Source organism: Clavibacter davisi, from assembly GCF_052751415.1.
The window spans coordinates 1,399,267-1,455,227 of sequence record NZ_CP199882.1 but is presented as its reverse complement, the minus strand read 5'-3'; the positions used below and the strand labels follow the sequence as shown (position 1 = coordinate 1,455,227).

Sequence of the window (55,961 nt, the reverse complement as noted above, 5' to 3'; positions counted from 1 at the left end):
CAGTCGGCGCCCGTCGGGGCGTGCGGCCGACCGCGGAGGTAGTCGTACGTGGTCTGGTCGGGAGCGATCATGCCCGCGCGCGCGCCGGCCTCGATCGACATGTTGCAGATCGTCATGCGGCCCTCCATGGAGAGCGAGCGGATGGCGCTGCCGCGGTACTCGAGCACGTGGCCCTGGCCCCCGCCCGTGCCGATCCGCGCGATGACCGCGAGGATGATGTCCTTGGCCGTGACACCCGGGCGCAGGGTGCCCTCCACGGTGACCGCCATGGTCTTGAACGGCTGGAGCGGCAGCGTCTGCGTCGCCAGGACGTGCTCGACCTCGCTCGTGCCGATGCCGAAGGCCATGGCGCCGAACGCGCCGTGGGTGGACGTGTGCGAGTCGCCGCAGACGACCGTGATGCCGGGCATCGTCAGGCCCAGCTGCGGGCCGACCACGTGGACGATGCCCTGCTCGATGTCGCCGAGGGAGTGCAGGCGGATCCCGAACTCCTCCGCGTTGGCGCGGAGGGCGTGGATCTGCGTGCGGCTCGTCAGGTCGGCGATGGGCCGGTCGATGCCGACCGTCGGCGTGTTGTGGTCCTCGGTGGCGATGGTGAGGTCCGGGCGGCGCACGGGGCGGCCGGCGAGGCGGAGGCCGTCGAAGGCCTGGGCGCTGGTGACCTCGTGCACGAGGTGGAGGTCGATGTAGAGGAGGTCGGGGGTGCCGTCCTCCCCCGCGGCGACCAGGTGGTCGGCCCACACCTTCTCGGCCAGGGTCTTCGCAGTCCGCACGCGGCTCTCCTCATGGCAGGGGCGCGAGGGTGCCCTCGCGCATCATGGGAGTCTAACGCCGGGTGCCCGCGGCTATTCCTCAGGTGCGGGGCGCGCCCGCGGACGCGTCGGCCTCCGGCTGCTCGTCGGACGCCGCCTCGATCACGACGACCGTGACGTTGTCCCGGCCCCCGGACGCCAGGGCCTGCGCCACCAGCGCGTCGGCGGCGCGGTCCACGCCGCCGCCGTCCTCGTGCGCGAGGCGCAGGACCGCGTCGATGGCGTCGTCGTCGAGCTCCTTGGTGAGCCCGTCCGAGCAGATGAGGAAGACCTGGTGCGCGGCGACCGGCAGCAGCCACTCGTCCGCGGCGACCTCGTCGTGCGAGCCCACGGCCCGCGTGATGAGGTTCCGCACCGGGCTGCGCTCGGCCTCCGCGCGCGTCATGCGCCCCTGGTCGACGAGCTCCTGCACGGCCGAGTGGTCGACGGTGACCTGCTGCAGGCGCCCGTCCGTCCACGCGTAGACGCGCGAGTCGCCGACGTTGAAGACCATCCAGAGGGGCTCGCCGTCGTCGGCGCGCACGAGGGCGATGCCGGCGAGCGTGGTGCCCGCCACCGTGCCCGGCGGGTCGTCGCCCGTGATGAGGTCGCCGATCGCCTCGTTGGAGGCCTCGACGGCCTCCACGATGAGGTCGCGCGTCACGGGCTGCTCGCCCGTCAGCCCGCCGAAGGTCTCGACGAGCGTGGCGCTCGCCCGGTCGCCGAACGCGTGGCCGCCCATGCCGTCGGCCACGAGCCACACCGGCGGATCCGCCAGCAGGCCGTCCTCGTTGACGGCGCGGACGCTGCCCACGTCGGTGCGGGCGGCCCAGGAGACGTCGATCCTGCGGCCGCCGATCGCGATGCTGCGGGCGTCGGTCACCGGTCGGACCGGTCGTCGTCGGCGCGATCGACCGGCGCGGCACCGGCGTCGGGGCCGGTGACGGGCGTGCCGTCGGCGCGCATCCTGATGAGGCTCGCGACCGTCGCGACGAGCATGGAGGCGAGGATCACCACGAGGCTCACCACGGTCGGGATCTCGGGCGCCCACTCGATCCCCCGGCCGCCGTTGACGAACGGCAGGGTGTTCTCGTGCATCGCGTGCAGCACGAGCTTGACGCCGATGAAGAAGAGGATGAACGCGATCCCGTACTTGAGGTACACGAGCCGGTCGAGCAGCCCGCCGAGCAGGAAGTAGAGCTGGCGGAGGCCCATGAGGGCGAAGATGTTCGCGGTGAACACGATGAACGGCGACTCCGTGATGCCGAAGATGGCCGGGATCGAGTCGAGCGCGAAGATCAGGTCCGTCGTGCCGATCGAGACGAACACGATCACCATCGGCGTGAGCACCTTGCGGCCGTCGACGACGGTGCGCACCTTGGAGCCGTCGAAGTCGGGCGCGATCTTCAGACGTCGGCGGAGGAAGCGGATGAACAGCGAGTCCTCGCTGTCCTCGTCCTCGTCGCCGACGGCCTGCTTCACAGCCGTGTAGAGCAGGAACGCGCCGAAGATGTAGAAGATCCAGCTGTAGCTCTCGATGAGCTCGGCGCCCAGCAGGATGAAGACGCCGCGCAGCACGAGCGCGATGATGATGCCCACCATCAGCACCTCCTGCTGGTACTTCCGGGGCACGCTGAACCGCCCCATGATGATGACGAAGACGAAGAGGTTGTCGATGCTGAGGCTGTACTCGGTCAGCCAGCCCGCCACGAACTGCCCCGCGTGCTCGGGTCCGCCGACGACGAGCATGATGACCGCGAACACGAGCGCGAGCCCCACGTAGAACGCGACCCAGAGGGCCGACTCCTTCGTGGACGGCACGTGCGGGCGCCGGTACACGATGAGCAGGTCGGCGACGAGGACGACGACCAGGATCGTCAGCGAGACGATCTCGAACAGGGGCGGGAGGACCAGGGGCACGCGGACGCCTTCTTCAGCGGGAGGGAGGGGGAGGCGGCACGAGGACGCCTCGACGAAACTACAGGTCGCCCGACGGGTTGTTCACAATTCCCTCATGCGGGGCATCCGGCCAGCGGCCCCGCACTACGTTGATGGACCATGACACGAGACGCACGCCCCATGGCCGTCCTGGCGAACGAGCTCGATGCCCGCGACCGCGCCGACGACGCCGCCACCCCGAGGCGCCGGGGGCCGCGCACCTCCGGCGACGCGCGCGCCAGCATCATCGACGCGGCCCGCATGCTGTTCATCGAGTCGGGCGCCGACCGCGTCAGCGCCCGCCGCATCGCCGCCACGGCCGGCGTCGACCCCAGCCTCGTCCGCTACTACTTCGGCTCGCTGGAGGCGCTCCTCGAGGAGGCGCTGCGCCCCTCGGACGACCTGGTCGCCCCGTACCTCCGCCTCCGCGAGCTGCCCGTCGAGGAGCGCGGCGCCGCCCTCGTCGACGCGGCTCTGCACACGTGGGAGCACCCCGTGGGGTCCACGATCATGCGCTGGGTCACCGTCACCTCGGACCACGACAGCGGCGCGTACCGCCGCTTCGTCGAGGCCGCCCCGCAGCACTGGACCAACGCGCTGCCCGAGGGCACGCCCCCCGAGGAGGCGGACATCCGCAACTCCCTCGTCGGCGCGGCGCTCGGCGGCATCGCCATCACGCGCTACATCTGGCGCAGCGAGCCCATCGCGAGCATGCCGCGCGAGATGGTCGTCGCCCTGCACGGACCCGTCGTGCAGGGGTTCCTGACGGGGCCCCTCCCGGACCTGCCGGCCGCCGACGCCACGCAGCCCGCCGCCTGACCGGACGGGCCGAGGCGGCCCGGGACCGGCGCCGCGGTTCAGGGGCGGTCGGTCAGCTCCTCGCGCACGGCCAGCGGCTTCCGCACGAGCTTGTGCGGGGCGGCCTGCGCGACGGGCTTGAGGGTGAGCAGGTCGACGTTCACGTGCGGCGGCAGCTCCACCGCGTGGACGATGGCCTCGGCCACGTCCTCCGCCGTGAGCGGGCCGGGCACGCCATCGTAGACGGCGTCGGCCCGGGCCCGGTCCCCGCCGAAGCGCACGAGGGAGAACTCCTCGGTGCGCACCTGGCCGGGCGCGATCTCGATCACGCGGATCGGCTCGCCCGCGAGCTCCAGGCGCAGCACGCCGAGCATCGCGTGCACCGCGGCCTTCGCGGCGTTGTACCCGCCGCCGCCCTCGTAGGGAACGTGCGCGGCGATCGAGCTGACCGTCACCACGTCGGCGCTGCCGCCCGCCGGCACGCCCGCGCGCAGCAGCGGCAGCAGCGCGCTCGTCACACGCTGCACGGCGAGCACGTTGATCTCGTACATCCAGGCCCAGTCCGCGGCGGATCCGCCCTCGACCGAGTCGGTGCCGACCGCTCCCCCGGCGTTGTTGACGAGCGCGTGCACGTCCCCCGTCTCGCGGAGGTGGTCGCGCAGGGAGTCGACGTCGGCCTGCACGGTGAGGTCGGCGACCGCGTAGGAGGCGCCGGTCTCCTCGGCGAGCGCCCGCAGGCGGTCCTCGCGGCGGGCGACGCCGACGACGTCCCATCCGCGGCTCCGGAACAGGCGGACGGTGGCGGCGCCGATGCCCGAGCTCGCACCCGTGACGACGACCCTCTTGGCTGTGGACATGACCCCAGCGTAGGGAACGCGCGGACCCGGAGGGTTACGCCCCGCGACGCCTCGCGTTGACCCGGCCGCGACGCCCTTCCTAGTGTCGGCGTGCGCCCGACCGCGGCGCGCACCGACAGGGGAAGGACGGGCCCGACATGAGCGACCACGACGAGGACCGAGCGGCCGGCTGGCGCTTCGAGACGCAGCAGATCCACGCGGGGGCGGCGCCGGATCCGGTCACGCACGCACGCGCCACGCCGATCTACCAGACCACGTCCTACGTGTTCGACGACGCGCAGCACGCGCAGGACCTCTTCGCGCTGGCGCAGCCCGGGAACATCTACACGCGCATCATGAACCCGACGCAGGCCGTGGTCGAGGAGCGCGTCGCCGCCCTCGAGGGCGGCACTGCGGCGCTCCTGGTGGCGTCCGGGCAGTCGGCGTCGACGTTCGCGGTGCTCAACATCGCCGAGGCGGGCGACCACATCGTCTCCAGCTCCTCCATCTACGGCGGCACCTACAACCTCTTCAAGTACACGCTCGCGAAGCTCGGGATCGAGACGACGTTCGTCGAGGACCAGGACGACCCCGAGGCTTGGTCACGCGCGGTGCGGCCGAACACCAAGCTCTTCTTCGCGGAGACCATCGGCAACCCGCGCATCAACATCCTCGACATCCGGAGCGTCGCCGACCGGGCGCACGCGGCCGGCGTCCCGCTCATCGTGGACAACACGATCGCGACGCCCTACCTCATCCGCCCGTTCGAGCACGGCGCGGACGTCGTGGTGCACTCGGCGACCAAGTTCCTCGGCGGCCACGGCACCGTGATCGGCGGCCTCGTCGTCGACGGCGGGCGCTTCCCGTGGTCCGAGCACGCGGAGCGCTTCCCGGGCCTCACGACGCCCGACGCCTCGTACCACGGCGTCACGTACGCGGATGCGGTGGGCGACGGGATCGCCTACGTCACCAAGGCGCGCGTGCAGCTGCTCCGCGACCTCGGGGCGTCGATCGCGCCGGCGAGCGCCTGGCAGCTCATCCAGGGCATCGAGACGCTGAGCCTCCGGATCGAGCGGCACGTGCAGAACGCGCAGGCCGTCGCGGAGTGGCTCGAGGCGCACGAGGACGTCGCGGCGGTGTACTACGCCGGCCTGCCGTCGAGCCCGTGGCGGGCGGCGGCCGACCGCTACGCCCCGCGCGGCGTCGGCGCCGTGCTCTCGTTCGAGCTCAAGGGCGGCGTGGACGCCGGGCGTGCGCTCGTGGACTCGCTTCAGCTGTTCAGCCATCTGGCGAACATCGGCGACGTGCGGAGCCTCGTGATCCACCCCGCGTCGACCACGCACGCCCAGCTGACGCCCGAGCAGCAGCTCACCGCCGGCGTCACCCCGGGGCTGGTGCGGCTGTCCGTCGGGCTCGAGAGCATCGACGACATCCTCGACGACCTCGGGAGCGGCCTGCGGGCGGCGCGGGCCGTCAAGGAGGCCGCGATCGGATCGGCGTCCGCGGACGCCGCGGCGCACGGGGCGTAACACTCCGCGCGCGCGTCGCCCGCGGTGCTTCACTGGTCGGGATGGACTGGCAGACACCCGAGGACACCGTCCCGTCGAGCCTGGTGACGGACGCGCAGATCCGCTCCCTGATCGGCCGGCCGCCCGCATCCGGGGCGTGGCGCGAGGGCGACCCCGTCGCCGACCGGCTCTTCGCGTCGATCGGCGACGTGGAGCTCGAGGTGGGCGGGCGGGTGCCCTCCGTCCGCGTCGCGTACGAGACCTTCGGCGAGCGGGACGCGGACGGGCGGAACGCCGTCCTCGTCCTCCACGCGCTCACGGGGGACAGCCACCTGCGCGGTCCCGCCGGCCCCGGGCAGCCGACCGGCGGGTGGTGGTCCGGCATCGTCGGGCCCGGGCTCGCGATCGACACCGACCGCTGGTTCGTCGTCGCCCCCAACATGCTCGGGGGCTGCCAGGGCACGACGGGTCCGGCCTCGCTCGCGCCCGACGGCGCGGAGTGGGGCGACCGGTTCCCCTTCATCACCATCCGCGACCAAGTCGCCGTGCAGGCGGCGTTGGCGGACGCGCTCGGGATCGACGTGTGGGCGGCGGTCGTCGGCGGGTCCATGGGCGGCATGCAGGCGCTCGAGTGGGGGGTCGGCCACCCCGACCGGATGCGGCGGCTCGCGGTGCTCGCGGCCCCGGCCCTCGCGAGCGCCGACCAGATCGCGCTCAACTCCGTCCAGGCCGAGGCGATCCGGATGGATCCCGCCTACCGGGACGGCGACTACTTCGACGCGGCCGACGGCGACGGGCCGCACCGCGGACTCGCCCTCGCCCGCCGCATGGCGCTCCTCAACTACCGGAGCCCCGACGAGCTCAACCAGCGCTTCGCGCGGTCGTGGCAGAGCGGCATCAGTCCCCTGGGCGATGCCGGACGGTACGCGGTCGAGTCGTACCTCGACTTCCACGGCAACAAGTTCACGCGACGCTTCGACGCGACGAGCTACATCCGCCTCATCGACGCCATGAGCTCGCACGACGTCGGCCGGGGACGAGACGGCATCCCCGCCGCGCTCGCCCGGGTCCGCGCCGCCACGCTCGTGCTCGGGATCGACAGCGACCGGCTCTTCCCCGTGGACGACCAGCGGCTCATCGCCCGACACGTCCCGGGCTCGATCGACGGCGGCGAGGTGGTGGTGATCTCCTCCGACTACGGGCACGACGGCTTCCTCATCGAGGGTGAGGCCGTGGGCCGAGAGCTCGCCCGGCTCCTGGCGACGGAGGCCTAGGAGCAGCGCCCCAGTCCGGGGGTGAGTTCGGCGTGCGCCGTCGCCGCGCGACATCATGCGTTCCTATGCTTCCCCTGGGAGCACGCCGCCGCCTCCGGGCGCCGGCGCACGAGGGGAGCACCGATGAGCCGACGGCCGCCGCACGCGACGGGTCAGGGCCACCGGGTCCGCGTGGCCCTCGTGGACGACCACGTCCTGCTGCTCGACGGGCTGAGCGCGCGCCTGTCCCGGCCGCGCACGGGGGTCGACGTCGTGGCGACGTCGCCCACCTGGAGCGGGCTGATCCGCGACGAGCGCTTCCCCGACGCCTTCGACGTCGTGGTCCTCGACCTCGCGCTCCGGGACGACGTGCCGGTGGCGCAGAAGATCCGCACGCTCACGGGCGCCGGCCTCAGCTCCGTGCTGCTCAGCACGCATGCCGACGCGTCGACCATCCACGGGGCCATGCGGGCGGGCGCCGCAGCCGTCGTGCCCAAGGCCGAGTCGTCGGAGGAGCTGATCGCGACCATCCACGCGGCCGCAGACGGCACGCCGCGCCAGACCACGCTCGTGCAGCGCGCGATGCAGGACTTCCACGCCGCGGAGGACCCGCGCCTCGGCCAGCAGGAGCAGCGCGCGCTCGTGCTCTACGCGGGCGGGCGCTCGATCCGCGACGTCGCGGAGGCGATGAGCACGACCGAGGAGACCGTCAAGTCGTACATCAAGCGCGGCCGCCGGAAGTACCTGCACGCGGGCACCGACCTCGGCACCAAGGTGCTGCTGCGCCGTCACGCCATCCGCCACGGCTGGATCTCCCCGGAGTAGCCGGATCCGCGTGGTCGCCCGAGGCCGGCGGGCCACCGAGGGTAGGGCATGTGGATGATCAGCGCGCGCGAGACCCGGACGTGACAAGTGCTTCGTGCACGCGCCTAGGATCGAGGCACACCCAGCGCGCGCCTCCGGCGGCGTCGCACTCCGAGCGGGGACCCGATGGATCGCATGAAGCGCGAGCGCGAGCGCCTGCTGCAGAGGACGGCGCGCGTCTACGGCCTGTGCTTCACGGCCGTCGCCGCCGCCTGCATCCTGCTGCCGGGCGAGCTGTCGCTGCCCGTCGAGGCCGCGAGCCTCGCCCTCCTGGCCGTCCTCGCCCTCGCGCAGTGGCGCCTCGGCGTCGACGCGGGCCGCCGGTGGATGGTGGCGGTCGTGGTCGCGGGCATCGCCGCGATGGTCGTCGCGCAGCTCGGCGGACGGAGCGCCTCGTCGCTCACCGCGCTCACCCACATCTCCGCCGGTTCCGTCGGCTCCCTCGCCCTCCTCGAGACCATGAAGCGCGGGCGGCTCCGCATCGTCGTGGCCGCGTTCGCCCTCACCAGCACCGCGGCCGTCGGCTCGTCCTGGGGCACCCCGGCGTTCCCGTACGTCGTCCTCGTGCACGTGTTCGGCTGGCTGCTCGTCGCGATCCTCGGCTACTGGCTCAGCGTGGCGATCCGTCGGGTCGGCCGGCGCATCACCGACGTCGGCCGCGCCCACCGGGCCGAGCGGTTGGCCAGCGAGCTCGAGGCCCAGCGCCGCCAGGGCGCGCGCCTGCTGCACGACACCGTGCTCGCGACCCTCACGCTCCTCGCCCACTCGGGCGTCGGCGTCACCCCGCAGGCCATGCGCCAGCAGGCGGCGGACGACGCGCGGCTCCTCCGGCAGCTCCGGCTGGGCGCCAATCCGACGCCGCAGGCCTCCGGCGGCTACACGCTGGAGCCCGTGGAGCAGTCGGTGCTCGGGAACACGCTCGAGTCGGTCAAGCAGCGGTTCGGCCGGATGGGCCTCGAGGTCAGCTGGCACGGGACCGGCCAGGTGCTGCTGCCGAGCGACATACTCGACGCCTTCCTGCTCTCCCTCGCCGAGTGCCTGGAGAACGTCCGCCGGCACGCGGGCGTCACCGAGGCGCACGTGACCATCACCGACGACGACACGACCGTGCGGGCCATGGTCACCGACGCGGGCGTGGGCTTCGACCTCTCGCACGTGGATCCGGCGAAGCTCGGCTTCAAGGAGTCCGTCGTCGCGCGGCTCAAGGACGTCGGCGGGAACGCGCGGCTGTTCTCGTCGCCCGGATCCGGCACGACCGTCGTGCTGGAGGTGCCCAGGTGAGCCGCACCGACCGGTCCGCGCCGGCCCGCACCAGCCGCCGCATCCGGCTGCCGGAGGGGACGCCGGCGCAGCCCACGTCCATCGGCCTCGGCTACCTGGGAGCGGGGTCCGCGGTCGTGTGCGCCATCGCGCTGGGCTACGGGCTCGTGCGGTTCGCGCTCGAGTACCGCACGCTCCCGGCGCCGGGCCTCGCCGCGACGGCCTGGATCCTCCTGGTCGCGCTCCTCGTCGCGTCCGTCGTCGCCGTGCGGGCGCTCCGCGACAGGATGCCCGGCCCGCTCATGGCCGTCTTCGTCGCCGGGCTCGGCATCGTCGTCGCCCTCGACCTGGTGGCCGTGTGGCCCCTGGGCGACGTGATGCAGCACGCCACCGCGGGCGTCGCGGCCGGCGCGGCCCTGCTCACGACCGTGACCTACCGCCCGGCCCGGGAGGTCCTCGTGGTCGACGCGGCCCTCGGTGCCGTGCTCCTCCTCGTCTTCCTGGTGTCGGATCCCGTGCGGCCCGGTGATCTCGCGCCCGAGATCTCGGCCATCGCCCGCGCCGTGGTCCCCGCCGCGTTCGGCGTCGCCGTCGTCCGCGGCTTCCGTCGCGTCGTGGAGATGGAGCTCGACCGCGTGCTCGTGCAGAGCACCGTCTCCGCGCCGCGCTACGCGGTGGGCATGCTCGCGTCCGAGGAGCTCGCGCGACTGGACCTCGCCGCCGAGCAGCTGCTCGAGGGCGTGGCGACGGGCGACGAGCCGCTGCCCCTGTCGCCGCTGGCCGCGTCGACCGCCGCCTCGCTCGCCACCGAGCTGCGCCTGCACCTCATCGAGGGGCGCCGCGAGACGTGGCTGCACCACGCGATCACGGAGTCGGAGTTCCTCGGACCGGACGTGACCCTCAGCGACCCGAACGCGCTCGCGGGCCTCCTCGACCGCCGCCAGCGCGACGGCCTCCTCTCCGCCGTGTGGCTCCTGCTCACCTCGACGGAGCGGCGCAACGGCGTGCCCGGCGTCTCGGTGCAGCTCGCGCTCGGGCCCCTGCGCGGTCGGCCCGCGGGCGAGCAGCCGGTGCCGCTGCGCCGCGCGATCGTGCCGATCGCCATCACGACCACGGGTCTCCCCCGGACCCGACTCGATCCCTCGACGTGGGATGCTATCGACAAGGTCGGCGCGCACACGGACACCACCCGCGGTGCGAGCCTCCTCATCACGATCGACTGCGTCGTGGACGACCCCGCCGACCGGTGAGGGCCCCGCACAAGGACCGGAGAGCACGTGCCAGCTGAGAACCGACCGATCACCCTCGCCATCGTGGACGACCACAAGATGCTGCTCGGGGCGCTGACCGAGTGGATCCGCAACGCCGCCTCCGACATCGAGATGGTCGCCGCCGTGTCCACCTGGCCGGAGCTGCTCACCCACCCGCGCTTCCCCGTCGACGTGGTCCTCCTCGACCTCGACCTCAAGGACAACCTGCCCATCTCGCTCAAGCTCTCGATGCTGAAGACCACGGGCGTGCCCACCGTGCTCATGAGCACGTACTCGGAGCCCAACGTGGTGCGCGAGGCGCTCGCGTCGGGTGCGCTCGGCTACCTCGTGAAGAGCGAGGACGCGAGCATGATCGTCGACGCCATCCGCCTCGCGGCCGACGGGCAGTCCTACATCTCGAGCGAGCTCGACCTCGCGATCAACAGCACCGACGTGGGCGGCGTGCCCAAGCTCAGCGCGCAGGAGCGCCGGGTCATGGCCCTCTACGGCGGCGGCGAGCCGGTCAAGTCGGTGGCCTACAGCCTGGGCATCTCCGAGGAGACGGCGAAGTCGTACCTCAAGCGGATCCGCGAGAAGTACCGCGTCGCGGGCTTCGACGTGGGCACGAAGGTGGCCCTGCGGAAGCGCGCCATCCAGGACGGCATCCTGCTCCAGGGCGAGTAGCCCGGGCGCCGGGCCCCGGAGGCGCGGTCAGCCCCCGATGCCGATGGGCTGGGTCGAGGGACGCGACCCGTCGACCGGCCCGCGCGCCCCGCGACGCCGGCGGTCGAGCCCGAAGCTCGCCAGCGCGATGCCGAGGCCCGCGACGCTCAGCCCGACGCCCACCAGCGCCGGCGAGGTGTAGCCGAGGCCGGCCCCCACCGTCACGCCGCCGAGCGCCGCGCCGACGGCGTTCCCCGTGTTGAGCGCGGAGTGGTTGAGCGCCGCGGCGATGGACTGCGAGTCGTGCGCCACGTCCATCAGCCGGATCTGGATCCCGGGCGACAGCGCCGCGGCCGACCCGCCGATGAGGAACAGGAACGCGAAGAGCCCGACCGGGTTCGAGGCGGTGAGCACCAGCCCCACGAGCGAGGCGATCAGCAGGCCGAACAGCGACAGCAGCGACGCCCGGACGTCGCGATCCGCCCACCAGCCGCCGACGAGGTTGCCCGTCGTCATGCCGAGCCCCACGACCACCAGCGCGAGCGGCACCGACCACTCCGGCAGGCCGGTCACCTCGGTGACCATGGGCGACACGAAGGTGTAGACGGCGAAGAACCCGCCGAAGCCGATGGCGCCGATGAGGAGCGCGAGCCACACCTGCATGCGGGTGAAGGCGCGCAGCTCCCGGCGGAGCGTGGCATCCGGGTTGCCGTCCTGCGCGGGCACGGCGAGGAAGACGGCGAGGAAGGTGGCGGCGAAGATCGCGGCGACCACGAGGTACGCGATGCGCCACGTGGCGTTCTGCCCGATCCAGGTGACGATGGGCACCCCGATGACGTTCGCGATGGTGAGCCCGGCCAGGACGAACGCGACGCCGCGGGCCCGCTTGCCCTCCCCCATCAGCTGCGCGGCCACGAGCGACGCGATGCCGAAGTACGCGCCGTGCGGCAGGCCCGCGATGAAGCGGGCGAGGACCACGAGGCCGAAGCTCGGCAGGATCGCGCTGAGGACCGTACCCAGCGTGAACGCGAGCAGCAGCCAGAGGAGGAGCTTCCGCCGCGGCGCACGGGCCGACGCGGCGGCGATGGTCGGCGCTCCCACGACCACCCCGAGGGCGTAGGCGCTGATGAGCGTGCCGGCCTGCGCGTTCGCGGCCTCCGTGGAGCGCGCGGCCACCTCCGGCAGCAGGTCGGCGGCGAGCTGCGGCAGCAGCCCCATCGCGACGAACTCGGTGGTCCCGATGGCGAACCCGCCCATCGCGAGGGCGAGCAGGGCGATGCGGACGCGGGCCGGCGACAGCGTCGCCCGCCCGGAGGTGGGGGGATTCACCCGACGAGCCTAACGGCGGCTCCGACGACGGAGGCGACCGCCCGGCGCGTCAGGCCCCGGTGCCGCGGGCCTCGAGCGCGGACTCGAGCCGCTCCAGCTTGCCCGTCAGCTCGCCCGCGTAGCCGGGCCGGATGTCCGCCTTGAGCACGAGCGAGACGCGCGTCCCGAAGGGCGCGACGGCCTCGGTGGCCCGCCTGACGACGTCGAAGCACTCGTCCCACTCGCCCTCGATCGTGGTGAACATCGAGTCGGTGCGGTTCGGCAGCCCGGAGGCGCGGATCACCTCGACGGCAGCGGCCACGGCGTCGTGGACGGACGCGTCGGGCGCGTCGCCCCCGCTGGGAGCGACGGAGAAGGCGACGAGCATGGGGACCCCCGGGGATCGACGGGCGGCGGTGCTCCGGGCGGGCGCCCGGCCGGCGGCCGGCTGTGCGCCCAGGCTACCGAGCGCGCGGCTCCTGTGGACGGTCGCCGACGCGCGTCCGCGCCTGCCGCGACACTCGTCGAGTACTTGAGAGTTCACATACCGGGCGATCCCGTGCGGCCGCCCGCATCGCACCAGGAGGAGCACGCCATGGAGAAGAAGACGAAGATCATCATCGGGGTGGCGGGCGGCGCGATCGTCGTCGTCGGCGCGTTCGCGGCGTTCGGCGGCCCCCTCTACGCGCAGCTCGCCGGCACGCCCGACGCGCCGCCGTCGCTCTCCGCCAACGCGGCATCCGGCCAGGCGCTCACGAACCTGTCCGGCGACTGGTCCGTGGGCGGCGACTCCTACGCCGGCTACCGGGTGAACGAGGTCCTGAACGGCACGCCCGTCACCGTGAACGGCCGCACGAAGGGCGTCACGGGCGACATCACGGTGACCGGGCAGCAGGTCACCGCCGGCACCATCCAGGTGGACGTGACGACCATGGCGACGGACGCGGCGCCGCGCGATGCGTACTTCCAGGGCGAGGCGATGAAGACGTCGGAGTTCCCGACGGCCACCTTCACGCTCACGCAGCCGATCACGACCGACGGCGTCGAGGCGGGCGTCCCCGCCACGTACGACGTGACCGGCGACCTGACGCTGCACGGTGTCACCAAGCCCGTCACCGCGAAGATGCAGGCCGCCTTCACCGAGGGGTCCGGCCAGATCACGGGCTCCATCCCCATCACGTTCCAGGACTTCGGCGTCCAGGCGCCGAGCCTCGGCTTCGTCACGGTCGAGGACCACGGGTCCGTCGAGTTCTCGCTCGACGTCGCGCCGAAGGCCTAGTCGGAGGCGGATCCCGCCACCAGGTCCCGCACGGCCCTCGGCATCGCCTCGGCGACGTCGAGGGCCGTGATCGGTCCGCCACCGGACGCGCGCTCCCCCGCCCGGCCGTGCAGCCACGCGGCGGCGGCGGCCACCGCGGCGAGCTCGGCGAGCGGATCGGCGGCGTCCGCCACGCGCGTCGACGCCCCGGCCAGCAGGGCCCCGAGCACGCCGCCCAGCACGTCGCCGGACCCCGCCGTCGCGAGCCACGGCGTGCCCGCGCGCACGGCGATGCGCGCCGCCCCGCCGACGACGAGCGTGGTCGCGCCCTTCAGCAGCACGCACACCCCGAGCTCGCGCGCCGCGCGCTCGGCCCACGCGGGCGCGTCCGCGGCGATGTCCTCGGCCGACGCGCGGATGCCCGCCCCCGCCAGCAGCCGCGACAGCTCGCGGAAGTGCGGGGTCACGACGACCGGACCGGTCGCGCGGTCCACGAGGTCGAGCGCGCCCGCGTCGACGAGCGCCGGCAGGCCCTGCGCGAGCGCCGCGGCGATCGCCGCGGTCGTCTCGTCGTCCCGATGGGCGGCGTCCATGCCGGATCCCACCAGCCACGCCTGCACGCGGCCGTCGGCCGTGACGACCTCGGGGCGTCGCGCGAGGACCGAGGCGGAGGCGCCCGCGGGGCCGAGGTACCGGATCATGCCGACGCCCGTGCGCGCGGCGGCCTCCACGCCGAGGACCGCGGCGCCCGGGTAGCGGTCGGACCCCGTGCGCACGCCCAGGACGCCGCGCGTGTACTTGTCGTCGTCGTCCCGCGGGAGGCGGATCTCCCGCCGGGTGCGCTCCTCGTCCTGCCGGATCCAGCCCTCGGGCACCTGGTCGTCGCGCGCGTCGCTCATCCCCTCACGATAGGCGGGAGGGAATGCGACGACCGCGCCGGGCCTTGGGTCCATGAGGCCGCCGTCGCCCTCCGCCCGTCCCCGCGCGCCGCGCCTCCCACCCGGATCCGCGCCGCCGCCCGCCTGGAAGGATCCCCATGACCACGTCCCCGCTCTTCGAGCCGATCACCGTCCGCGGCGTCACCGCCCGCAACCGCATCTGGGTCGCGCCCATGTGCCAGTACAGCATCGACGCGCGCGACGGCGTCCCGGGCGCGTGGCACCTCGCGCACCTCGGCTCGTTCGCCCGGGGCGGCGCCGGCCTCGTGATGGCGGAGGCGACGGGCGTCAGCCCCGAGGCGCGCATCACGCCCGAGGACACCGGCATCTGGGACGACACGCAGCGCGACGCGTGGAGGCCAATCGTCGACTTCATCCACGGGATGGGCGCCGTCGCCGCGATCCAGCTCGCGCACGCCGGCCGCAAGGCATCCACGTACTCGTTCTCGGGCCGCGGCACGATGCCCGCCGAGGAGGGCGGCTGGGAGACGGTCGCCCCGTCGGCCGAGCCGTTCCCCGGCTACGGCACGCCCGTCGCGCTCGACGCCGCGGGGATCCGGAAGGTCGTCGACGACTTCGCCGCGGCCGCGCGCCGCTCCGTGGACGCCGGCTTCGACGTGCTCGAGCTCCACGCGGCGCACGGGTACCTCCTGCACCAGTTCCTCTCGCCGCTCAGCAACCACCGCGAGGACGAGTTCGGCGGCAGCCTCGAGAACCGGGCGCGCCTGCTGCTCCAGGTGATCGACGCCGTGCGCGCCGAGGTCCCCGACGCGCCGCTGCTGGTGCGCTTCTCCGCCACCGACTGGGCAGGCGACGCCGGCTGGGACGAGGCGCAGACCGCGACCGTCGCCGGCTGGGCGGCCGAGCACGGCGCGGACTTCTTCGACATCTCCACGGGCGGCAACACCACGGGCGTCACCATCCCCGTCGCCCCCGGCTACCAGGTGCCCTTCGCCGAGTACGTGAAGGAGCACGCGAAGGTCGCCCTCAACGCCGTGGGCCTCATCACGGAGCCCGCGCAGGCCGAGGCGGTCGTCGCCGAGGGCCGCGCGGACGCCGTGATGCTCGGCCGCGAGATGCTGCGCGACCCGCACTTCGCGCTCCGCGCCGCGCACGAGCTCGGCGTCGAGATCGACTACTGGCCCAAGCAGTACGACCGCGCCCGCTGGGCGGCCTGACCTCCCCGCGCCGACCACGACGGCCCGGCACCCGCGAGGGGTGCCGGGCCGTCGTCGTGCACGGGGTCAGACCCGCCGGGTGGCGTCCTGCACCTCGCCGACGAGCTCCTCGATGATGTCCTCGAGGAACAGCACGCCCGTCGTCTCGCCCGCCTCCGTGAAGGCGCGCGCGAGGTGGGCTCCGGACCGGCGCATCATCGCGAGCGCGTCCTCGAGCTCGGTGCCCTCGAAGACGGAGACGAGCTGGCGGATCCGCTTGGCCGGCACCGGGCGGACGAACTCGTCGGCCTCGTCGAGGTCGATCACGTCCTTCAGGTGCAGGTAGCCGGACGGCTCACCGGCCTCGTCCACCAGCACGTAGCGCGAGAAGCCGTGCCGCGCGACGGCGCGCTCCACGTCGGAGGGCGACGCGGTCTCGGGCAGGCTGACGAGCGCGCCGAGCGGGATCGCGATGTCCTCGACCTTCTTGCCCGTGAACTCGAACGCCGCGGTGAGCGCGCCCGTGCGGTCCTCCAGCAGCCCCTCGCGCGTCGACTGGTCGACGATGCCCTGCACCTCGTCCAGCGTGAAGGCGCTCGCGGCCTCGTCCTTCGGCTCCACCCGGAACGCGCGCAGCACGGCGTTCGAGATGGCGTTGAGGGCCACGATGAGCGGCTTCACCACGCGGGCGATGCCCACGAGCGGCGGCGCGAGCAGCAGCGCCGCCCGGTCGGGCACCGAGAACGAGATGTTCTTCGGCACCATCTCGCCGAGCACGACGTGCAGGAACGACACCAGGAGCAGCGCGATGACGAACGCGATCGTCGAGATCGCCTCCTCGGGCAGCCCGGTCGCGTGCAGCGGGATCTCGAGCAGGTGGTGGATCGCCGGCTCGGACACGTTGAGGATCAGCAGCGAGCACACGGTGATGCCGAGCTGCGTCGTCGCGAGCATGAGCGTCGCGTGCTCCATGGCGTAGAGCGTGACGCGCGCGGCGCGGCTGCCCTCCTCCGCCCGCGGCTCGATCTGCGACCGCTTCGCGGAGATGACCGCGAACTCGGCGCCGACGAAGAACGCGTTGACGGCGAGCAGCACGACGAGCGCGATGATCCCCCCGGCGTACTCACCCACGGGACGGCTCCTTCCTGCTGGCGGCGCGATCCGCGACGGCCTGGCGGCCCGCCTCGCGATCGGCCTGGCGGCCCGCCTGCCTGTCGGCCTGGCGCTCGGCGCGGGTGGTGCCCACCGCGGTGGCGACGGGCTCGGGCGACGGGGTGAAGCGGATGCGGTCGATGCGCCGGCCGTCGAGCCGCTCGACGCGGAGGATCCCCGTCTCGAGCTGCAGCTCGTCGCCCACGACGGGCAGGCGGCCGAGCTCGCTCATGACGAAGCCGGCGGCCGTCTCGTAGGGGCCCTCCTCGGGGATCCGGAGCCCGGTGCGCTCGAGGAGCTCGTCGGGCCGCAGCATGCCGGGGAACGTCAGCGAGTCGCGCGAGCGGACGACGCCGGCGCGCGTGCGGTCGTGCTCGTCGGCGAGCTCGCCGACCAGCTCCTCCACCAGGTCCTCGAGCGTCGCGACGCCGGCGGTGCCGCCGTACTCGTCCACCACGACGGCCATCTGGAAGCCGCGGCCGCGCAGCTCGCCGAGCAGGTCGTCGAGCTTCATGGTCTCGGGCACGCGGATCGCCTCGGACTGCAGCGCCGTGACGGGCACCTGGGCCCGCTTCTCCCGCGGCACGGCCACGGCCTGCTTCACGTGCACGAGGCCGATGACGTCGTCCACGCCGTCGTCGGTGACCGGGAAGCGGGAGTAGCCCGTGGTCATGGCCAGCTCGATCACGGTCTGCGCGCTGTCGGTGCGCTCGACCGACTTCACGCGGAGCCGCGGCGTCATGACGTCGGACGCCGTGAGGTCGGCGAAGCGCAGCGTGCGGCTGAGGAGCATCGCCGTGTCGTCCTCGAGGAGGCCGGCGAGCGCCGAGCGCCGCACGAGCGAGGACAGCTCCTCGGCGCTCCGGGCGCCCGACAGCTCCTCCTTCGGCTCGATGCCGACGAGGCGCAGGATGCCGTTCGCGCTGTTGTTGAGCAGCAGCACGGCGGGCTTGAAGACCGTGGTGAACAGGGTCTGGAACGGGATGACGAGCTTGGCCGTCTCGCGCGGCAGGGCCAGGGCGAAGTTCTTGGGCACCAGCTCGCCGATGATCATCGACAGGAGCGTCGCGACGACGAGCGCCACCACGGTCGACACCGGCGACACGAGCCCCTCGGCGAGGCCCGCGGACGTGAGCGGACCGGCGAGCAGCAGGCTGAGTGCCGGCTCCATCGTGTATCCGGTGAGGAGCGTGGTCAGGGTGATGCCGAGCTGGGCGCTCGAGAGGTGCGTGGAGGTGATTCGGAGGGCGCGGATGGGCGGGCCGAGCCGCTTCTCGCCGCGCTCCTGGCGCTTCTCGAGGTCGGAGCGGTCGAGGTTGACGAGCGCGAACTCGCTGGCCACGAAGAGGCCGGTGCCGAGGGTGAGGAGCAGGCCGACGGCGAGGAGGAGCCATTCATGCACCGGAGCGGCTCCCGGGCACCGGGCGCGCGGCCGGCCTCAGGTCGTGGGCGGCGCGGGGCGGGGGTCTATGAGCAGGAGGGGGGTCGTCCATCGTCCGTCGAGCATACCGGGGCTCACCAGCCGACCGGCAGGGGCTTGCCCTCCTCGTAGCCCGCCGCGGACTGGATCCCGACGGTGGCGCGCTCGGCGAACTCGGCCCGCGTGCGCGCCCCGGCGTAGGTGAACGCGCTGCGGACCCCGGAGGTGATGGTGTCGAGCAGGTCCTCGAGCCCGGGACGGAGCGGGTCGATGCGGATGCGGCTCGTCGAGATCCCCTCCGCGAACAGCGTGCGCCGGGCGAGCTCGAACGCCTCGCGGCGGCCGAAGCGCTCCTGCACGGCGCGGGTGGACGCCATGCCCCAGCTCTCCTTGGCCAGGCCGCCGTCCTCGTCGACGAGCAGGCGGCCGGGCGACTCGACGGTGCCCGCGAACCACGATCCGATCATCACGCTCGCGGCGCCCGCGGCCAACGCGAGGGCAACGTCGCGCGGGTACCGCACGCCCCCGTCCGCCCAGACGAGCGCGCCGGCGGCCCGCGCGGCCTCCGCCGTGTCGAGCACGGCGGAGAACTGCGGGCGGCCGACGGCAGTCATCATGCGCGTGGTGCACATGGCGCCGGGGCCGACGCCGACCTTGACGATGTCCGCTCCCGCCTCGACCAGGTCGCGCGCGCCGCCCGCGGTCACGACGTTGCCGGCGACGAGCGGCACCGCGGGATCGAGCGCCCGCACGGCGCGGACCGCGCGGAGCATCGCCTCCTGGTGCCCGTGGGCGGTGTCGAGCACGATGACGTCCACCCCGGCGGCGAGGAGCGCGCGGGCCCGGCCGACCGGATCGCCGTTGACCCCGACGGCGGCCCCCACGGCGAGGCGGCCGTGTCCGTCGACGGCGGGCGCGTAGACGGTGGAGCGGAGGGCGCTGCGACGGCTCAGCGTGCCGACGAGGCGGCCGTGCGCGAGGACGGGCGCGAAGTCGATGCCGGCCGCGTGCATCAGCTCGAACGCGGCGCGGCCCGTGGGCACGTCGTCGGCGTCCAGGGAGGCGAGCGCGCCGTGCCGGAGGTCGGCGAGGCGCGTGCCGTCCGGGACCCCGGCGAGCTGGGTCCCCTCGAGGCAGCCGACCATCTCCCCGTCGGCGTCCCGCAGCACGATCCCGTGGCCGGCGATGGGCGGCAGCAGCTCCCGCGCCTGCCCGGCCGTCGCGTCCGGCGGCAGCTCGAGCGGCGAGTCGTACGCGACCGGCTGGTCCTTCACCCGGCGGATGGCCGCGTCGAGCTCCTGCGGGCGCAGGTCCTGCGGGAGGATCCCGATGCCGCCGCGCCGCGCGAGCACGGCCGCCAGCCGCGGGCCGGTGACCGAGCCCATGTTGCTGGCGACGACCGGGATGGTGCACGGGGTGCCGTCGCCCGGCGCGAGGTCCACGTCCATGCGGCTGCCGACGTCCGACCGTCCGGGGCTCAGGAACACGTCCGAGTACGTCAGGTCGTGGGCGGGAGCCTCTCCGGTGAACCTCATGCCCCGACGCTAACCCGGGCTCCGCGTCCGCACCAGGGCACCCTCCGGATGGATCGGGCGCGCGCGACGCGCCGCTCCGCCGACGACCCCTCCGGCCCCACCGGCGGAAGGTTTAGGCTGGGTCATCGTGGACGCGCGGCAAGCGAACGACCGCGCGAGGCAGACGACCAACAGCAAGAGAGCGGGCGATCAACTGTGTCGAGCCAGGTGACTGGTACGGGGACCGACGACGGTTCCACGGGCGACTTCGGAGCCAACGAGTGGCTCGTCGACGAGATGTACGAGAGGTACGTGGTCGACAAGGACGCGGTGGACCGCAGCTGGTGGCCGATCCTGGAGAACTACCACGCGACCGTGATCGAGGGCCGCGAGGCGACGCCGGCCACCGGCGACCAGACCGCCGAGCCGCAGATCCCGGAGTCGGACCAGATGTCCGCGCCCGCCGCGACCAACACGGGCGCCCCGGCCGCGACGCCGTCCCCCGCCTCCGCCGGCCAGCCCGACGCGCAGGCGCAGCAGCCCGCGACCGGGTCGCAGCCCGCGGCGCGCACCACGAGCATCGCGCCCAAGCAGCAGCCGATCCCGGCCCAGGCCCCCGCGAAGGCGCCGGCCAAGAAGGGCGCCGAGCCCACCCCGCCCGGCGAGGACGAGGTGTCCCCGCTCCGCGGCATGGCGAAGAGCCTCGCGACCAACATGGACGCGTCGCTCACCATCCCCACCGCGACGAGCGTGCGCACCATCCCGGCGAAGCTGATGATCGACAACCGCATCGTCATCAACAACCACCTCAAGCGCGCCCGCGGCGGCAAGGTCTCCTTCACGCACCTCATCGGCTGGGCGCTCATCCAGGCGCTCAAGGAGTTCCCGAGCCAGAACGTGCACTACGACGAGGTCGACGGCAAGCCCAGCGTCGTCTCCCCCGCGCACATCAACCTCGGCATCGCCATCGACATGCCGAAGCCCGACGGAACGCGGGCGCTCCTCGTGCCGAGCATCAAGGAAGCCGAGGGCATGACCTTCGGCGAGTTCCTCACCGCCTACGAGGACCTCGTGAAGAAGGCGCGCGGCAACAAGCTCGCCGCGGGCGACTTCGCCGGCACCACCATCTCCCTCACGAACCCCGGCGGCATCGGCACCGTGCACTCGGTCCCCCGCCTCATGAAGGGCCAGGGCGCCATCATCGGCGCCGGTGCGCTGGAGTACCCGGCCGAGTTCCAGGGCGCAAGCCCGAAGACGCTGGTCGAGCTCGGCATCGGCAAGACCATCACGCTCACGAGCACGTACGACCACCGGGTCATCCAGGGCGCGGGCTCCGGCGAGTTCCTCAAGATCGTGCACGAGCGCCTCATCGGCCAGCACGGCTTCTACGAGGACATCTTCGCGGCGCTGCGCATCCCCTACGACCCCATCCAGTGGGCCACGGACATCAACGTCGACCTCTCGGAGCGCGTCTCCAAGACCGGCCGCGTGCAGGAGCTCATCAACGCGTACCGCGTCCGCGGCCACCTCATGGCGGACATCGACCCGCTCGAGTACCAGCAGCGCACGCACCCCGACCTCGAGATCACGAACCACGGCCTCACCTTCTGGGACCTCGACCGGGAGTTCGTCACGGGCGGGTTCGGCGGACGCCGGCAGGCGCTCCTGCGCGACATCCTCGGCATCCTGCGCGACTCGTACTGCCGCACCATCGGCATCGAGTACATGCACATCCAGCAGCCGGACGAGCGCGAGTGGATCCAGGGCAAGGTCGAGCAGCCCTACGCGAAGCCCACGCACGACGAGCAGATGCGCATCCTCTCCAAGCTCAACGAGTCGGAGGCCTTCGAGACGTTCCTGCAGACCAAGTACGTCGGGCAGAAGCGCTTCTCCCTCGAGGGCGGCGAGTCCACCATCTCGCTGCTCGACACGCTCCTCCAGGGCGCGGCCGACCACGGCCTCGATGAGGTCGCCATAGGCATGGCCCACCGCGGCCGCCTCAACGTCCTCACCAACATCGCCGGCAAGAGCTACGGCCAGATCTTCCGCGAGTTCGAGGGCACGCAGGACCCGCGCACGGTGCAGGGGTCCGGCGACGTCAAGTACCACCTCGGCACCGAGGGCACCTTCCGCGGCGTCCACGGCGAGGAGATGCCGGTGTACCTCGCGGCGAACCCGTCGCACCTCGAGGCCGTGAACGGCGTGCTCGAGGGCATCGTCCGCGCGAAGCAGGACCGGAAGCCCATCGGCTCGTTCTCGGTGCTGCCGATCCTCGTGCACGGCGACGCGTCCATGGCCGGTCAGGGCGTCGTGTTCGAGACGCTGCAGCTGTCGCAGCTGCGGGCGTACCGCACGGGCGGCACGGTCCACATCGTGATCAACAACCAGGTCGGCTTCACGACGCCGCCGTCGGAGTCCCGCTCGTCGGTGTACTCGACCGACGTGGCCAAGAGCATCCAGGCCCCGATCTTCCACGTGAACGGCGACGACCCGGAGGCCGTGGCCCGCGTCGCGCACCTCGCGTTCGAGTTCCGCCAGGAGTTCAAGAAGGACGTCGTCATCGACCTCGTCTGCTACCGCCGTCGCGGCCACAACGAGGGCGACGACCCGTCCATGACGCAGCCCCTCATGTACAACCTCATCGAGGCCAAGCGCTCGGTGCGGAAGCTGTACACGGAGGCGCTCGTCGGCCGCGGCGACATCACGCAGGACGAGTACGACGCGGCGCAGAAGGACTTCCAGGACCGCCTGGAGCGCGCCTTCGCCGAGACGCACGCCGCGCAGACCTCGTCGATCCCCGTCCAGACGGACGACGTGGGCGCGGTCTCCGATCTCGAGCGTCCCGACTCCCAGCAGGACGACGGCCACGGCGAGCCCGAGACCACGGGCGTCTCGGAGTCGGTCGTGCACGCCGTCGGCGACGCGCACGACAACCCGCCGCAGGGCTTCTCCGTGCACCCGAAGCTGCAGGCGCTCATGCGCAAGCGCCTCGAGATGAGCCGCAGCGGATCCATCGACTGGGCCTTCGGCGAGCTCCTCGCCATCGGCTCGCTGCTGCTGGAGAACACGCCCGTCCGCCTCGCCGGGCAGGACTCCCGCCGCGGCACGTTCGTCCAGCGCCACGCGGTGCTGCACGATCGCGACAACGGCCAGGAGTGGCTGCCCCTCGCGAACCTCAGCGACCGCCAGGCGCGGTTCTGGATCTACGACACGCTGCTCAGCGAGTACGCCGCGATGGGCTTCGAGTACGGCTACTCCGTGGAGCGGCCCGACGCCCTCGTGCTGTGGGAGGCCCAGTTCGGCGACTTCGCGAACGGCGCGCAGACCATCATCGACGAGTTCATCTCGTCCGCCGAGCAGAAGTGGGGCCAGCGCTCGAGCGTCGTGCTGCTGCTGCCGCACGGCTACGAGGGCCAGGGGCCGGACCACTCGTCCGCGCGCATCGAGCGCTTCCTCCAGCTCTGCGCGGAGCAGAACATGACGGTCGCGCGCCCCTCGACCCCGGCGTCGTACTTCCACCTGCTGCGTCGCCAGGCGTACTCGCGGCCGCGCCGCCCGCTCGTGGTCTTCACGCCGAAGGCCATGCTGCGGCTGCGGGGTGCGACGAGCGACGTCGAGGCCTTCACCTCGGGCCGCTTCGAGCCGGTGATCGACGACGTGCGCATCGAGGACCGCGGCGCCGTCCGGCGCGTGCTCCTGCACTCGGGGAAGGTCCACTACGACCTGCTCGGCGAGCTGGAGAAGCGCCAGGACACGTCCATCGCCCTCGTGCGCCTGGAGCAGTACTACCCGTTCCCCGAGGAGCAGGTGCGCCGCGTCGTCGAGTCGTACCCGGACGCCGAGGTGGTCTGGGTGCAGGACGAGCCGGAGAACCAGGGTGCCTGGCCGTTCGTCCACGTGGAGCTCAGCCGGGTCCTCCCCGACCGCGCCGTGCGCGTCGTGTCGCGTCCGGCGGCCGCATCGCCCGCCGCCGGCTCGAGCAAGCGCCACGCCACGGAGCAGACCGACCTGATCGCGCGCGCGACCGCGGAGTGATCCACCGGGGCGCATGCCCTGGGACGACGAGAGGCCCGATCCCCCTGGGATCGGGCCTCTCCTCGTCGATGGTCCGTGGCGGGCGCGAGCCCGCGTGGCCGGATCAGCCGAGCTTCGAGTAGCGGATGCCGGACGCGTGATAGCCGCGCCGGGCGTAGAACCGCGTGACGTTGTCGCGCGCGGCGGCGCTGGTGGCGAGGAAGCGCGAGGCGCCGTGCTCGCGCGCCCAGGCCTCGTAGTGGCGGATGAGGTCGGAGCCGATGCCGCCGGCCTGCCGCCCCTCGCGGACCACCAGGATGATGAGCTGCGCGATCGGCTCGTCGTCGGCGAGGCCCCACATGAGGTGGCCGCCCGCGAGACCGGCGATCTCGCCGGCGTCGTCCCGGACGACCCAGGTCTCGTGGCCCGCCGCCGCGGTCATGCGCGACAGGCGGGCTGCCACCCGCTCCTCGTCCACCTCGTAGTCGAGCAGCCGCAGAAGCTCGACGATGACGGTCAGGTCGGAGGGGGACGGCATCCCGAGGGACTGGATCGCGTTGGTCACATGCCGAGATTACCGGCCGCGCGCGACCGCTCCGGTCAGTGGGTCGCCTGGATCGCGCGCAGCTTCTCCATCACCTGCGTGCGGAGGTCCTCCGGGGCCGCCTCGGTGCAGGCGCGGCGCACGGTGTCGCGCAGGACGACGCCCACGCGGTGCTCGCGCGCGCAGTCGGCGCAGTTCGCCATGTGCTCGCGGATGTCCGCGGCGTCCGCCTTGTCGAGCTCGTGGTGCAGGTACTCCTCGAGATCCTTCTTGGCCTTGTCGCAGCCACAGTCGCTCATTTGGTCGCTCCAGTGAGGTGCGCGGTGGAGATGCCCCGCTCGCGCGCGTAGTCGGAAAGGAGGCCCCGCAGCATCCGGCGGCCGCGGTGCAGGCGGCTCATGACGGTGCCCACGGGGGTCTTCATGATGTCGGCGATCTCCTGGTAGGAGAAGCCCTCGACGTCCGCGAAGTAGACCGCCATGCGGAAGTCCTCCGGGATGGACTGCAGCGCGTCCTTGACGGTGCTGTCCGGGAGGTGGTCGATGGCCTCCGCCTCGGCGGAGCGCGTGGTGGTGGCGGTGGCGGAGGTGGCCCCGCCCAGCTGCCAGTCCTCGAGCTCGTCGATGGTGCCGCTGTAGGGATCCCGCTGCTTTTTGCGGTAGTTGTTGATGAAGGTGTTCGTGAGGATCCGGTACAGCCAGGCCTTGAGGTTCGTGCCCTGCTTGAACTGGTGGAAGGCGGTGTAGGCCTTCACGAACGTCTCCTGCACGAGGTCCTGCGCGTCGGCGGGATTGCGCGTCATGCGGAGGCCCGCGGCGTACAGCTGGTCGATGAACGGGAGCGCCTGCTCCTCGAAGAGCTCGCGATTGTCGCCGGGCTGGGCCGCGCGCGGCCCCTCCGCCTCGGCCCGCTCGGCCTCCTGCTGGTCGGCCGCCTCCTCGGTGGAGTGCACGACGGCCTCCACGAGCTCGGCGGGCGCGGTCGATGCGGCGGGCGCGACGCCCTCCGCGGTCTCGGCCGGCGCGTCGTGACTGGTGTTCCTCGAATTGGCCATCAAGGCAGATTCTACGGCGCGCACGAGCTCGGCGGACGGGGCCGCCGGTGCTGTCCTCGTGATCACGGGTGTTCCTTCCCGGCCCGGGATCCGGGCCTGCCGGACGCGTGGCCGGTACTCTGGTGAACCCATGGAGATCTTCAGGTATTCCGGTCCGACCTTCAGCCCGTACGACGACGACCGGACCCACCAGCCGGTCCCCGAGGACGACGGGCCGTGGGCCGCGCCCGTCGCGGACGGCCCGCTCGACGCCATCGTGCCGCTGCCGGGTTCCAAGAGCCTCACGAACCGGGAGCTCGTGCTCTCCGCCCTCGCGGATGCGCCCTCCCTCCTCCGCGCGCCGCTGCACTCGCGGGACACGCGGCTCATGATCGAGGCCCTGCGCGCGCTCGGCGCCGGCATCGAGGAGGTCGAGGGGGACGGCGCGTTCGGACCCGACCTCCGGATCACGCCGGCGGAGCTCGCGGGCGGCGTCACGATCGAGTGCGGCCTCGCCGGCACCGTGATGCGCTTCCTGCCGCCCGTCGCCGCGCTCGCGCTCGGACCCGTCTCGTTCGACGGCGACCCGAGCGCCCGCCGCCGGCCCATGTCGGGCACGATCGAGGCGCTGCGGGCCCTCGGCGTCGACGTGAACGACGACGGCCGCCGCGCACTCCCCTTCAGCCTCTACGGCACCGGCGAGGTGCCGGGCGGCGAGATCGGCATCGACGCGTCCGCCTCCAGCCAGTTCGTCTCCGGTCTCCTCCTGGCGGCGCCGCGCTTCACCGACGGCCTGCGGCTCCGGCACACGGGCCGGACGCTGCCGAGCATGCCGCACATCGAGATGACGATCCGCACGCTCGCCGAGCGCGGCGTGGTCGTCGAGAGTCCGGAGCCGGGAGTCTGGGTGGTGCCGCCGTCGGCCATCGCCGGCCGCGACGTGTCCATCGAGCCCGACCTGTCCAACGCCGCGCCCTTCCTCGTCGCGGCGCTCGTCGCCGGCGGACGCGTCACGGTCCCCGGCTGGCCCTCGGAGACCACGCAGGTCGGCGCCGACCTCATCGAGCTGCTGCCGCGCTTCGGCGCCACCGTCACGCGCGAGGGCGGCGCGCTCGTCGTCGACGGCGGGCCGGGCCTCGCCGCGGGCGGCCGCATCCCGGGCGTCGACCTCGACCTCAGCCGCGGCGGCGAGCTCGCCCCCGCCCTGGTCGCGCTCGCGGCGCTGGCGGACGGACCCAGCCGGATCACCGGCATCGGCCACCTCCGCGGGCACGAGACCGACCGCCTCGCGGCGCTGGCGGCGGAGATCACCCGGCTCGGCGGATCCGTCACGGAGCTCGAGGACGGCCTCGCCATCGAGCCGGCGCCGCTGCACGGCGGCCTCTGGCACGCGTACGAGGACCACCGCATGGCCACGGCGGGGGCGATCATCGGACTCGCGGTGCCGGGCGTCGAGATCGACGACATCGGCACGACCGCCAAGACGCTCCCCCAGTTCCCCGAGCTGTGGCTCGGCGCGCTGCTCGGCCGCGGCCCGCGCGTGGTCGTCGATCCGCTGGCGCTCGGCGGCATGACCGGCCCGGGCGGCCTCGGCGGGATCCTGTGAGCTGGCTCGCGGATCCCGAGCAGGACGACGGCGTCTGGGACGCCTACGACGAGTCTTCGGTGCGCGTGCGGCCGAACCCCAAGGGCAACAAGCCGCGCAGCAAGCAGCGGCCGGGCCACACGGACGCCGTCGAGGGCCGCGTCCTCACGGTCGACCGCGGCCGCTTCGGGGTGCTCGTGGGCGAGGACACCCCGGACGAGCACACCCTGACCGCCACCCGCGCCCGCGAGCTCGGCAAGAAGGCCGTGGTCACCAACGACCGCGTCGACATCGTGGGCGACACCTCGGGCGACGAGGGCAGCCTGTCGCGCATCGTCCGCATCGCCCCGCGCCGCACGCTGCTGCGCCGCAGCGCCGACGACTCCGACGCCGTCGAGCGCGTGATCGTCGCCAACGCCGACCAGATGCTCATCGTGGTCGCCGCCGCCGAGCCCGAGCCGCGCGCGCGCCTCGTCGACCGCTACCTGGTCGCGGCCTTCGACGCGGGGATCCAGCCCATCCTCTGCATCACGAAGGCCGACGTCGCGGATCCCGCGCCGTTCGCCGCGCACTTCCGGGTGTTGGACGTGCCGATCGTGCTGAGCCGCTCGGACGCCGTGCCGCTCGACGAGCTGCGCGCCCTGCTGGCCGACCGCACGACCGTCGCGGTGGGCCACTCCGGCGTCGGCAAGTCCACGCTCGTCAATGCACTCGTGCCCGACGCCAAGCGCGCCACGGGCGTCGTCAACCAGGTCACCGGGCGCGGGCGGCACACGTCGAGCTCCACGGTCTCGATGCGCGTCGAGACGGGCGACGGCGGACACGGCTGGATCATCGACACCCCGGGTGTGCGCTCCTTCGGCCTCGGGCACGTGGATCCGGCCAACATCCTCCGCTCGTTCGCGAGCTACGCGCACCTGCCCGAGGGCGAGCCCCCGGGCGGCATCCCGCTCACGGAGGCGCACGACTGGGAGATCGTCGACCGGGTCGAGGCGGGCGAGCTCGGCGACGCGGGGCGCGAGCGCCTCCACTCGCTGCAGCACCTCGTGTCGAACCGGTCGGACGCCGTCAAGGGAGAGTGACCGGGCGGCGCGGGGCCGATCGCTAGGCTCGTCCCCGTGGCCTCCGAACCCCTGCACTCCCTGTCGTCCGACCTGCGGCTCGCGAGGGAGCTGGCCGACATGGCCGACGCCATCTCGCTCGACCGCTTCCGCTCCGCCGACCTCGCCATCGAGACGAAGGCCGACTACAGCTGGGTCACCGACGCCGACACCTCCGTCGAGCGGGCGATCCGGGCGGGCATCGCCGAGAGCCGGCCCCACGACAGCGTCCTCGGCGAGGAGTACGGCACGTCCGGCTCGTCATCGAGGCAGTGGATCGTCGACCCGATCGACGGCACCTCGAACTTCGCGCGCGGGGTGCCCGTGTGGGGCACCCTCATCGCGCTGGCGGTCGACGGCGTGCCCGTGGTCGGCGTGGTGAGCGCGCCCGCGCTCGGCCGCCGCTGGTGGGGCGCGACCGGGCTCGGCGCCTACGTCGACGACACGCTCGGCCAGGCCACCACCTCCGAGGAGCGGCGCATCCGCGTCTCGGACGTCACCCGGCTCGAGGACGCCTCCATGAGCGTCGCCGGCGTACAGCGCTGGCGCGACGCCGACCGCCTCGACGAGCTCCTCGACCTCTCGGCCCGGGTCAAGCGCTCCCGCGACTTCGGCGACATGTGGGCCTACATGCTCCTGGCCGAGGGGCTCCTCGACATCGCGGGCGAGCACGACCTCAAGCCCTACGACATGGCCGCGCTCATCCCCGTGATCGAGGAGGCCGGCGGCCGCTTCACCTCCATCGACGGCGAGGCCGGCCCCTGGCACGGGTCCGCGCTCGCGACCAACGGGCACCTGCACGACGCCGTTCTGGCGGTCGTGGCGCGCTGACCGTCGCGAGCCGTCGCCGGACGCGGCCGGCCCGACGCGCTCAGGCGGTCGCGGCCCGCTGACGTCGGCGCCGCTGCCCGAGGTCCACGAGGCCGAGCAGCAGCGCGACCGCCACCAGCGAGATGGTGACGAGGAAGCCGTTGCGGAAGCCGTCGTGGTACACCGCCAGGCTCGCGTCGGATCCGCCGGCCGCCTCCGCGTAGAGCGTGCTGAAGAACGTGGCGGAGGCCGCCGCGACGCCCACGGCCGTGCCGACGCGCTGGCCCACCTGCGCCATGGATCCGGCCACGCCACCCTCGGTGACCGGGATCTCGGCGAGCGTCAGGGTCTGGTTCGGCGAGATGACGAAGCCCGCGCCGACGCCCGCCACGAGCATCGCCGCGGCCATGGCCCACGGGGTGACCTCGCGCGGCGTGAGCACGGCCGCGAGGAGCAGCACGGTGATCCCGACCACGACGACCGCGAGGCCGATGACCACGAGCTGCCGGCCGAGCCGGGACACGAGCCGTCCGCCGATCCACGCCGTCACGGCCGAGGACAGCGCGAACGGGATGCCGACCATGCCGGCGAACACGGGTGCGAGGCCGAGGCCCTGCTGGAGGTAGAGGGTCGTGAGCAGGAACACCGCCGGGATCGCGGCGAAGTACGCCGTCGCGATGAGGATCCCGTTCCGGTACGACGACAGCCGGAACAGCGCGAAGTGCACGACGGGCGACTTGCCCTGCGACGCGTAGCGCCGCTCCCACGCGACGAAGAGCCCGGCCGCGACGACGGCGACCGCGAGCGCGAGCCAGCGGCGCGGGTCGTCGTCCGGGCCGCCGGTCGTGAGCACGAACGGCAGCATCAGCGAAAAGGTGGCGACGGCGAGGAGCAGGATGCCGACGGGATCCAGCCCGACCTTCCCCTCCGGCCGGGCCTGCCGCTTCGGCAGGAGCTTGAGCGCGAAGAGGATGGCGGCGATGCCGAGCGGGATGTTCATCCAGAAGAGCAGCCGCCAGCCGTCCTCCGGGCCACCGAGCTGGATCAGCAGGCCGCCCACGGTCGGGCCGAACGCCGTCGCGACGCCGACGACCGCGCCGAACAGGCCGAACGCCCGCGCGCGCTCCTCGCCCTGGAAGAGCTGCTGGATGAGGCCGAGCACCTGCGGCATCTGGATGCCCGCGGCGACGCCCTGCAGGATCCGCGCGACCACGAGCGTGTTCACGTCGGGCGCGAGCGCGCAGAGGAGGCTCGCGAGCGTGAAGGCGCTGAGGCCGATCACGAACATGAGGCGCCGGCTGCGGATGTCGCCGAGCCGCCCGGCCGGCACGAGCGCCAGGCCGAACGCGAGCGCGTAGCCGGCGACGATGAGCTGCAGGTCCGTGGATCCGGCGCCGAGCGACTCCTCGATCGACGGCAGCCCGACGTTCACCTTCGAGAGGTCGAGGATCGTCAGGGCCGCGACGCCGACGCAGACCCAGAACGCCTGCCAGCGCGTGCGGTCGCGGTCGTCGGCGGGTTCGGTGCTCGAGGGGGTCCCCGCGATGGTGCGTCCGGTCATGAGGTCTCGAATCCAATGCACGTGCTATGTATTCCCGCTCCCGCGAGCGGCGCGACGCGCCCCGACCAGCTTGCTCCCCAGGTGAGGGAATCGTCTCCGGTGTCCCTATGCTGAACAGCGAGCCAACAGCGACCGCCGGACCGGGCCGCCGCGGATCCCGCTCCTAGGGTGGGGACTTCGCGCCGGAACGGCGCGCCGCCCGCGAGCACGCCGACGTGCTCCCTCCGAGAGGACACCATGAAGAACCGCGCCCGCCGTCTCACCGCCTCCCTCGCCGCCGTCGTCGCGGCCGGGCTCGCCCTCTCCGGATGCGGATCGTCGGGCGGCGGCAGCGCGGATCCCGGTGCCTCCCCCGCCTCGGGCGACACCCTCATCGTCTACACGAACTCCAACGGCGACGGCCGCGGGGACTGGGTCACGGCCGAGGCGGCCAAGGCGGGCTTCGACATCCAGGTCGTGGGCCTCGGCGGCGCCGACCTCGCGAACCGCATCGTCGCGGAGAAGAACAACCCCGTCGGGGACGTGGTGTTCGGCCTCAACAACATGTACTTCGAGAACCTCAAGGCGGAGGACGCCATCACGGCGTACACGCCCGCGTGGTCCGGCGAGGTCGACCAGGCCTCGGGCGACCCCGACGGCGGCGCCTACTGGCCGCTCGTGGAGCAGGCCATCGTCACCGTGCACGACGCCAAGCAGACCTCCGGCGGCGACGTGCCGAAGGACGTCACCGACCTGCACTCCTCCGCGTACCAGGGGAAGTACGAGGTCAACACGCGCCTCGGCGAGGCCACGCCGCAGCTCATCCTCGCGGGCCTCCTCGCGCCCTACGCGGACCCCGACGGCGACCTGGGCATCAGCGACAAGGGCTGGCAGGTCGTGAAGGACTACTTCGCGAACGGCTCCCCCGCGGTCGAGGGCACGGACCTCTACGCGCGCCTCTCCCGCGGCGAGGTGTCCTTCGGCACCCTGGCGTCGAGCGGCATCGCGGCGCGCGACGCGCAGTACGGCACCACCACCGAGATCGTGCCCGCGAAGGCCGGCGTCCCGTTCGTGACCGAGCAGATCGCCGAGATCGCCGGCACGAAGAAGGAGGAGCGGGCCCGCGCCTTCATCGACTGGTTCGGCAGCGCCTACGTGCAGGGCGCGTTCGCGGAGAAGTTCTCGAGCTACCCCGTCAACACGACCGCGCGGGAGAAGGCGCTGCCGGCCGTGAAGACGCTCATCGAGTCGCTCGACAAGCAGGACGTCGACTACGGCTTCGTGCGCGAGCACATCGCCGACTGGGTCGAGAAGACCGAGCTGGAGTACCTGCCCTGATGATCCGCTTCGACGACGTCGAGGTGCGCTTCGGCGACCAGGTGGCGATCCCGGGGCTCGACCTGGAGATCCACGAGGGCGAGTTCTTCACCCTGCTCGGGCCGTCGGGCTGCGGCAAGACGACGGCGCTGCGCACGCTCGCCGGCTTCGTCGACCCGAGCCGCGGCGAGATCGTCATCGACGGGCAGGTCGCCACGCGGCTGCCCAGCGAGAAGCGCCGCGTGGGCATGGTGTTCCAGAACTACGCGCTCTTCCCCAGCATGTCGGTGCGGCAGAACATCGCGTTCGGCCTCACGGTGCGGAAGGCCGGCAAGGCCGAGACCGACCGGCTCGTGCGCGCCATGGCCGATCAGGTCGAGCTGAGCGCGGCCCAGCTCGACAAGAACGTGGCCGAGCTGTCCGGCGGTCAGCAGCAGCGCGTCGCCATCGCGCGGGCGCTCGTGCTGGAGCCGCGGATCCTGCTGCTCGACGAGCCGCTCTCCAACCTCGACGCGAAGCTGCGCGTGCAGCTGCGCGACCAGCTGAAGGGCCTGCAGTCCCGGCTCGGGATCACGACGGTCTACGTCACGCACGACCAGGAGGAGGCGCTCACCATGAGCGACCGCATCGCCGTCTTCGACGCGGGGCGGATCGAGCAGGTCGGGACCCCGGAGGACATCTACGACCGCTCGGCCACCGAGTTCGTCGCGACCTTCGTCGGGGCGATCAACGCGCTCGGCCCGTCCACGGTCGCCCGCCTCCGCGACGCGGGGGCGCCGGGCCTCGACGCCTCGAGCCGCGCCTACGTGCGGCTCGAGCGCGTGTCGGTGGATCCGCGCGGATCCGCGGTGACCGACGCCAGCCGCGTCCGCCTCGACGGCGTGGTGGCCGAGCGCAAGTACCACGGGTCCTACAGCACGTACCGGGTCGACCTCGGGGACGACGCCGTCGAGGCGCTCGTGGCCGAGACGGGCGCCGCGCCCCTCGCGCCCGGCGCCGAGGTCGTCGTGGGCATCGACCCGGCCGCGATCCTGCGGTACCGGTCGTAGCCGTGCGCACCCCCGTCCGCGCGCTGCTGCGCTCCCCCCTCGGCGTCGTGGTGCTCATCGCCGCGCTGTGGTTCATCGTCACGTTCCTGGTGTTCCCGAACGCCAACCTGCTGATCACGACGTTCTTCCCCGACGGGTCGTTCAGCGGGCGGGCGCTCGAGAAGCTCGTCAGCTCCGACCGGGCGATGCGGAGCGTCGGCAACAGCCTGCTGCTCGCCGTGACCCTCGCGATCACCGTCAACGTGGTCGGCATCTTCATCGTGCTGGTCACGGAGTACTTCGTGGTGCGCGGGTCCCGCGTGCTCTGGCTCGGGTACGCCACCACGCTCATCTACGGCGGCATCGTGCTCGCGGCCGGCTACGACTTCATCTACGGACGCTACGGGTTCGTCACGGCCATCGCCCAGCGCGTCGTCCCCGATCTCGACCCCGACTGGTTCTCCGGGTACTTCGCGGTCGTCATCGTGATGACGTTCGCCACCACCACGAACCACATGCTCTTCCTCCGCTCCTCGCTCGCGGCCATCGACCACCAGACCATCGAGGCGGCCCGGAGCATGGGCGCGGGCACCGGCCGGATCCTCTTCCGCATCGTGCTGCCGGCCCTGCGGCCCATGATCTTCGCGGTCACCGTGCTCACGTTCCTCACCGGCCTCGGGGCGCTCACCGCTCCCCTGGTGCTCGGCGGCACGGGCTTCCAGACGGTGGCGCCCATGATCGTCACCTTCTCCAAGAGCACGAGCTCCCGCGACCTCGCGGCGCTGCTCGCCATCGTGCTGGGTGTCGCGACCATCGCGCTGCTGGCGATCATGAACCGCGTCGAGAAGTCGGGCGTGTACTTCTCGGTGGCGAAGGTCGCGACGCCGCTGCAGAAGCAGCGCATCCGGAACCCGATCGTCAACGGCGTCGTGCACGTCGTCGCGTACGTGCTCTTCGTGGTCTACGCCCTGCCCGTCGTGCTCATCGTGCTGTTCTCGTTCCTCGACTCGAAGAGCGTGCAGACGGGCACCATCACGCTCGACTCCTTCACCCTGCGGAACTACGCGACCGTGCTCGGCTCCCCCGATGTGCTGCGCCCGTTCGTCGTGAGCCTCGTCTACAGCGCGCTGGCCGCCGTGATCGTGGTGGCGGGGCTGCTCTTCGTCGCGCGCCTCGTGCAGCGCAACCGCAACTGGTCGACCGCGGCCATCGAGTACCTGCTGCACATCCCGTGGATCCTGCCGACCATCCTCATCGCCCTGGCGCTGCTGCAGACCTTCGACCGGCCGCAGCCGCTCATCGGCGGGCAGGTGCTCACGGGCACGACGTGGCTGCTGCTCGTCGCGTACATCATCGTGAAGGTGCCGTTCACCCTGCGGCTGCTGAAGGCCGCGTTCGCGAGCGTGCCGCAATCGCTCGAGGACGCCGCGCGGATCCTCGGGGCGCGCTCGATCACGACGTTCCGCCGCGTGCTGGTGCCGCTCGTGATCCCGACGGTCGCCGCCATCACGGCGCTCAACTTCAACAGCCTCCTCGACGACTACGACGCCGCGGTGTTCCTCTACCAGCCGCTGTACGAGCCGCTCGGCATCGCCATCAAGGCGAGCACGGAGGGCGAGGCGAACCTCGACTCGATGAGCATCACGTTCGTGTACACGGTGCTCCTCATGATCATCATGGGGCTCACGATGTACCTCGTGTACGGGCGCTCCGGCGGGCGGAAGCGGCGCCGCGGCCGGACCGGATCTCCCGCGGTCGAGACGACGGCCCCGGCGCTGGCGACGAGCGACCCCGGCGCACCCGCCCCCGCCGCGCCGCGCGCGCCCGTGGGCTGAGACCGGGCAGACGGAAGGCCCCGTCCGGTGGACGGGGCCTTCGTCGAAACCGGACGGATCCGGCCCCTCGACGAGCGTGGGACATGCGACGCGATGGTGGAGATGCGGGGAATCGAACCCCGGTCCACTGCTGTAATCCTGCGCCTTCTACGGGTGTATCCAGGAAAGGCGTCCTGCTCGGCCCCGGAACTTGCTCCTGGCATCTGATCCGACGGGCCCAGCCTCAGTTCGAGTCCCGCGCGGCCCTGAGGCACGACCGCGCAGCGAGCTCCCTTTTCTGACGCCGACTTACCGGTTAGAGAGCATCACCGGGTCGACGGTCCTGTTAGTGCGCTCGCTTAGGCAGCGAGAGCGAAGGACGACTGCTTGTTATTGGCAGTTGTATTTTGCAGAGAGCGTTTACGAGATAGCCCTGCATCCTCGACCCGCTTCTCGCAGTCATTCAGGCAATGTCGAAACCGATCATCCCCATGAACGGCAGAGCGCCTCGAGAGGCACCCGAGCCGGGTCGCATGTTCCACGCTGTCGAGTTGTCAATCGTCGACCGGAGCGAACCCCGGCCAGCCCTCAATGATAGCCGACGCGCGATGCCCGCACCACCGCCGACGGCCGGTGCGCCTACTCGCCGAGCCGGCGGTGCGACGACATGGCGCGATCGGCCTCGCGCTTGTCCTGGCGCTCCCGGAGCGTCTGGCGCTTGTCGTACTCCTTCTTGCCCTTCGCGATGGCGAGCTCCACCTTGGCGCGGCCGTCGACGAAGTAGAGCTGCAGGGGCACGACCGTGTACCCGCCCTCCTTCACCTTGGAGTGGATCTTGAGGATCTGCTCCTTGTGCAGGAGCAGCTTGCGCTTCCGCCTGACCGGGTGGTTGTTCCAGGTGCCCTGGTTGTACTCGGGGATGTGCACCGCGTCGAGCCACGCCTCGCCCGCGTCCACGAAGGCGTAGCCGTCCACGAGGGACGCGCGCCCCTGCCGGAGCGACTTGACCTCGGTGCCCGTGAGCACGAGGCCGGCCTCGTAGGTCGACTCGATGGTGTAGTCGTGGCGAGCCTTGCGGTTGGTCGCCACCACCTTCTCGCCACGTTCCCTGGGCACGGTGGACTCCTCGATGGTTCGGGTGGATGCGCCCGGATCCGGGCAGCCCATCAGCCTACCGGAGGATCAGATCCGCAGGTACCTGCTGATCGCGAAGTTCGCCGAGACCGCGGACAGCACGACGCCCACCGCGAGCAGGATCGGCACCACGAGCAGAGCGTCGTCCATGTTCACCAGGGATATCGACGAGAGGCGCGTGCTCAGGAAGCCCTGCACGAAGAACTTGACGAGCGCCACCGTCGCCGCGCTCGCGAGCACGCTCCCGATGAGCGCCGCGAACACGCCCTCGAGGATGAACGGGGTCTGGATGAAGCGGTTCGACGCCCCGACCAGCCTCATGATGCCCAGCTCCCGTCTGCGCGAGAACGCGGACAGCCGGATGGTGGTGGCGATGAGGAGGGCGGCGGCCACGAGCATGAGGCCGGCGATGCCGACCGCGGTGAGGCTCGCGGCGTTGAGTATGGAGAAGATCTGGTCGAGGTACTGCCGCTGGTCCACCACGTTCTCGACCCCCGCGAGCCCCGAGAGGCTGTCCTTGAGGATGTCGGACTTCGACGGGTCCTTGAGGTTCACCCAGAACGCCTCGTTGAGGAACTCGGGCTGCACCAGCTCGGTGACGGGATCGCCCTTGAACTGCTCCTGGAAGTTCTTGTACGCCGTGTCCTGGTCCTCGAAGTAGTATTTGTCGATGAACGGGGTGAGCGTCGCGCTGTCGAGGCGCTCCTTCACCGCGTCCATCTGCTCCTGCGTGGCCTTGCCGTTCACGCACGTGGCGCTCGGCACCGACGTGTCGGTGCAGAAGTCGATGGCGACCTGGGCGCGGTCATACCAGTAGTTCTTCATCTGGCCGATCTGCATCTGCAGCAGCACCGCGGCGCCCACGAACGTGAGCGAGATGAAGGTGACGAGCACGACCGAGACGACCATGCTGACGTTCCGACGGAGGCCGTGGCCGACCTCGGAGAGGACGAGTCCGAGTCTCATCGCGTGGGCCCCACATCCTGTGCGCCGGTGTCGTCCGGCGACTCGCCGCGGGCGCGGAGCCCCAGCTTCTCGGCCAGACCGAGCTCGGCGAGCTCGGCGTCGTCGCGTCCGTCGGCGGACGCGGTGCCGCCCTGCCCGTCGGACAGGTCGGGCAGGCGGATCACGCCCGTGCCCTCGGGGAGGCGGCGGATGGATCCGGTGCTCGGCGCGGCGGGCGCCGCTCCCCCGCCGTTGCGGCGGCTGGGCGCCCTCGGGGTCGACGCGGCAGGCGGCGCGTCGTCGACCGGCGCAGGCTCCTGGACGGGCTCGCGATCGGGCTCGTGCACGACCGGTACGTCGCGGGACGGCGTCGGCTCCGCCGGAGCGGTCCGCTCGCTCTCGGCGACGGGCTCGGGCTCCACGGCCGGCGCGGGCTCCACGGCGGGCGCGGGCAGCGGATCCACCCGGGCCGCCTCGGCGAAGGCCGAGGGCGTGGACGTCCGCGCGGCGTCGCGGTCGTCGCGGACCACGGCCTCCTCGCGGTCGGGGGTCGTCGCGGGCACGACGGGCACGGCCTGCTCGGGCGCGGGCTCGGTGGGCCCGACCTGCGCGGCCTCGGGCGCGGGCGCGGGCGCGGCGGCGGGCGCCGGAGCGGCCGCGGTCGGCGCCTTCTCCTTCGACGCCGTGCGCGCGGCCTTGGCGGCGGCGGCCTCGCGGGTCGCCTCCTCCCTGGCGCGCACCTTCTCCTCGGCGCGGCGCGCCTTCTCGCGGCGGGCCTGCTCCCGACGCTCCGCGGCGGTTGCGGGAGCGGCGGGCGCAGTGGGCCGGACGGGTGCCGGGAGCGGCGCCGCGGGCACGAACACGGGCGTCGGCGCGGCGATGGGCGGGTGCTCGGGGTTCACGCCGACCGGGTTCTCGGCCGTGCGCGGCAGGTCGATCGCGGACGTCTGGTACTGGCCGCCGAGCTCGTCGCGGACGACCTCGCCGCCGATCAGCTCGATGACCCGCTTCTGCATCTGGTCGACGATGCCGGAGTCGTGGGTGGCCATGATGACCGTGGTGCCGTTGGCGTTGATCCGCTCGAGCACCTGCATGATGCCCGCGCTCGTCAGCGGGTCCAGGTTGCCGGTCGGCTCGTCCGCGAGGAGCACGGCCGGCTTGTTCACCACGGCCCGCGCGATGGCGACGCGCTGCTGCTCGCCGCCGGAGAGCTCGTGCGGGAGGCGCTGCTCCTTGCCCTTGAGGCCCACCATGTTGAGGACGTCGGGGACGGCCTCCTGGATGAAGCCGCGCGACTTGCCGATCACCTGGAGGGTGAAGGCCACGTTGTCGAACACGGACTTGTTCGGGAGCAGCCGGAAGTCCTGGAACACCACCCCCAGGCTGCGCCGGTAGTACGGGACCTTGCGGCTCGACAGCTGGTTCAGCTGCTGGCCCAGGACGTGGATCGTCCCTTGCGTGGGCCGGTCCTCCTTGAGCACGAGACGCAGGAAGCTGGACTTGCCGGACCCGGATGCACCGACGAGGAAGACGAACTCCCCCCGGAGGATCTCGAGGTCGACGGAGCTCAGCGCCGGTCGGGGGTTGCCGGGATACACCTTGGATACGTGGTCGAACCTGATCATGTCGGTACGACCCTAGGCACCAGACCTCCGGAACGCCGCATCGACTCACCGCGGCGGGCGGTCCCCCGGACTCTCTCAGGCGCGGTCGGGCGACTTCCGCCAGCGGATGCCCGCGGAGATGAAGCCGTCGAGGTCGCCGTCGAACACGTTCGACGGGTTGTTGACCTCGTGCTCCGTGCGGAGGTCCTTGACCATCTGGTACGGCGCGAGCACGTAGCTGCGCATCTGGTCGCCCCAGCTCGCCGTGATGTTGCCGGCGAGCTCCTTCTTGGTGGCCGCCTCCTGCTCGCGCTGCACGAGGAGCAGGCGCGACTGCAGCACCCGGAGGGCGGCGGCGCGGTTCTGGATCTGGCTCTTCTCGTTCTGGCAGGTGACGACGATGCCGGTCGGCAGGTGGGTGATGCGCACCGCCGAGTCGGTCGTGTTGACGGACTGGCCGCCGGGGCCGGAGGAGCGGAAGACGTCGACCCGCATGTCGTTCTCGGGGATCTCGACCGACTCGGTCTGCTCGATGAGCGGCACGACCTCGACGGCGGCGAACGACGTCTGGCGCTTGCCCGCGGAGTTGAAGGGGCTCATCCGCACCAGGCGGTGCGTGCCGGCCTCGACCGAGAGCGTGCCGAACGCGTAGGGCGCGTCGATCTCGAACGTGGCGGACTTGATGCCCGCCTCCTCCGCGTAGGACGTGTCGAGCACGGTGGCGGAGTAGTCGTGCTGCTCGGCCCAGCGCAGGTACATGCGCATGAGCATCTCGGCGAAGTCGGCCGCGTCGACGCCGCCGGCGCCCGCGCGGATCGTGACCACGGCGGGGCGCGGGTCGAACTCGCCGTTGAGGAGCGTCTGCACCTCGAGCTCGTCCATGATCTTGGTGATGCCGGCGAGCTCCACGACCGCCTCCTCGGCGGACTCCTCGTCGTCCTTGGCCATCTCGACCAGCACGTCGAGGTCGTCGAGGCGGCGCTGCAGCTCGTCGATGCGCTTCAGCTCCGACTGGCGGTGGCTCAGGTCGCTCGTGACCTTCTGCGCCTTCTCGGTGTCGTTCCAGAGGTCCGGCTCGCCCGCCTGGGCGCTCAGCTCCTCGACCTCCTGCTGCAGGCGCTCGACGCCGACGACCGAGCGGATGTTGGAGTAGGTGTCGCGCAATTCTGTGATCCGCGAAGAGAAGTCCTGGTCGATCATGGTGCCGCCCAGCCTACCGGCAGGCCCGGCGGGGACCCCGGCCGCCCGCGCGTAGGCTCGGGGGCGATGTCCAGCCCCGAGACCCCCTTCTCCCTTCGCGCGGTGGCGCTCCCGGCGCTGCTCCCCGCGCTCCTCTTCTCCATCGGCGAGGGCGCCATCATCCCCATCATCCCGATCGTCGCGGGCAGCCTCGGCGCCTCGCTCGGCATCGCCGCGTTCATCGGCGGCATGATCATGCTCGGCGAGCTCGTGGGCGACATCCCGAGCGGATCCGTGGTGAGCCGCATCGGCGAGCGGACCGCCATGATCGGCGCGGCCTTCGTCTCCATCGGCGGCCTGGTGCTGTGCCTCCTCGCGCCGAACCCGCTCGTGCTCGGGGTGGGCGTCTTCCTCATCGGCGTCTCGACCGCGGTCTTCGCGCTCGCCCGGCACGCGTTCATGACGAGCTTCGTGCCGCAGGCGTTCCGCGCCCGCGCGCTGTCGACGCTCGGCGGCACGTTCCGCGCCGGGTACTTCGTGGGGCCGTTCCTCGCCGCCGGCGTGATCCACCTGACGGGGGCGTCGCAGTCGGCGTTCGCGATCCACATCGTCGCGTGCCTCGCGGCCGCCGTGACGCTGCTCGTGCTGCCCGACCCGATGGACGTGGTGCGCCGCAACCGGGCCGCCGACCTGCAGAGCGCCGCGCCCGCGACGGCCGGCGAGCCGCAGGCCGACGAGTCCGTCGCGGGCACCGCTCCCCCGGCACGGACGTCGGACGGTCTCGCGCGGACGCTGTGGCGGTTCAAGGGCGTGCTCGTGAAGCTCGGATCCGGCGCGGCCCTCATCGGCGCGATGCGCGCGGGCCGCGGCGTGCTCCTCCCCCTGTGGGCCGTGAGCATCGGCATCTCGGACACGAACACGGCGCTCATCATCGGCATCGCGGGCGGCGTGGACTTCGCGCTCTTCTACGCGAGCGGCCAGATCATGGACCGCTTCGGCCGCCTCTGGAGCGCCGTGCCGTCGATGGTCGGCCTCGGCGCCGGCTACCTCGTGCTCGCGCTCACCCCCGACCTGCCGACGAGCGTGCAGTGGTTCATCGGCGTCGCCATGTTCATGTCGGTCGCGAACGGGATCGGCTCGGGGATCCTCATGACCCTCGGCGCCGACCTCGCCCCGAAGGAGGACCCGGCCCCCTTCCTCGGCGCCTGGCGCTTCACGGGCGACGCCGGCAGCGCCGCGTCCCCGCTCCTCATCGCCGCGCTCACGGGCGCCGCGTCGCTCGCCGTCGCCAGCGGCGTGATGGGGGTGCTCGGGCTCATCGGCGCCGGGATCCTCGTGCGGTACGTGCCCAGGTACGTCCCGCGGAAGCCGCGGCCCGCGCGCTGACAGGGCTCGGGCGGACCGCCGTGGCGGCGAGCCAGCCTGATCAGTACCACCGCGCGGCGTCGCCCGGGCGCCGGAGACCGCTCAGCCCCCTCCCACGGGTCCCGGCGTCGCCGCGCCCGGGCCCACGAGCACGCCGCGGGCCGTGCTCGTCACATCGATGCGGATGCCGTCCGGCACGAGCAGCGAGGCGACCGGCGGGATCCACGTGCTCGACAGGGTGACGCGAGCGCTGCGGCCGTCGGGCGAGGTGGCGCCGTCGACCCGCAGGTCGTGCAGGCCGGCCGTCGGCTCCTCGGCGAGGAACCGCGTGACGGTGTCGGCCACCCCCGCGTCCGTCAGCACCGGATGCGGCGCACCGCCGGAGTCGGCGCCGAGGGCTCCCGGATCGACGGGGCCGTCGACGTCGAAGGACTCGGCGCCGGCGAGCGCGGCGGCGTCCGCGAGGTCGGAGAGCCGGACGCGCTCGAGGTAGAGGGAGGACGCCGCCGAGACCATGAGGATCACGGCGAGCCCGAGGGCGCACGCCGCGATCACGAGCAGGAGGATCGACCCGTCGTCGTCCCTCGCGCCCGCGCCGAGCGGCCCGGGTGCCCGGCCGTCGCTGATGCGCCGGATCACGGCGCGCTCCGCGCGAAGACGGAGACGCGCTCGTCGGCAGCGCCGGCGACGACCACGGCTCCCGGCGTGTCGGGCCCCAGGGCCGGCGGAGCGAGCGGCAGCCCGGCGGAGACGCGCACGGAGACGTGCACGAGGGAGCGCGGGACGTGGCACGCGCGCGGATCCGGCGTGCAGGTGATGTCGAGGACGATGCCCGTGGGCGGCACGCCCTGGTCGGCGAGGGCGACCTCGACGGCGGCCTCCGCCTCCCGGCGCCCGGCGGTGTCGTCGGCGGCGCGGACGTACACGCGGACCGCCTGCCGCGCGGCCCCCTCGGTGGCGAGCGCCGCGCCCTGGATCGCCGACAGGGCGAGCACCAGGTAGACGAGCGGCACGAGCAGCAGCACGCCGGCGGTGATGAACTCGAGCGCGGCCGACCCGCGGTCGTCAGTCCAGGCGCTCCACGGCCGCATGCCCCGTCACCTCCAGCCCGCGGTCGACGCCGAGGAGGCCGAGGAGCGGGAGCGTGGTGCGCACGGTGACGCTGACGACCGGGTGGCCGAGCACGGTGCCGGTCGCCGCGGTCACGTCCCCCGCGTACCGCTCGCCGACGGCCGCCGCGATGAGGTCGTGCGTGCGCTCGATCCCCTGCCCGCGCGTCGAGCCGGCGAGCGCCGCGACCCGCGCTCCCTCGGCGGCAGCATCGAGCACGGTCGTGCGCACGTGCAGCGCGAGGGCGAGCTGCACGACCGACAGGGCGAGGACGACCAGCAGCGCGCCGACCATGACGAACTCGGCCGGAGCCGAGCCGCGGTCGTCGCGCATCAGAAGGACGTGACCCGGTCGATGGCCTGGGTGAAGACGTTCTGGAGCAGGGGGCCGGCGACGCCCCAGAGGATGATGACGAGCCCGGCGGTCATCAGGGTGATGAGCACCCAGCCCGGCACATCGCCCCGGTCGTCGTCCAGGCCGACGCCGGGTGCCGTGGTCGTGTCGATGCCTGCGGGTGGACGGGTCATGTCGTGCCTCTCGTTCGGTGATGGTGGTGGCGCGCTACAGCCCGAGCTGCAGCACGAAGACGCCCGGGAAGAGGGCGAAGACGATGGTGAGCGGGAGGATCAGGAAAACCAGGGGCACGAGCATCCCCACCTCCTTGCGGCCGGCGCTCTCGAGGAGCTCGCGCTTGGCGACCTCCCGCGCGTCCTGCGCCTGCGCGCGGAGCACCTCCGCGAGCGGCGTGCCCCGCTCGAGCGAGCCCGCGAGCTGGTCGACCAGGCGCGACACCGCCGGGAGCGCCAGCCGACGCGCGAGGTCGTCGAAGGCGCGCGCGACGGGGATGCCCGTGCCCACGTCGCCGACCACGCGTCCGAGCTCGGCGGCCAGCTCGCCGGAGCCCACGCGCGCGACGCGGCGGAGGGCATCGAGCAGGCCCTCCCCCGCGGCGAGGCTGAGCGCGAGGAACTCCAGCACCGTTGGCAGCTCGGCCGAGATGCGGGCCAGGCGCCGCTTCGCGCGCCGCTCGAGCGCCGAGTCGCAGAGCACGAGCCCCGTGATGCCGCCCACGACGGGGACGACCACCAGCTGCGCCTGCGGGAGCGATCCTGCGAGGAGGGCGGCGCCTGCGATCACGGCCGAGGAGAGGGCGCCGAGGGCGGCGCCCAGGACGAGGCCGACCAGCTGCCGCGAGCGGTGCCGCTCCACGTCGTCCGCAGATCCCGACTGCGACATGAGCCGCTCGATGCGCTCCGTGCCGCCGAGCACGCGCGAGAGCCCGCGGCGCAGGGGCACGACCGCGGGGGCGCCGAGGGTGCCGAGGACCGGGAGCGGATGGACGGTGGTGAGCGCGAGGTGGCGGCGCGCCCCGTCGGAGACGTCGAGCACATGCGGCGCCACGCGGTCGAGCAGGCGCGCCCGACGCAGCCTCGGCACCGCTCCGAGCATGGTCCAGAGGCCGAGGCCGGCGACGAGCCCGAGCACGGCGCCCCAGGACTCGACGCCCGTCACGCGAACCACCTCCGGTCCTCGGGGAGGCGGCCGAGGGCGAGCATCACCCGGTAGGCCACGGCGGACACGGCGAGCCCGATCACGATGACGACCGTGCCCGTGGGCGTGTCGTAGGCGGCGACCGCTTCCGAGCGGGTGGAGAGGAGCGCCAGGATGATCCACGGCGCGGCGACGCCCAGCTTCGCCGCGTTGACGACCCACGACTGCCGAGCCTCCGCCTCGCTGCGGATGGCGGCCTCCTCCCGCAGGAAGCGTGCGAGCCCGCGGAGCACGTCGGGCAGCTCGGTGCCGCCGACCTCGCGGGCCATGCGGAGGGTCTCGAGGATCCGGTCGGCCGTGGGATCCGCGAGGCGCGCCTTGAGCTCGTCGAGGGCGACGGCGAAGCTGCCCGTGGTGCGGTTGTCGGCGGCGAACGCGCGGAAGGCCGGTCGCAGCACGGCCGGCCCGGCCTCAGCGAGCGAGGCGACCGCGTCCGGCAGGCCCATGCCGGCGCGCACCGCGCTCACGAGGTGGTCGACGACGTCGGGCCAGACGGCGCGGTACGCCCGGCGGCGCGACGCCGACCGCGCGCCCACCGCGATCCACGGGAGGGCGGTGCCCGCGACCCCCGCCGCGACGGCGGCGCCGTCCACGCGCAGCAGCGCCTCCACCAGCACACCGGCCGCGAGGCCGACGAGCGCGGAGATCGCGAGGAAGGAGCTGACGGAGACCTTCGCGAGGCCCGCGTGGGTCAGGCGGTCGTGCACCGCATCCGCCGCTCCTCTGCGCCCTCCCGATGCCTCGGGCGTCCCGGGCCACAGCCGCGGGGCGAGCATGAGCACCAGGCCGGCGCCGAGGGCGAGGCCGAGCGCGATCCTCACGGCGCCCCCACCAGCACGCGGAGCGGATCGAGCCCCGCGGCGTGGTACTTGGCGAGGTGGGCCGGCTGGCCGCCCGTCGCGGTGAGCACGCCGTCCTCCAGCGCGAAGACCGAGCTGGCCTCGATGACCATGCCGGTATGGCGGCCGCCGGGCGCGAGGATCTCGACCACGCGGCGGGCACCCGAGGGCCGCACCTCGAGGTGCACGACGAGGTCGACCGAGCTCGCGACCGTGGGCACCACGAACGCCGAGTCGATGTTGCGGCCGGCGAGCAGCGGCAGCGTGCACATCTTCACGAGCGCCTCGCGCGCGCTGTTGGCGTGGATGGAGCACATGCCCGGAACGCCCGAGTTCAGCGCGATGAGGAGGTCGAGGCACTCGGCCTCGCGTACCTCGCCGACGACGAGCCGGTCGGGCCGCATCCGCAGCGCCTCCTTGATGAGGCGCCGGAGCGTGATCTCGCCCGAGCCCTCGAGGCTCGGCTGCCGGCACTGCATGGCCACGACGTCCCGACCCGCGGGATCGAGCTCGAACGTCTCCTCCACCGTGACGATGCGGTCGGAGGCACGGGCGGCGGACAGCAGCGCGTCGATCATGGTGGTCTTGCCGGTGTGGGTGGCCCCGCTCACGACGATGGACAGCCCGGCCCGCACGCTCATGCGCAGGAACTCCGCGGCCTGCAGCGGCAGGCTGCCGAGCGCCACGAGGTGGTCGAGGTCGCGGATCCGCCGGGAGAACTTGCGGATGTTCACCGCCCAGTGCCGCCGCGTCACGTCCGGGATGACCACGTGCAGGCGCGACCCGTCGGGCAGGGACGCGTCGACGAACGGCGTGGAGAGGTCGACGCGGCGGCCGGAGGACTGCAGCATCCGCTCGACGAGGTCGCGCACCTCCGCATCCGAGAGGACGAGCGAGGTCAGCTCCGGGACGCCCGAGCGGGCCACGAACACGCGCGTGGGCGCGTTGATCCAGATCTCCTCGATCGTGTCGTCGTCGAGCAGCGGCTGCAGCGCGCCGAAGCCCGTGATGCGCGCAAGGACCTCGCGCTCGGTCGCCGACTCGTCGTCGAGGAGGCGCACATCGGATCCGAGCGCCTGCTCCGCGAAGCGCCGAACCTCCTCGCGCACCACGGCCGCGGTGCCCGCGGCGTCGGGAGCAGCCTCGTCGCGGAGGCGCTCGCGCACCCGTCCGGAGATGATGTCGAGGGGGGTCCGCGTCTGCACCCGCACAGGATGCTGATCAGGACCCGATCCCGCACGGGCCGTCCACAGGTCGCGCCGCTACGGCACGACCGGCGTCAGTACCCCAGCTCCGCCTTCGCCGCCGCGTACGCCTGGCGCACCGCGGGCATGCCCGGCGCGTCGAAGACCTCGTCGCCCGCGAGGGGCCACGCGGGCACCGAGCCCGTGAGGATCCATGCGGCCTGCTTCGCGGCGCCGTCCGCGACGAACTCGCCCGCGTCCGGCACGTGGATCGGCACGCCGAAGATCGTCGGCGCGATCTCGCGCACCGCGCGGCTCTTCGCCCCGCCGCCGATGAGGAGCACGCGCTCCACCTCGACGCCCTGGCGCGTGATCGCGTCGAGGCCATCGGCGAGGCCGCACAGCATGCCCTCGACGTGCGCGCGGGCCATGGTCGCGGGCGTCGAGTTGCGGAGGGTCATGCCGTGCAGCGACGCCGTCGCGTCGGGCAGGTTCGGGGTGCGCTCGCCCTCGAAGTAGGGCAGGAGCACGAGGCCGTCGGATCCCGCGGGGGCCTCGAGCGCGAGCTCCGAGAGCCGCGCGTGGTCGACGCCGAGGAGGCGCGCGCCGCCGTCGAGCACGCGGGCCGCGTTGAGGGTCGCGATGAGAGGGAGGAAGTTGCCCGTGGCGTCCGCGAAGCCCGCGACCGTGCCGGACGCGTCGGTGATGGGATCCGCCGTGACGGCGAACACCGTGCCGGACGTGCCGATGGAGACGACGACGTCGCCCGGCACCGCGCCGAGGCCGAGCGCGGCGGCCGCGTTGTCGCCCGCGCCGGGGCCGACGGGGATGCCGGCCGGGACGCCGGGGATGCCGTCACCCGTGACGCCGGCGGACTCGCCGGGGCCGAGCACGCGCGGCAGGCCGACGACGCGGCCGAGCGCGCGCTCCAGCAGGTCGAGGCGGTACTCCCCCGTGACGCTCGACCAGTACGCGGTGCCGCTCGCGTCGGAGCGGTCGGTGGCGAGGGCGGCGAGGTCCGGGGATCCGACGCCGTGGCCGAGGAGGCGCCAGGTCAGCCAGTCGTGCGGGAGGGCGACGGCCGCGACGCGGGCCGCGTTCTCGGGCTCGGCGTCGCGCAGCCAGCGGAGCTTGGTGGCGGTGAAGGACGCGACGGGGACGACGCCCAGGGCGCTCGCCCAGGACTCGGCGCCGAGCTCGTCGCGGAGGTCGGCGGCGGCCTGGGCGGATCGCGTGTCGTTCCAGAGGAGCGCGTCGCGGACGACGGCGCCGGACTCGTCGAGGCAGACCATGCCGTGCTGCTGGCCGCCGACGGAGACGGCGGCGACGTCGTCGAGTCCGCCCGCATCGGCGATCGCGGCGAGGAGGGCGTCCCACCAGTGGGCGGGATCCACCTCCGAGCCGTCGGGGTGGGACGCGCGGCCGGAGCGCACGAGGGCGCCCGATTCGAGGTCGCGGACGACCACCTTGCAGCTCTGCGTGGAGGAGTCGATGCCTGCTACCAGTGTCTTCGTTGTCACGATCAACATATTAGGGGGCGTCCTAAGCTGGTCGGGCACCCGCGGGAGTGGTGGAATCGGTAGACACGCAGGATTTAGGTTCCTGTGCTTTCGAGCGTGAGGGTTCAAGTCCCTTCTCCCGCACGAGGGCGCGGCCCGCCCGCCCACGATCGACGGGGAGCGGATCCGTGCCGCCGCGACGCTCCGACCCGCGACGAGGAGCACCCGTGGACGACCGCCTCCGCCTCTGGACCGAACCGACGCCCGTGCACCCCGTGCCGCGGCTCGCCGAGGCCGTCGGGCTCCGGCCCGACCGGCTGCTGATGAAGCGGGACGACCTCATCGGCTGGGGCGGCGGCGGCAACAAGGCCAGGAAGCTCGAGCGCTCACTCGGGCGCGCGGTCGCACGCGGGGCGGACACCGTCGTCACCACGGGCGCCGCGCAGAGCAACCACGCGCGCATGACGGCCGCGGCCGGCGCCGCCCTCGGGCTCGACGTCGTGCTCGTGCTCGAGGGGCACGCGGTCGCCGAGCGCGGCAACGTGCTGCTCGACGCGCTGTACGGGGCGCGGATCGTCTGGTCGGGCGACGAGAGCGCCGAGACGCGCGCCGGGTCCGTCGTAGCGGCGCTCGAGTCGGCGGGCGCGCGCGTCCACCGGGTGGCGTTCGGCGGATCCGACGCGCACTCCGTGCAGGGCTTCGTCGACGCGGGCCGCGAGCTGACGGCGCAGGTCGGCGAGGTCGACCACGTGGTGGTCGCGCTCGGCTCCGGCGGGACCATGGCCGGCCTCGTCGAGGCCCTCGGCCCCGAGCGCGTCCTCGGCGTGCACTGCGGGGCCGTCGCCGAGCCGCGCGACGTGGTCGCGGGGTTCCTCGCGGAGCGCGGCACGGGCATCTCCGCCGACCGGCTCCGCATCGACGCGGGCCGCGTCGGCCCCGGGTACGCGCACCTCACCGACGACGCGCGCGCCGCGCTGACCCTCGTCGCCCGGACCACCGGGATCCTCCTCGACCCCACCTACACCGCGCGGGCTGCCGCCGGGCTGGTCCAGGCGGTGCGCGCCGGTTCCATCGGTCCGGACGACCGCGTCGTGCTCTGGCACTCCGGCGGCGTGCCCGGCCTGTTCGGGCACGCCGAGCTCGGCGGCTGAGGGCGCGGCGCCCCTCGACCGGGGGGTGACGGGAACTCGGCGCGCTCGCGGCGGCTCCCGTTATCCTGTGCTCTGCCGCCGGTCGATCGATCCCGTCGTCGCGGCCCACCACGACTGGAGCCCCACACGTGCATCCCCAGCTCTTCGACTTCCTCGACTCGACGACCCTCATCGAGTCGTTCGGGGGATTCGCCCTCGTCGGGATCTGCCTCATCATCTTCGCCGAGACCGGCCTGCTCTTCGGCTTCCTCTTCCCAGGCGACACGCTGCTGGTCATCGCGGGCCTCACGCTCCCCGGCATCACGGGCATCGACATCTGGTGGATCTGCCTCGCCATCGCGTTCTCGGCGTTCGCGGGCGGGGAGGTCGGGTACCTCATCGGCCACAAGGCGGGCCCCCGGGTCTTCGAGCGCAAGGACTCCGGCATCTTCAGCCGACAGAACGTGGTGCGCACGAACGCGTTCTTCGCCCGGTTCGGCGGACTCGCGGTCATCGCGGCGCGCTTCGTGCCGATCATCCGCACGTTCGCGCCCATCGCCGCGGGCGTCGGCCACATGGACTACCGCAAGTACTCCTTCTACAACGCCATCGGAGCCATCATCTGGGGCGCCGGGCTCACCTACCTCGGACACCTGCTCAACGGCTTCCCGCCCATCCGCGACTTCGTCACGCACTACATCGACTACGTGCTGCTCGGCGCGGTCGTCGTCACCGCGGTGCCCACCCTGATCCACTTCCTCCGCGCCCGCAAGCACGCGCGCGACGAGGAGGCGGCCGGCGTCGCGCACGACGGCGAGGACCTCGCGCTGGCGCCCGAGAGCTTCGACCAGGACGCCACGAACGATCCCCGGCGCTGAGGCGCTCCCCGACGGCGGATCCGCCGGGCTGAGGGGCGGCTGCCGGCGCACGCGCGGCCGCGACCGCCCGCGTCAGACGTGGTGGCGGTGCTCGTGCCCCGCGTGCTCCGCCGGCTCCAGCTGGAACGTGCTGTGCTCCACGTCGAAGTGGTCGTCGAGGCAGCTGGCGAGCCGGTCGAGCAGCTCGCCCGTCCTGCCCTCGCGGAACACCTCCTGCTCGACGACGACGTGGGCGGTGAAGACGGGCGAACCCGAGGTGATGGCCCACACGTGCACGTCGTGCACCGCCGTGACGCCGGGGGTCTCGAGCAGGTGGGCGCGGATCCGCTCGGGCTCGGTGCCCACGGGCGTCGACTCGGCGAGCACCCGCAGCACGTCCCGCAGCAGCACCACGGCGCGCGGGACGATGAGCGCGGCGATGACGAGGGACGCGATCGCGTCGGCGCGGCCGAAGCCCGCGAGCGCGATGACGAGCCCGGCGACGATGGTCGCGACGGAGCCGAACGCGTCGCCGAGCACCTCGAGGTACGCGCCGCGCAGGTTGATCGAGCGCTCCGCTCCCCCGCGCAGCACGAGGAGCGCGGCGACGTTGGCGACGAGGCCCAGCGCCGCGGCCCCCAGCATCACGCCCGGGTCGATCTCGGGGCCCTCCGGCGCGAGCAGCCGCTGGACGCCCTGCACGGCCACGTAGACCGCGACGACCGACAGGATCAGGCCGTTGACGAGAGCACCGAGCACCTCGCCGCGCTGGAAGCCGAAGGTGTGCCGGTCGGTCGCGGGTCGGGCGGCGACGATCGTGGCGACCAGCGCGATGCCGAGGCCGAGCAGGTCGCTCGTCATGTGGCCCGCGTCCGCGAGGAGGGCCAGGGACCCCGAGACGAGCGCGCCGACCACCTCGACCACGAGCACGAGGGCGGTGATCCCGAGGGCGACGACGAGGCGACGACGGTCGGTGGTGGCCGCGCCGTGGTCGTGCGGTCCAGGGGCCATGCGTCCACCGTACGGGCCCGTCACCACACGGATCCAGCCCGCGGCGCAGTCGGGAACGACTCCCGCTCTCAGCAGCTCCGGGAGAGCGCCTCAGTCCTCGCTGAGGAGCTCCCGCCGCACCACCGGCATGATGGCGTCGAACGCGAGCGCGCGGTGGCTGACGCGGTTCTTCTCGTCCGCGCTCAGGGCCGCAGCGCTCGCGCCGCCGGTGGCCGGACGGAAGACCGGGTCGTAGCCGAACCCGCCCTCGCCCGCGACCTCGCGGAGCACGGACCCCTCCCACACGCCGACGGCCGTGCGCTCGACGAGGCCGCCCGCCGTGGGCACCACGAGGGCGGCGGCGCACGTGAAGCGGGCGCCGCGATGGGCGTCGGGCACGTCGCCGAGCTGCCAGAGGAGCAGCTCGAGGTTGGCGCGGCTGTCGCGCGCGGGGCCGGCCCAGCGCGCCGAGAAGATGCCGGGCGACCCGCCCAGGATGTCGACGCCGATGCCGGAGTCGTCCGCTAGCGCTGCCCGGCCCGTGTGGAGCGCGGCGGCGCGGGCCTTGATGAGCGCGTTCTCCTCGAAGGTCGTGCCGTCCTCCACGGGCTCCGGGCCGTCGTAGGCGACGAGGTCGATGCCGTCGAGGCGCGCCCCGAGGATCCGGCGCAGCTCCTCGACCTTGTGCGCGTTGTGCGTGGCGAGGACGAGCGGGATCACGGCCGGCTCCCTCAGCGCCCGAGCGCCTGCGCCTGCAGCGCGGTGAGCGTGGTGCCGCCGCCGAGCGCGAGGTCGAGCAGGGCGTCGAGCTCGGCGCGGTCGAAGGGCGCGCCCTCGGCGGTGCCCTGGACCTCGACGAAGGAGCCGCTCCCGGTCATCACCACGTTCATGTCGGTCTCGGCGCGCACGTCCTCGACGTACGCGAGGTCGAGCAGCGGCTTCCCGTCGACGATGCCGACGGAGACCGCGGCGACGCTGTCCTTCAGCGGCGTGGCGCGCTGCGCGATGAACTTGCGCTCGCGGCCCCACTCGAGCGCGTCGGCGAGGGCGACGTACGCGCCCGTGATGGCGGCCGTGCGGGTGCCGCCGTCGGCCTGGAGGACGTCGCAGTCGATGACGATCGTGTTCTCGCCGAGCGCCTTCATGTCGACGACGGCGCGGAGGCTGCGGCCGATGAGCCGCGAGATCTCGTGCGTGCGGCCGCCGACCTTGCCCTTGACGGCCTCGCGGTCCATGCGCTCGTTCGTGGCGCGGGGCAGCATCGCGTACTCGGCGGTGACCCAGCCCTGGCCGCTTCCGGCCTTCCACCGCGGGACGCGGTTCGTGAAGGACGCGGTGCAGAGGACGCGGGTGCGCCCGAAGGAGATGAGGGCGGATCCCTCGGCCTGCTCGCTCCAGTTCCGCTCGATGGTGATCTCGCGCAGCTGGTCGGCGGTGCGGCCGTCGTGGCGGGGGGTGTCGTCGGTCATGTGCGGCCTCGGCTCGTGTCGGGGGTGGGGGTGCCGTCGTCGGCCGGACGCGTCACCGCGTGCGGACGGGGCGGGCGGGGAAGCTGGATGGCGCCGGTCTCGACGAGCTCGACGTGCGTGACGCCCGTGCCGAGCATCCGGTGCGCGAGCGTCTCGAAGTCGGACGCGCTGCCGCCGGTGGCCTCGTAGCGGATCACCGGGGGCGTGTCGGAGCGGCGCTCGAGGCCCGCGGACACCAGCTCGCGGTAGACGTCCTTGGCGGTCTCGGTGTCGCTCGAGACGAGCGTCACCTCGGGGCCCATGAGCAGCGAGATCGCCCCCTCGAGGAACGGGTAGTGCGTGCAGCCGAGGACGAGCGTGTCGACGCCCGCGGCCTTCAGCGGCGCGAGGTACTCCTCCGCGGCGGCCATGAGCTCGGGGCCGGAGGTCTCGCCGCGCTCGACGAACTCCACGAACCGCGGTGCCTCGGCGGACGTGAGCGCGAGGTGCGGCGCCGCCGCGAAGGCGTCGTCGTAGGCGCGGCTCGTGACCGTGGCGTGCGTGGCGATGACGCCCACGCGGTGGTTGCGGGTGACGCTCACGGCCGTGCGGACGGCCGGCTGGATCACCTCGACGACCGGGATGTCGTACCGCTCGCGCGCGTCCCGCAGCATGGCGGCGGACGCGGTGTTGCAGGCGATGACGAGGAGCTTCACGCCGCGCTCGACGAGGTCGTCGAGCACCGCGAGGGCGTACCGGCGGACGTCGGCGATGGGCTTGTCGCCGTAGGGCGTGTGGGCGGTGTCGCCGATGTAGACGATGGACTCGCGCGGGAGGAGCGTCGTCACGGCGCGGGCGACGGTGAGGCCGCCGACGCCGGAGTCGAAGATCCCGATCGGCGCGTCGCTCATCCCGCCAGCCTACCGGCGGGCCGCACGCCGACCGGCGGCAGGACGGGCCCGGGCGACCCGCCGCTCACATGGACCGCCGCGCGTCCTCTTGGGCGACCAGCTCCGGCAGGTCGGTCAGCCGCTTCAGACCCGCGAGCGGCTGGGCCATGCGCGCGTTGCCGCGGAAGCGGCCCTGGTTGCGATCGAGGAACCACCAGTAGCCCGCGGTGTACGGGCACGCCGTGGGCCCGACGCGCACCTTGGGGTCGAACGGGCAGCCTCCGCAGTGGTCGGTCATCCGGTCGATGTAGGCGCCGCCTCCCGCGTACGGCTTCGTCGCCATGCGGCCGCCGTCGGCGTGCAGCGCCATGCCCACCACGTTCGCGGGCATGACCCACGGGGTGCCGTCGACGAACGAGTCGATGAACCAGTCGTTCATGGCCGCGGGGTCGTAGCCGCGTTGGAGCGCGAGGTTGCCGAGGATCATCAGCCGCTCGATGTGGTGCGCCCACCCGTGCGTGCGGACCTTGTCGACCACGTGGGCGAGGCACGCGGCCTCGATGCCCGACGCGTCGAGCTCGAGCAGCGCGGTGGGCACGCCCCGATGCGCGTCGAGCCGGTTCTGCGACGTGTAGTCGTGCTCGAAGGCCCAGTAGAGGTGCCACACGTAGTCGCGCCATCCCATGATCTGCCGGACGACGCCCTCCACGCTCCGGATGGGCGCGCGGCCCGCGGCGTGCTCGGCGACGATGCGCTCGATGACGTCCGCCGGATCCAGCACGCCCATGTTCATGGTGGCGCTCAGCAGCGAGTGCGCCATGGTCCAGTCGCCCGCGAGGGAGGCGTCCTCGAAGGGGCCGAAGTCGTTGAGCCGGGTCGTGACGAAGTCCTCGAGGGCCAGGCGCCCCTCCTCCGGCGTGACGGCGAACCTGCGCGGGCCGTCCTCGCCGACGAACCGCATCAGCCCCTCGTGCTCCCACCGGTCGAGGTCGGCTCGCACCTCGGCGTCGATGTCGTCCTCCTCGGGCCACCAGGGCTCCGGCAGGCCGAGGCTCGTCGCGCCCTTAGGCGGCCGCTCGCGGTTGTCGTGGTCGTAGTTCCAGCGGCCGCCGACCGGGTCGTCGCCGTCCATGAGGATGCCCGTGCGGGCGCGCGACCAGCGGTAGAAGTCCTCCATCACCAGCCGGTTCGACGTGCGGCCCACCATCCACTCGGCGAACTCCTGCTCGCTCGTGACGAAGCCGCGGCTCGGCAGCACCTCGGCCCCGATCTCCGCCACGAGCCGACGGAGCCCGCGCGAGGTGGGGTCGACCACCTCGAGGTCGTCGCGACCCGTGACCACGTCGCGGTAGTGCTCCACCTGGTGGAACTCGACCCGGTCGCCGAGGGCCCGGGCGCGGTGCCGGATGCCCGAGAGGATGAGGTGCGCCTTCGCCCGGTGGTACGGGCGCCGGGCCAGCAGCCCCCGCGACTCGATGAGCAGCATGGGCCCGCCGTCGTCGAAGTGCTCGCCCAGCTGGTCGGCCAGGATCCATCGGGTGCGCTGCATGCTGCGACCCTAGGCCGGACCCCCGACACCGGCGCGGCGCGTGCGCCCGGCCGACCGGCCCGCCTCCGGGCGACGCGCCACCGCGGCGCGACCACCCCGACGCGCCACCGCGACGGGCCGGCCGCGAGGGCGCCGCCCTAGGCTGGGGGCGTGCACCAGGCGACCTCCCTCCTCACCGACCGGTACGAGCTCACGATGCTCGACGCAGCGCTGAAGGCGGGGACCCACGACCGCGAGTGCGTCTTCGAGTGCTTCGCCCGCCGCCTGCCGAGCGGCCGTCGCTTCGGCGTCGTCGCCGGCACCGGCCGTCTGCTCGAGCTGATCCGCGACTTCCGCTTCGGCGACGCGGAGCTCGAGTACCTGCGCTCCGAGCGCGTCGTCGGCGAGGAGGCGCTGGCCTGGCTCGCCGACTACCGGTTCCGCGGCCGCATCACCGGCTACCGGGAGGGCGAGATCCACTTCCCCGGATCGCCGCTGCTCACCGTCGAGGCGCCCTTCGCCGACGGGGTGATCCTCGAGACCCTCGTGCTCAGCGTCCTCAACTACGACTCGGCGGTCGCGAGCGCGGCCGCGCGCATGGTCCAGGTGGCTGGCGGACGTCCCCTCGCGGAGATGGGATCGCGCCGCACGGGCGAGCGCTCGGCCGTCGCGGCCGCGCGCGCCGCCTTCATCGCGGGCTTCAGCGCCACCTCCAACCTCGAGGCTGGCCGCACGTGGGGCGTCCCGACGATGGGGACGGCCGCCCACTCCTTCACGCTCCTGCACGACACCGAGGAGCAGGCCTTCCGCGCGCAGGTCGACGCGCTCGGAGCGGCGACCACCCTCCTCGTCGACACGTACGACGTGCGCCAGGGCGTCGAGACCGCGGTCCGCGTCGCGGGCACGGGCCTCGGCGCCGTGCGACTCGACTCCGGCGACCTGCCGGTGCTCGTGGGCGAGGTGCGCGCGCAGCTCGACGCGCTGGGCGCCACGGGCACGCGGATCACCGTCACCAACGACCTCGACGAGCACGGCATCGCGGGCCTGGCCGCCTCCCCCGTCGACTCGTACGGCGTCGGCACGTCGCTCGTCACCGGCTCCGGCGCCCCCGCCGCCGGGATGGTCTTCAAGCTCGTCGCCCACCGCGAGGCCGGCGGGCGTGGCGAGTGGGTGGCCGTCGCCAAGCGCTCCATCGGCAAGCAGAGCCGCGGCGGCCTCAAGGGCGCGCTGCGGCGGCATGACGCGGAGGGCATCGCGACGGCCGAGCTCGTCACGGTGGGGCCGCACCCGGATCCGCGGCCGGGCGACCGCGACCTCCTGGTCACGCTCGTCGAGGATGGCGAGCCGGACCCCCGCTGGCTCGGGGCGGAGGGCACCGCCGCGGCCCGCGCGCACCACGCGAGCGTCGTGCGGGACCTGCCGGCGCAGGCGTTCCGGCTGCGAGCCGGCGACCCGGCCATCCCCACCGAGGAGGGCGCGCCCGCCTGATGCCGCGGGGGTCGATCCGGGTCTACTCGGGCTTCATGCCCTCGTAGATGCGCTTGCAGTCCGGGCACACGGGGAACTTCTCGGGGTCGCGGCCGGGCAGCCACTTCTTGCCGCAGAGCGCCTTGACGGGCTTGCCGCTGAGGGCGGACTCGAGGATCTTGTCCTTCTTCACGTAGTGCGAGAACCGCTCGTGATCGCCGGGCTCGATCGTCTCCTGCTCGAGGAGCTCCTCGAGCTCGCGGTCGAGGGTGTCGGTTCCGCCGCCCTGCGTGGGGCTCCCGGGGGACTGTTCGATGCTGAGGATGACCATCGTCCCAGTGTACTTTTCCCCGCCCACCGCGACCCGGGCGGAGGCACGCCCGTGCCGCGGACCGGGCTCAGCGGCGCTGACCCGGCTCAGTGGCGCTGCCCGGGCTCAGTGGCGCTGCGCGAAGGCCAGCAGCTCGGGACCGCGGCGCTCGAAGACGCGACCGCCGCCGACCACCCCCACGACGAGCGCGAGGACGCCGATCCCGAGGCCCACGACG

At 73.0% G+C, this 55,961-nt stretch carries 53 protein-coding genes, 1 tRNA gene and 1 other RNA gene (2 of these 55 only partly in view); 21 read left to right on the top strand and 34 right to left on the bottom strand.

The window, feature by feature from the left end; all coding sequences use genetic code 11:
* From leuC to ACU4ZT_RS06920, 3 genes are all read right to left on the bottom strand, one after another.
* Positions 1-773, bottom strand: partial view of a 3-isopropylmalate dehydratase large subunit gene (gene leuC, locus ACU4ZT_RS06930; protein WP_445338495.1) — the 5' portion only. It extends 697 nt beyond the left edge of the window; only the first 773 of its 1,470 coding nucleotides appear in the window; its start codon is at positions 771-773; its stop codon lies off the left edge, out of view.
* Positions 774-852: 79 nt separating this feature from the next.
* The gene (locus tag ACU4ZT_RS06925) at positions 853-1,674 is read right to left on the bottom strand and encodes a PP2C family protein-serine/threonine phosphatase (RefSeq protein ID WP_063070737.1); all 822 of its coding nucleotides are present in this window, start codon (positions 1,672-1,674) and stop codon (positions 853-855) included.
* On the bottom strand, positions 1,671-2,711 hold the full coding sequence (locus ACU4ZT_RS06920) for a TerC family protein (RefSeq protein WP_081234836.1): 1,041 nt from the start codon (positions 2,709-2,711) through the stop codon (positions 1,671-1,673). Before ACU4ZT_RS06920 ends, ACU4ZT_RS06925 begins: the two co-directional genes overlap by 4 nt.
* Positions 2,712-2,849: 138 nt before the next feature.
* Between ACU4ZT_RS06920 and ACU4ZT_RS06915 the strand changes: the two genes are divergently transcribed.
* A complete protein-coding gene (locus ACU4ZT_RS06915; protein WP_254654461.1) occupies positions 2,850-3,548 on the top strand; it encodes a TetR/AcrR family transcriptional regulator in 699 nt (232 codons plus the stop codon).
* A 38-nt stretch (positions 3,549-3,586) separates the two neighbouring features.
* Here the strand turns inward: ACU4ZT_RS06915 and ACU4ZT_RS06910 are convergent, their stop codons facing one another.
* Complete coding sequence (locus tag ACU4ZT_RS06910) at positions 3,587-4,384, bottom strand: SDR family NAD(P)-dependent oxidoreductase (RefSeq protein ID WP_063070735.1); 798 nt, start codon at positions 4,382-4,384, stop codon at positions 3,587-3,589.
* Positions 4,385-4,521: 137 nt separating this feature from the next.
* Between ACU4ZT_RS06910 and ACU4ZT_RS06905 the strand changes: the two genes are divergently transcribed.
* The 6 genes from ACU4ZT_RS06905 to ACU4ZT_RS06880 all read left to right on the top strand — a co-directional run bounded on the left by ACU4ZT_RS06905 (position 4,522) and on the right by ACU4ZT_RS06880 (position 11,182).
* A complete protein-coding gene (locus tag ACU4ZT_RS06905; protein ID WP_445338492.1) occupies positions 4,522-5,892 on the top strand; it encodes a bifunctional o-acetylhomoserine/o-acetylserine sulfhydrylase in 1,371 nt (456 codons plus the stop codon).
* Between the two features lie 41 nt (positions 5,893-5,933).
* A complete protein-coding gene (gene metX, locus ACU4ZT_RS06900; RefSeq protein ID WP_063070733.1) occupies positions 5,934-7,145 on the top strand; it encodes a homoserine O-acetyltransferase MetX in 1,212 nt (403 codons plus the stop codon).
* 123 nt (positions 7,146-7,268) lie between these two features.
* Positions 7,269-7,949, top strand: coding sequence for a response regulator transcription factor (locus ACU4ZT_RS06895; protein WP_063070732.1), 681 nt, complete (start codon positions 7,269-7,271; stop codon positions 7,947-7,949).
* Between the two features lie 165 nt (positions 7,950-8,114).
* Complete coding sequence (locus tag ACU4ZT_RS06890; protein ID WP_445338490.1) at positions 8,115-9,269, top strand: sensor histidine kinase; 1,155 nt, start codon at positions 8,115-8,117, stop codon at positions 9,267-9,269.
* Positions 9,266-10,498 (top strand): hypothetical protein, encoded by a 1,233-nt coding sequence (locus tag ACU4ZT_RS06885; protein ID WP_063070730.1) that lies wholly within the window; start codon positions 9,266-9,268, stop codon positions 10,496-10,498. The genes ACU4ZT_RS06890 and ACU4ZT_RS06885 overlap by 4 nt, the downstream gene beginning before the upstream one ends.
* A 27-nt stretch (positions 10,499-10,525) precedes the next feature.
* A complete protein-coding gene (locus ACU4ZT_RS06880; protein WP_081234834.1) occupies positions 10,526-11,182 on the top strand; it encodes a response regulator transcription factor in 657 nt (218 codons plus the stop codon).
* 27 nt (positions 11,183-11,209) lie between these two features.
* On the opposite strand, the gene ACU4ZT_RS06875 is transcribed toward ACU4ZT_RS06880, so the two are convergent.
* Together ACU4ZT_RS06875 and ACU4ZT_RS06870 are read right to left on the bottom strand one after the other, a co-directional pair.
* Entirely contained in the window at positions 11,210-12,490 is a 1,281-nt protein-coding gene (locus ACU4ZT_RS06875) for an MFS transporter (protein ID WP_063070729.1), read from the bottom strand.
* 49 nt (positions 12,491-12,539) lie between these two features.
* The gene (locus ACU4ZT_RS06870) at positions 12,540-12,857 is read right to left on the bottom strand and encodes a thiamine-binding protein (RefSeq protein WP_270980486.1); all 318 of its coding nucleotides are present in this window, start codon (positions 12,855-12,857) and stop codon (positions 12,540-12,542) included.
* A gap of 207 nt (positions 12,858-13,064) precedes the next feature.
* Between ACU4ZT_RS06870 and ACU4ZT_RS06865 the strand changes: the two genes are divergently transcribed.
* A complete protein-coding gene (locus tag ACU4ZT_RS06865) occupies positions 13,065-13,748 on the top strand; it encodes a YceI family protein (protein WP_063070727.1) in 684 nt (227 codons plus the stop codon).
* Here the strand turns inward: ACU4ZT_RS06865 and ACU4ZT_RS06860 are convergent.
* Entirely contained in the window at positions 13,745-14,626 is an 882-nt protein-coding gene (locus ACU4ZT_RS06860) for an ADP-dependent NAD(P)H-hydrate dehydratase (RefSeq protein ID WP_445338488.1), read from the bottom strand. The two genes, ACU4ZT_RS06865 and ACU4ZT_RS06860, sit on opposite strands and share 4 nt — an antisense overlap.
* A gap of 137 nt (positions 14,627-14,763) precedes the next feature.
* Between ACU4ZT_RS06860 and ACU4ZT_RS06855 the strand changes: the two genes are divergently transcribed.
* Positions 14,764-15,843, top strand: coding sequence for an NADH:flavin oxidoreductase/NADH oxidase (locus ACU4ZT_RS06855; protein ID WP_270980489.1), 1,080 nt, complete (start codon positions 14,764-14,766; stop codon positions 15,841-15,843).
* Between the two features lie 66 nt (positions 15,844-15,909).
* On the opposite strand, the gene ACU4ZT_RS06850 is transcribed toward ACU4ZT_RS06855, so the two are convergent.
* The 3 genes from ACU4ZT_RS06850 to ACU4ZT_RS06840 all read right to left on the bottom strand — a co-directional run bounded on the left by ACU4ZT_RS06850 (position 15,910) and on the right by ACU4ZT_RS06840 (position 19,929).
* Positions 15,910-16,953 (bottom strand): hemolysin family protein, encoded by a 1,044-nt coding sequence (locus tag ACU4ZT_RS06850; RefSeq protein WP_063070724.1) that lies wholly within the window; start codon positions 16,951-16,953, stop codon positions 15,910-15,912.
* A complete protein-coding gene (locus tag ACU4ZT_RS06845; RefSeq protein ID WP_445338485.1) occupies positions 16,946-18,376 on the bottom strand; it encodes a hemolysin family protein in 1,431 nt (476 codons plus the stop codon). The genes ACU4ZT_RS06850 and ACU4ZT_RS06845 overlap by 8 nt, the downstream gene beginning before the upstream one ends.
* A gap of 113 nt (positions 18,377-18,489) precedes the next feature.
* Complete coding sequence (locus ACU4ZT_RS06840; protein ID WP_445338483.1) at positions 18,490-19,929, bottom strand: GMP reductase; 1,440 nt, start codon at positions 19,927-19,929, stop codon at positions 18,490-18,492.
* 195 nt (positions 19,930-20,124) lie between these two features.
* On the opposite strand from ACU4ZT_RS06840, the gene ACU4ZT_RS06835 reads away from it, so the two are divergent.
* The gene (locus ACU4ZT_RS06835; protein ID WP_445338481.1) at positions 20,125-23,943 is read left to right on the top strand and encodes a multifunctional oxoglutarate decarboxylase/oxoglutarate dehydrogenase thiamine pyrophosphate-binding subunit/dihydrolipoyllysine-residue succinyltransferase subunit; all 3,819 of its coding nucleotides are present in this window, start codon (positions 20,125-20,127) and stop codon (positions 23,941-23,943) included.
* Between the two features lie 103 nt (positions 23,944-24,046).
* Here the strand turns inward: ACU4ZT_RS06835 and ACU4ZT_RS06830 are convergent, their stop codons facing one another.
* From ACU4ZT_RS06830 to ACU4ZT_RS06820, 3 genes are read right to left on the bottom strand one after another with little or no spacing between them, the layout of a single operon-like run.
* On the bottom strand, positions 24,047-24,487 hold the full coding sequence (locus ACU4ZT_RS06830) for a GNAT family N-acetyltransferase (RefSeq protein ID WP_270980496.1): 441 nt from the start codon (positions 24,485-24,487) through the stop codon (positions 24,047-24,049).
* Positions 24,488-24,522: 35 nt separating this feature from the next.
* On the bottom strand, positions 24,523-24,765 hold the full coding sequence (gene rsrA, locus ACU4ZT_RS06825; RefSeq protein WP_012299392.1) for a mycothiol system anti-sigma-R factor: 243 nt from the start codon (positions 24,763-24,765) through the stop codon (positions 24,523-24,525).
* Entirely contained in the window at positions 24,762-25,523 is a 762-nt protein-coding gene (locus ACU4ZT_RS06820; RefSeq protein WP_414748061.1) for a sigma-70 family RNA polymerase sigma factor, read from the bottom strand. Before ACU4ZT_RS06820 ends, rsrA begins: the two co-directional genes overlap by 4 nt.
* A 127-nt stretch (positions 25,524-25,650) precedes the next feature.
* Between ACU4ZT_RS06820 and aroA the strand changes: the two genes are divergently transcribed.
* The 3 genes from aroA to ACU4ZT_RS06805 are packed head-to-tail and all read left to right on the top strand — an operon-like array spanning position 25,651 to position 29,015.
* Positions 25,651-27,105, top strand: a complete 1,455-nt coding sequence (gene aroA / locus ACU4ZT_RS06815; RefSeq protein WP_445338478.1) for a 3-phosphoshikimate 1-carboxyvinyltransferase — start codon at positions 25,651-25,653, stop codon at positions 27,103-27,105.
* Entirely contained in the window at positions 27,102-28,166 is a 1,065-nt protein-coding gene (rsgA, locus tag ACU4ZT_RS06810) for a ribosome small subunit-dependent GTPase A (RefSeq protein WP_063070718.1), read from the top strand. Before aroA ends, rsgA begins: the two co-directional genes overlap by 4 nt.
* Before the next feature lie 36 nt (positions 28,167-28,202).
* Positions 28,203-29,015 carry an inositol monophosphatase family protein gene (locus ACU4ZT_RS06805; RefSeq protein WP_445338476.1) on the top strand — a complete coding sequence of 271 codons (813 nt, stop codon included), beginning with the start codon at positions 28,203-28,205 and terminating at the stop codon, positions 29,013-29,015.
* 40 nt (positions 29,016-29,055) lie between these two features.
* Here the strand turns inward: ACU4ZT_RS06805 and ACU4ZT_RS06800 are convergent, their stop codons facing one another.
* Positions 29,056-30,555 carry an MFS transporter gene (locus ACU4ZT_RS06800; protein WP_445338474.1) on the bottom strand — a complete coding sequence of 500 codons (1,500 nt, stop codon included), beginning with the start codon at positions 30,553-30,555 and terminating at the stop codon, positions 29,056-29,058.
* Positions 30,556-30,792: 237 nt separating this feature from the next.
* Between ACU4ZT_RS06800 and ACU4ZT_RS06795 the strand changes: the two genes are divergently transcribed.
* The 3 genes from ACU4ZT_RS06795 to ACU4ZT_RS06785 are packed head-to-tail and all read left to right on the top strand — an operon-like array spanning position 30,793 to position 34,714.
* Entirely contained in the window at positions 30,793-31,872 is a 1,080-nt protein-coding gene (locus tag ACU4ZT_RS06795) for an extracellular solute-binding protein (RefSeq protein WP_445338473.1), read from the top strand.
* Positions 31,872-32,900: an ABC transporter ATP-binding protein gene (locus ACU4ZT_RS06790; RefSeq protein WP_445338471.1), complete on the top strand. Its 1,029-nt coding sequence runs from the start codon at positions 31,872-31,874 to the stop codon at positions 32,898-32,900. Before ACU4ZT_RS06795 ends, ACU4ZT_RS06790 begins: the two co-directional genes overlap by 1 nt.
* Before the next feature lie 2 nt (positions 32,901-32,902).
* On the top strand, positions 32,903-34,714 hold the full coding sequence (locus tag ACU4ZT_RS06785) for an ABC transporter permease (protein WP_445338469.1): 1,812 nt from the start codon (positions 32,903-32,905) through the stop codon (positions 34,712-34,714).
* Between the two features lie 94 nt (positions 34,715-34,808).
* Here the strand turns inward: ACU4ZT_RS06785 and ssrA are convergent.
* The 5 genes from ssrA to prfB all read right to left on the bottom strand — a co-directional run bounded on the left by ssrA (position 34,809) and on the right by prfB (position 39,576).
* Positions 34,809-35,184: a transfer-messenger RNA gene (ssrA, locus tag ACU4ZT_RS06780) on the bottom strand.
* A gap of 148 nt (positions 35,185-35,332) precedes the next feature.
* Positions 35,333-35,809 (bottom strand): SsrA-binding protein SmpB, encoded by a 477-nt coding sequence (smpB, locus tag ACU4ZT_RS06775; protein WP_012037997.1) that lies wholly within the window; start codon positions 35,807-35,809, stop codon positions 35,333-35,335.
* Positions 35,810-35,875: 66 nt separating this feature from the next.
* Positions 35,876-36,793 (bottom strand): permease-like cell division protein FtsX, encoded by a 918-nt coding sequence (gene ftsX, locus ACU4ZT_RS06770; RefSeq protein WP_270980510.1) that lies wholly within the window; start codon positions 36,791-36,793, stop codon positions 35,876-35,878.
* On the bottom strand, positions 36,790-38,397 hold the full coding sequence (gene ftsE / locus ACU4ZT_RS06765) for a cell division ATP-binding protein FtsE (protein ID WP_445338466.1): 1,608 nt from the start codon (positions 38,395-38,397) through the stop codon (positions 36,790-36,792). The genes ftsX and ftsE overlap by 4 nt, the downstream gene beginning before the upstream one ends.
* A gap of 75 nt (positions 38,398-38,472) precedes the next feature.
* Complete coding sequence (gene prfB, locus ACU4ZT_RS06760; RefSeq protein ID WP_445338464.1) at positions 38,473-39,576, bottom strand: peptide chain release factor 2; 1,104 nt, start codon at positions 39,574-39,576, stop codon at positions 38,473-38,475.
* A gap of 66 nt (positions 39,577-39,642) precedes the next feature.
* Here prfB and ACU4ZT_RS06755 point away from each other — a divergent pair, with 66 nt between their 5' ends.
* Complete coding sequence (locus tag ACU4ZT_RS06755; protein WP_445338462.1) at positions 39,643-40,941, top strand: MFS transporter; 1,299 nt, start codon at positions 39,643-39,645, stop codon at positions 40,939-40,941.
* A gap of 81 nt (positions 40,942-41,022) precedes the next feature.
* On the opposite strand, the gene ACU4ZT_RS06750 is transcribed toward ACU4ZT_RS06755, so the two are convergent.
* The 8 genes from ACU4ZT_RS06750 to xylB all read right to left on the bottom strand — a co-directional run bounded on the left by ACU4ZT_RS06750 (position 41,023) and on the right by xylB (position 47,133).
* Positions 41,023-41,559, bottom strand: a complete 537-nt coding sequence (locus tag ACU4ZT_RS06750; protein ID WP_445338460.1) for a pilus assembly protein TadG-related protein — start codon at positions 41,557-41,559, stop codon at positions 41,023-41,025.
* A complete protein-coding gene (locus tag ACU4ZT_RS06745) occupies positions 41,556-42,011 on the bottom strand; it encodes a hypothetical protein (RefSeq protein ID WP_414763263.1) in 456 nt (151 codons plus the stop codon). Before ACU4ZT_RS06745 ends, ACU4ZT_RS06750 begins: the two co-directional genes overlap by 4 nt.
* Positions 41,986-42,363, bottom strand: a complete 378-nt coding sequence (locus ACU4ZT_RS06740) for a TadE/TadG family type IV pilus assembly protein (RefSeq protein ID WP_445338458.1) — start codon at positions 42,361-42,363, stop codon at positions 41,986-41,988. Before ACU4ZT_RS06740 ends, ACU4ZT_RS06745 begins: the two co-directional genes overlap by 26 nt.
* Complete coding sequence (locus tag ACU4ZT_RS06735; protein WP_063070109.1) at positions 42,363-42,557, bottom strand: hypothetical protein; 195 nt, start codon at positions 42,555-42,557, stop codon at positions 42,363-42,365. Before ACU4ZT_RS06735 ends, ACU4ZT_RS06740 begins: the two co-directional genes overlap by 1 nt.
* A gap of 34 nt (positions 42,558-42,591) precedes the next feature.
* A complete protein-coding gene (locus ACU4ZT_RS06730; protein ID WP_445338456.1) occupies positions 42,592-43,542 on the bottom strand; it encodes a type II secretion system F family protein in 951 nt (316 codons plus the stop codon).
* Positions 43,539-44,402: a type II secretion system F family protein gene (locus ACU4ZT_RS06725; protein WP_063070107.1), complete on the bottom strand. Its 864-nt coding sequence runs from the start codon at positions 44,400-44,402 to the stop codon at positions 43,539-43,541. Before ACU4ZT_RS06725 ends, ACU4ZT_RS06730 begins: the two co-directional genes overlap by 4 nt.
* Positions 44,399-45,631 carry a TadA family conjugal transfer-associated ATPase gene (locus ACU4ZT_RS06720; protein WP_445338454.1) on the bottom strand — a complete coding sequence of 411 codons (1,233 nt, stop codon included), beginning with the start codon at positions 45,629-45,631 and terminating at the stop codon, positions 44,399-44,401. The genes ACU4ZT_RS06725 and ACU4ZT_RS06720 overlap by 4 nt, the downstream gene beginning before the upstream one ends.
* A 68-nt stretch (positions 45,632-45,699) precedes the next feature.
* Positions 45,700-47,133, bottom strand: coding sequence for a xylulokinase (gene xylB, locus ACU4ZT_RS06715; RefSeq protein ID WP_445338452.1), 1,434 nt, complete (start codon positions 47,131-47,133; stop codon positions 45,700-45,702).
* Positions 47,134-47,165: 32 nt separating this feature from the next.
* Here xylB and ACU4ZT_RS06710 point away from each other — a divergent pair.
* The 3 genes from ACU4ZT_RS06710 to ACU4ZT_RS06700 all read left to right on the top strand — a co-directional run bounded on the left by ACU4ZT_RS06710 (position 47,166) and on the right by ACU4ZT_RS06700 (position 49,111).
* Positions 47,166-47,247, top strand: a tRNA-Leu gene (locus tag ACU4ZT_RS06710).
* An 83-nt stretch (positions 47,248-47,330) separates the two neighbouring features.
* The gene (locus tag ACU4ZT_RS06705; RefSeq protein WP_063070104.1) at positions 47,331-48,254 is read left to right on the top strand and encodes a pyridoxal-phosphate dependent enzyme; all 924 of its coding nucleotides are present in this window, start codon (positions 47,331-47,333) and stop codon (positions 48,252-48,254) included.
* Positions 48,255-48,382: 128 nt separating this feature from the next.
* The gene (locus ACU4ZT_RS06700) at positions 48,383-49,111 is read left to right on the top strand and encodes a DedA family protein (protein WP_063070103.1); all 729 of its coding nucleotides are present in this window, start codon (positions 48,383-48,385) and stop codon (positions 49,109-49,111) included.
* A 72-nt stretch (positions 49,112-49,183) separates the two neighbouring features.
* Here the strand turns inward: ACU4ZT_RS06700 and ACU4ZT_RS06695 are convergent, their stop codons facing one another.
* The 5 genes from ACU4ZT_RS06695 to ACU4ZT_RS06675 all read right to left on the bottom strand — a co-directional run bounded on the left by ACU4ZT_RS06695 (position 49,184) and on the right by ACU4ZT_RS06675 (position 53,967).
* The gene (locus tag ACU4ZT_RS06695) at positions 49,184-50,101 is read right to left on the bottom strand and encodes a cation diffusion facilitator family transporter (protein WP_445338450.1); all 918 of its coding nucleotides are present in this window, start codon (positions 50,099-50,101) and stop codon (positions 49,184-49,186) included.
* A gap of 90 nt (positions 50,102-50,191) precedes the next feature.
* Positions 50,192-50,800 carry a non-canonical purine NTP pyrophosphatase gene (locus tag ACU4ZT_RS06690; RefSeq protein ID WP_445338448.1) on the bottom strand — a complete coding sequence of 203 codons (609 nt, stop codon included), beginning with the start codon at positions 50,798-50,800 and terminating at the stop codon, positions 50,192-50,194.
* An 11-nt stretch (positions 50,801-50,811) separates the two neighbouring features.
* The gene (gene rph, locus ACU4ZT_RS06685) at positions 50,812-51,549 is read right to left on the bottom strand and encodes a ribonuclease PH (RefSeq protein ID WP_043587413.1); all 738 of its coding nucleotides are present in this window, start codon (positions 51,547-51,549) and stop codon (positions 50,812-50,814) included.
* On the bottom strand, positions 51,546-52,439 hold the full coding sequence (gene murI, locus ACU4ZT_RS06680) for a glutamate racemase (protein ID WP_270980522.1): 894 nt from the start codon (positions 52,437-52,439) through the stop codon (positions 51,546-51,548). Before murI ends, rph begins: the two co-directional genes overlap by 4 nt.
* Positions 52,440-52,503: 64 nt before the next feature.
* The gene (locus tag ACU4ZT_RS06675) at positions 52,504-53,967 is read right to left on the bottom strand and encodes a cryptochrome/photolyase family protein (RefSeq protein ID WP_445338446.1); all 1,464 of its coding nucleotides are present in this window, start codon (positions 53,965-53,967) and stop codon (positions 52,504-52,506) included.
* A 150-nt stretch (positions 53,968-54,117) separates the two neighbouring features.
* Here ACU4ZT_RS06675 and ACU4ZT_RS06670 point away from each other — a divergent pair, with 150 nt between their 5' ends.
* Positions 54,118-55,434, top strand: a complete 1,317-nt coding sequence (locus tag ACU4ZT_RS06670; protein WP_445338444.1) for a nicotinate phosphoribosyltransferase — start codon at positions 54,118-54,120, stop codon at positions 55,432-55,434.
* A gap of 22 nt (positions 55,435-55,456) precedes the next feature.
* On the opposite strand, the gene ACU4ZT_RS06665 is transcribed toward ACU4ZT_RS06670, so the two are convergent.
* Both ACU4ZT_RS06665 and ACU4ZT_RS06660 read right to left on the bottom strand, forming a co-directional pair.
* The gene (locus ACU4ZT_RS06665; protein ID WP_063070097.1) at positions 55,457-55,744 is read right to left on the bottom strand and encodes a DUF3039 domain-containing protein; all 288 of its coding nucleotides are present in this window, start codon (positions 55,742-55,744) and stop codon (positions 55,457-55,459) included.
* A gap of 105 nt (positions 55,745-55,849) precedes the next feature.
* Positions 55,850-55,961, bottom strand: partial view of an ABC transporter permease gene (locus tag ACU4ZT_RS06660; protein WP_414748074.1) — the 3' end only. The gene runs 1,460 nt beyond the window's last position; only the last 112 of its 1,572 coding nucleotides appear in the window; the start codon falls outside the window, past its right edge; the stop codon is at positions 55,850-55,852.

What these genes read in the sequence shown, in the direction of transcription:
- ftsE (WP_445338466.1), bottom strand. Translation starts at nt 38,397, where the DNA reads ATGATCAGGTTCGACCACGTATCCAAGGTGTATCCCGGCAACCCCCGA.
- metX (WP_063070733.1), top strand. Translation starts at nt 5,934, where the DNA reads ATGGACTGGCAGACACCCGAGGACACCGTCCCGTCGAGCCTGGTGACG.
- aroA (WP_445338478.1), top strand. Translation starts at nt 25,651, where the DNA reads ATGGAGATCTTCAGGTATTCCGGTCCGACCTTCAGCCCGTACGACGAC.
- ACU4ZT_RS06755 (WP_445338462.1), top strand. Translation starts at nt 39,643, where the DNA reads ATGTCCAGCCCCGAGACCCCCTTCTCCCTTCGCGCGGTGGCGCTCCCG.
- ACU4ZT_RS06870 (WP_270980486.1), bottom strand. Translation starts at nt 12,857, where the DNA reads ATGCTCGTCGCCTTCTCCGTCGCTCCCAGCGGGGGCGACGCGCCCGAC.
- ACU4ZT_RS06890 (WP_445338490.1), top strand. Translation starts at nt 8,115, where the DNA reads ATGGATCGCATGAAGCGCGAGCGCGAGCGCCTGCTGCAGAGGACGGCG.
- ACU4ZT_RS06735 (WP_063070109.1), bottom strand. Translation starts at nt 42,557, where the DNA reads ATGACCCGTCCACCCGCAGGCATCGACACGACCACGGCACCCGGCGTC.
- ACU4ZT_RS06745 (WP_414763263.1), bottom strand. Translation starts at nt 42,011, where the DNA reads ATGCGGCCGTGGAGCGCCTGGACTGACGACCGCGGGTCGGCCGCGCTC.
- ACU4ZT_RS06915 (WP_254654461.1), top strand. Translation starts at nt 2,850, where the DNA reads ATGACACGAGACGCACGCCCCATGGCCGTCCTGGCGAACGAGCTCGAT.
- ACU4ZT_RS06840 (WP_445338483.1), bottom strand. Translation starts at nt 19,929, where the DNA reads ATGAGGTTCACCGGAGAGGCTCCCGCCCACGACCTGACGTACTCGGAC.
- ACU4ZT_RS06675 (WP_445338446.1), bottom strand. Translation starts at nt 53,967, where the DNA reads ATGCAGCGCACCCGATGGATCCTGGCCGACCAGCTGGGCGAGCACTTC.
- xylB (WP_445338452.1), bottom strand. Translation starts at nt 47,133, where the DNA reads ATGTTGATCGTGACAACGAAGACACTGGTAGCAGGCATCGACTCCTCC.
- rsrA (WP_012299392.1), bottom strand. Translation starts at nt 24,765, where the DNA reads ATGAGCGACTGTGGCTGCGACAAGGCCAAGAAGGATCTCGAGGAGTAC.
- ACU4ZT_RS06665 (WP_063070097.1), bottom strand. Translation starts at nt 55,744, where the DNA reads ATGGTCATCCTCAGCATCGAACAGTCCCCCGGGAGCCCCACGCAGGGC.
- rph (WP_043587413.1), bottom strand. Translation starts at nt 51,549, where the DNA reads ATGACCGACGACACCCCCCGCCACGACGGCCGCACCGCCGACCAGCTG.
- murI (WP_270980522.1), bottom strand. Translation starts at nt 52,439, where the DNA reads ATGAGCGACGCGCCGATCGGGATCTTCGACTCCGGCGTCGGCGGCCTC.
- ACU4ZT_RS06795 (WP_445338473.1), top strand. Translation starts at nt 30,793, where the DNA reads ATGAAGAACCGCGCCCGCCGTCTCACCGCCTCCCTCGCCGCCGTCGTC.
- ACU4ZT_RS06905 (WP_445338492.1), top strand. Translation starts at nt 4,522, where the DNA reads ATGAGCGACCACGACGAGGACCGAGCGGCCGGCTGGCGCTTCGAGACG.
- ACU4ZT_RS06800 (WP_445338474.1), bottom strand. Translation starts at nt 30,555, where the DNA reads ATGACCGGACGCACCATCGCGGGGACCCCCTCGAGCACCGAACCCGCC.
- ACU4ZT_RS06695 (WP_445338450.1), bottom strand. Translation starts at nt 50,101, where the DNA reads ATGGCCCCTGGACCGCACGACCACGGCGCGGCCACCACCGACCGTCGT.
- ftsX (WP_270980510.1), bottom strand. Translation starts at nt 36,793, where the DNA reads ATGAGACTCGGACTCGTCCTCTCCGAGGTCGGCCACGGCCTCCGTCGG.
- ACU4ZT_RS06855 (WP_270980489.1), top strand. Translation starts at nt 14,764, where the DNA reads ATGACCACGTCCCCGCTCTTCGAGCCGATCACCGTCCGCGGCGTCACC.
- ACU4ZT_RS06910 (WP_063070735.1), bottom strand. Translation starts at nt 4,384, where the DNA reads ATGTCCACAGCCAAGAGGGTCGTCGTCACGGGTGCGAGCTCGGGCATC.
- ACU4ZT_RS06865 (WP_063070727.1), top strand. Translation starts at nt 13,065, where the DNA reads ATGGAGAAGAAGACGAAGATCATCATCGGGGTGGCGGGCGGCGCGATC.
- ACU4ZT_RS06895 (WP_063070732.1), top strand. Translation starts at nt 7,269, where the DNA reads ATGAGCCGACGGCCGCCGCACGCGACGGGTCAGGGCCACCGGGTCCGC.
- ACU4ZT_RS06790 (WP_445338471.1), top strand. Translation starts at nt 31,872, where the DNA reads ATGATCCGCTTCGACGACGTCGAGGTGCGCTTCGGCGACCAGGTGGCG.
- prfB (WP_445338464.1), bottom strand. Translation starts at nt 39,576, where the DNA reads ATGATCGACCAGGACTTCTCTTCGCGGATCACAGAATTGCGCGACACC.
- ACU4ZT_RS06740 (WP_445338458.1), bottom strand. Translation starts at nt 42,363, where the DNA reads ATGCGCGACGACCGCGGCTCGGCTCCGGCCGAGTTCGTCATGGTCGGC.
- ACU4ZT_RS06860 (WP_445338488.1), bottom strand. Translation starts at nt 14,626, where the DNA reads ATGAGCGACGCGCGCGACGACCAGGTGCCCGAGGGCTGGATCCGGCAG.